Below are 41,149 nucleotides of genomic sequence, written 5' to 3'. Positions count from 1 at the left end.
AAGCGTGAGGTCGATGGTTCGAGTCCATTTAGGCCCACCATAGTATTATTCCGAAGTAGCTCAGTTGGTAGAGCATCCGGCTGTTAACCGGCAGGTCGCAGGTTCGAGTCCTGCCTTCGGAGCCATTTTTTCTATTTTTGGGGACATACTCAAGAGGCTGAAGAGGCGCCCCTGCTAAGGGTGTAGGTCGCGTAAGCGGCGCGAGGGTTCAAATCCCTCTGTCTCCGCCATCGGCCCGTTGGTCAAGTGGTTAAGACACCGCCCTTTCACGGCGGTAACACGGGTTCGAATCCCGTACGGGTCATACATAGAAAAATGAAAAACGCTAAGTACTGTTACATGTACTTAGCGTTTTTTTGTATAAAAGGAGCGGATCTTGTGAATGAACGTTTAAAAGTATTTGATCAATATTATAAGGAAACGGGCATTGAACATCGTGATCTAGTTCATGCAAAAGGTTATTGGCATGAAGTGTTTCATTGCTGGATTATTGAAAAAACAGATTCTGAATGGCGCATTTATCTACAGCTGAGAAGCAAAAATAAAAAGGACTATCCAAACCAATTTGATATTACGGCAGCTGGTCATATACTGGCAACGGAGTCGATTGAGGATGGTGTACGCGAATTAGAGGAAGAAGTAGGGATTAACGTAATGTTTTCGCAATTAACGTCACTTGGAGTCATCCCGTACAGTATAGACAATGAAAAAATAAAGGATTATGAGTTTGCAAATGTATTTGTTTATGAATTAACAGGAGGAATTGAGCAGTTTACTCTTCAACGCGAAGAACTGGATGGTATATACTCTGCAAACTTAAAACAATTTATATTGCTTGCGACACATAAAATAAAGAAAATCGAAGTAACTGGTTATAAATACGAAAATGATATTCGTCATTATGAAGTGAAGCAGATTGGACTAGAACAAATGTCTGCACTGCCTGAAAGTTATTTGCTCGAGTTTATCCGGAGATTGAAAAAGATGTTAATTGAAGCAACCTGAAAACTTAGGTTAGCTTCTTTTTTTATAGAAATAATTAAGAAAATATAATTAACTATTGACCTTCACGTTGCGTCAACCTTTATAGTACTAAATAGGAGGTGATCATGTGCTGATTAACGAACTAGTCAAGCTATCGGGTGTGAGTGCACGCACACTACGTTATTATGATGAAATCGGTTTGCTGAGACCTTCTGCAGTTGCGGAAAATGGCTACCGGCAATATAGCCAAGAGGATATTGACCGGTTACAGCAAATCCTATTTTACCGGGAGCTTGATTTTAAGTTAGAAGAAATAAAAAAATTGCTCGATCATCCTGATTATGAAGTAAAAGAAGCACTAAAAAAACAATCCGAGCTATTACAAAAGAAAAGAAGATATATCGACGACTTACTAATAACGATAGAACAAACAATCCAAACGATGGAAGGGGAACTTAAGATGACAAATGAACAAAAGTTTGAAGTGTTTAAAAATAATTTAATTGAAGAAAACGAAAAGAGCTACGGCCAGGAAATACGTGATAAATACGGTGAAGCTCAAGTGGAAGCGAGCAATAAGAAATTCAGGGATATGACAGAAGAGCAATATAATGCAATGCAGCAATTGGAACACCAACTGTTTGAACGATTAAAAGAAGCGCTTGTGTCCGGAGATGTAACGTCAGATGTTGCAATGGAAGCAGCGGAGCTTCATAAACGCTGGCTAAGCTTCTCATGGGCAAAGTATACCCCAGAAGCACATAGAGGCCTAGCGCAAATGTATGTAAGCGATGAACGGTTTACTGCTTACTATGATGAGCGTGTCGGTCCCGGTGCTACACAATTTTTGCATGATGTAATTGCTGTGTATGCAGCGGATAAATAAGAAAAGATGTTTAGAAATCCTCATATAGGTAATATTTTATTAATGGAAAAAAGGGGGATTTTATATGGATATCAATCAATTACAACAATTGCGCAGCATTTTGGAAGAGGAACTTGCAACATTGCAGGAGCATGTTAATGAAGAACCTCCTTTAGAGGATACAGAAATAACTGCAGTTGATAATCATCCGGCAGATGCAGCAACCGATTTGACGACAATTGTTACAGAAAAAACATTAAGTGAATTGAAGGAAGACGAAATTGAAAGAATTCAAACGGCTTTAAATGCAATGGATGAGGGCACATACGGGGAATGTATCGTATGTGGAAAAGAGATTCCTTTTGAGCGTTTAGAAGCGATTCCGACAGCTTTAACATGTATTGACCATGTAGATGAAGTGACAGAATAGTAAAAGAGGTATGTTGAATGTTCAACATACCTCTGCTAGTTTTAAATGAAATATGAAATTAATAGACCTACAGCCAACAAGAAACCGAAAATCGTGTTTGTTTGGGCTGTATATTTCATTGCAGGCATTACTTCAAGCGGTTTTTCTTTTGCTCGGAATAATTTAATCGCTTCAATCGGTTTCTTCACGCTTAATAATACAAGCAGTGCCCATGGTGTTAAATGGCCAATAACTACAAGAATGATAATCCAAATATACGAAACAATAAAGAAACCAGCAAGTACTGTTACAGCATTATGTCGGCCAACTAAAATGGCCATCGTTTTACGTCCGCCTTCTGTATCACCAACAATATCGCGGATATTATTAGAAAGCATAATTGCCCCCACTAAAATCATACTTGGCACAGAAATAATTACAGCATCAGCTGTTACATCTCCTGTTTGAATAAAGAAGGCAATTAGAACAATCCCCATCCCCATTACTGCCCCTGAAACTAGCTCCCCGAACGGTGAATAAGCAATTGGATACGGTCCTCCAGTATACAAATAACCGATCAGCATACATACAAGACCGACAGCAACAAGCCACCAGGATGTCATGGCACATATGTAAACGCCTAATAGCATTGCGATACCGTAAAAGCTTAGCGCAATAGCCATAATTGTTTTTGGTGCTACACCATGTCGGACGATTGTGCCACCAATACCGACTGAGTTTTCATTATCCAGGCCTAGTTTATAATCATAATATTCATTGAACATATTAGTTGCTGCCTGTATTAGCATACTGGCAATAAGCATTGCAAAAAATAGTCCGAAATGAATTGTTTCATGATTTATTGAAAGTGCCATAGACGTACCTAATAATACAGGTACAAATGAAGCTGTTAATGTGTGTGGACGTGTTAAATGCCACCAAACTTTAAATCCCTTGTCCGCTTCAACGACTTTTGTCATAAAAAAACGCTCCTAACTAAATACAATTATCTAAACTATTGTAATGCAAATAAAACAAATTGAACAGAGTGAAGGGACAATACATGTAACGTTTGCTCGAAAAATGTTATGATAGGAAGGTATTATTTACTGCGCGAACGCAAAAAAAATGAGCAAATTATATAAAAATTCAGGCACGTATTAAAATAACGCTATACTTGCATCATACTTAGTGAATTTGCAACATGACGGAGGGAATTTTCATGCAACACAAGTGGTACAACGCCACTGAAATAGAAGTAGGCTCAAATTCAAAGCAGATTTTTTATATGGAAACAATCGAAGTAAGCCGATTATCCGCATTGGCATTTTTTGCGGCGGGCGAATCGAAGTATAAAGGAAAACGCAACTACTGGCAAAATCGTGAAAAAACCTTCACATTGGTTGGTTTAGGACATGCCTATATAATCGAAAACAATGCGTCTGACGCCCGTTTCGATTTAGTGGAACGTGAATGGAAAAAACTGACGAGTCAAATCATACAGGAAGATCAGCATCTGCAGCCGATTCTTTTCGGCGGCTTTACTTTTGATCCGCAAAATGAAGTTTCGGCAGAATGGACAAACTTCCCGCAAAGCTACTTTACTGTCGCGACGCATCAGTTAGTTATTCGCAATGATAAAGCTTATGTAACAATTAACTATATTACGGATGAGGAAAACAGCGCGAAAACGTTTGAAGCACTTCGTAAAGAACGTGATGAACTCATTCATGCAACACAGGTGAAGGAAGTTAAAACTTATCCGAAACCGACGATGACCAGCTATATGGAACCGTATAAGCAGGAATATTTGAATTCCATCAATAAGGTGACAAGCCTGATCAAAGCAAACGAAGCGCAAAAGGTTGTCATTGCACGATCTTTAGCATTGCAATTTGAGGAAACGATTACATCTCCGCAAATTTTGTCTCATGTCGTACATGAGCAGCCGGAGAGCTATTTGTTTGGCTTGGAGCATGGTGATTTACTGTTTTACGGTGCATCACCGGAACGTTTAGTAAAAGTAGACAACGGGCGTGCCTATTCTTCATGTGTAGCAGGCTCGATTAAGCGCGGTACAACTGCTGAAGCCGACGAGGAATTAGGAAAAACGTTGCTAAGCGATCTGAAAAACCTTGGTGAGCATCATTATGTTGTTGAGATGATTACCGATACATTTAACAAGAATTGTACGGAAGTAAAAGTCCCTCATGGACCGAAGCTATTAAAAATCCGAGATATTCAGCATTTATATACACCTGTTGAAGGACAGTTGAATGAAGATGCAACGATTTTGCAGCTCGTGAAACATTTGCATCCAACACCAGCTTTAGGCGGTGTTCCGCGTGAACAGGCAATGGAAATAATCCGGACATACGAACCGATGAACCGAGGGCTTTATGCGGCACCAATCGGCTGGCTTGATGCCGATGGAAACGGCGAGTTTGCAGTAGCAATTCGTTCGGCTGCATTAGTACAGGATAAAGCGTATTTATATGCAGGCGGAGGCATTGTCGAAGATTCGGAAGCACAATCGGAATATGAAGAGACGCTTGTGAAATTCCGTCCAATGCTTCGAGCTTTAGGAGGCCAATTACATGAATGATCGTGAAGTATTATCCAATTATGTTTATACAATTGTATCAGCGTTAGTAACATCTGGTGTAGAACAGGTTGTCATAAGTCCCGGCTCCCGCTCTACACCGCTTGCCTATGCATTTGCCTCAACGAAGGAAATCGAAATGCATCGTCAAGTCGATGAACGGGCCGCAGCCTTTTATGCGCTAGGCTTAGCTAAATCGACTGCAAAACCAGTCGTACTCGTATGTACATCGGGAACAGCAGCGGCCAATTACTATCCGGCCATTGTCGAAGCAAAATATGCACGAGTGCCGCTAATCGTTTTAACAGCAGACCGTCCGCATGAATTGCGCGAAGTAGGAGCACCTCAGACGATCAATCAAGTACGTTTATACGGTGAAAATGTGAAGTGGTCCGCAGAATTTCCGATTCCGGATGAGGCTCCGCAAACGCTTCCATTTATCGAACGCCATACAGTGCGTGCGGTAAATATTGCCACGACAGCACCGTTTGGACCGGTCCATTTAAATATTCCGTTCCGTGAACCGTTAATCATTGATTTTGCGGAAACATTGCCGGTTTCAAGCTATATTAAAAGCTATACAAATGAGCTTCAGCCTGCCAAGCAAGCGATGGCTGAACTGACTGAAATCATCGAAAAAACAACGACTGGAATTCTGATCATAGGAGAATTGCCGCTAGGAACGAACACGGAATATTTATGGGATTTTATTCGTGAAGTGAAATGGCCGGTAATGATTGAAAGCTTATCGAACTTGCGTACAGAAATACCGGAAGATTGCCAAATATATGCGATTACTACATATGATGCATTGATGAAAAATGAGCGCTTTAAACGGAATGTTCGACCACAAACGGTCATTCGTTTCGGGGCACAGCCTGTTTCTAAATTTTTAATGCAGTTTATCGTACAGTCAAACCCGCAAAGCTATATTGTCATCGATGAAGATCCGATGTATAGAGATTCTACTCATATGTCGACACATTTCATTCATGCCTTACCAGGAGAATGGCTGTCGGATGTGAAATTAGCGCATTCTCAAGCAGAAATGGCATACGTTCAATTTTGGAAAATGGCAGATTTACTTGCAGCTGATGTTATTGAAAAGTACAGTCAATTTGCCGATGACGAAGGGGCAATGGTACAGGCATTCCTTACAAGTATTGAGGAAGACGCCGACATTTATGTGAGCAGCAGTATGCCGATTCGTGATATTGATACGTTTTTACTTACACAAAATCGTCCTGTTCAAATTTTCGCAAACCGTGGAGCGAACGGGATTGATGGGGTAACATCTACAGCACTTGGCTTCAGTAATGGCCGTAAGAACCGCAAAACGTATTTATTGATTGGGGATTTAGCATTTTTGCATGATGCCAATGCATTTGTTGCAAGTCGTTATCAGCAATGTGATTTAACGGTAATTGTCATGAATAATGACGGCGGCGGCATTTTCTCTTATTTACCGCAATCGAAGGTAAAGGAGCATTATGAAGATCTTTTTGGTACACCGACTGCATTGACATTCGAACAAATGGCCAAAATGTATGAGTTGGATTACGTAAAAGCAACATCATTGGAACAATTTACGACTGCATTGTCTGCGGATAAAGAAACATCGATTAAACTAATCGAAGCTTTCACAGATCGGGAAGAGAATGTGAAGCAGCACCGTCAGCTATGGGCGCGGATTCATGAGGTGATGGAACAATGGCTCGATTCACTGTAAAAGGGTTGGATGTGCATATTGAACAGCGGAATGAACACGCAACTCAAACGATTGTATTTCTCCACGGTTTTACAGGGAGCACAAATACTTGGAAAAAAATCGATTCGCAACTGCCGTCAAACATCCGGTGTATTGCTGTTGATTTAATCGGACACGGTAAAACAGCAGCACCGACTAATATTGAGTTCTACTCGATGGCATTTCAAGTGGAATTGCTGCATGAACTGTTTCATCAATTACAGCTTGATACTTTCTCGCTGGTAGGCTATTCGATGGGAGGACGTGTGGCACTGAGCTATGCGGCTCGTTACCCGTCTGGAATCGAGCATTTGATTCTGGAAAGTGCTTCTCCCGGTCTAATGGATGAAGAGCAGCGTACTATACGAAAACAGGCGGATGATACACTCGCGGAAAAGATACTTGCAAATGGGATTGAGTCATTCGTAAACAAGTGGGAAAATATCCCGCTGTTTGCTTCTCAAAAAAGTCTACCTGCAGAAGTAAAGCAGGAAATTCGATCAGAGCGCATACAGCAAAGGGAGATTGGTCTTGCAAACAGTCTGCGCGGTATGGGGACAGGTGTAATGCCGGAACTTTGGGGCAAGCTTAATACATTAACAATGCCTGTGACACTGGTTACCGGAAAGCTTGACGAAAAATTCATTCAATTAAACAATGAAATGCAAGAACGTATCGAAAAAGCAAATCATCTTATAATTCCAGCAGTTGGCCACGCAATTCATGTGGAAAATCCGACAAAGTTTGCTACAATAGTAAAGGAAACGATTTCATAACCGAATTAGGAGGCAATAAATATGACAAAGCAACGTCTATGGACATCTTTACATACTTACGAAGATATTAAGTATGAATACTATAACGGAATCGCAAAAATTACGATTAACCGTCCAGAAGTTCGCAACGCTTTCCGCCCAAAAACAACAGCGGAAATGATCGATGCTTTCACACGTGCTCGTGATGATGAGCGTGTTGGCGTAATTATTTTAACAGGTGAGGGAGAGCATGCATTCTGCTCAGGCGGCGACCAAAAAGTACGCGGTCATGGCGGCTATGTAGGCGATGACCAGATTCCTCGCTTAAACGTTTTAGATTTACAAACGTTAATCCGTAAAATTCCTAAACCGGTTGTAGCGATGGTAGCAGGTTATGCAATCGGCGGCGGCCACGTACTACACGTAGTATGTGACTTAACAATCGCTGCAGAAAATGCACGTTTCGGTCAAACAGGACCTAAAGTCGGTTCGTTCGATGCTGGTTACGGTTCAGGTTACTTAGCACGTATCGTAGGACACAAAAAAGCTCGTGAAATCTGGTACTTATGCCGTCAGTACGATGCGCAGCAAGCACTTGAAATGGGCTTAGTAAATACAGTTGTACCATATGAGCAGTTAGAAGATGAAACAGTAAAATGGTGTGAAGAGATGCTGGAAATGTCTCCAACAGCATTACGTTTCTTAAAAGCTGCAATGAACGCAGATACAGACGGTTTAGCTGGTATCCAACAGCTTGCTGGTGATGCGACACTTCTTTACTACACAACTGATGAAGCTAAAGAAGGCCGCGATGCATTCAAAGAGAAACGTAAACCAGACTTCGGTCAATTCCCACGTTTCCCTTGATTTGTTCGTTATAATATTCAAAAGGGATGTCCGAAAACTTTGGACATCCCTTTTCTTTACGATAGGAGGAAAAAGGGATGCAGCCAAACTGGATAAAGCAACGAGCCTATTTAACACCGAATCGGGTTGCACTGAGCTTTCATGATGAGCAATGGACGTTTAAAGAGCTTTATTTAAAGTCTGTCAGCTTAGCATATAAATTAAATTCACTTCGTTTAACGAATGGAAAACGGGTAGCTATTTTAGCACCGTCTACACCGCCTTTAATCGAACTGCTTTATGCATGTATGCAGGCACAGTGTGAGATGGTGCTGTTAAATGGAAGACTTGCTAAGCAGGAACTTGCGTATCAAGTTGAAGATGCAGAAGTTGATGCGATATTAGTAGCCGATGAAGAGCTTGCCAAACTTCCTGATGATGCACGTATCATTCCATTTTCCAAGCTTTATGAGACAGCTGAGTCGGAATATGAGATTGCAGCACAGTGGGAAGAGGATTTTGCACTGACAATCATGTATACATCCGGAACAACAGGGTTTCCGAAAGGCGTTTGCCAAACGGTTTCAAACCATAGTTCCAGCGCAATCAGCTCAGCATTGAACTTAGGCATTTCAGAGAAGGATACATGGCTTTGTACTGTCCCGATTTTTCATATAAGTGGTTTTTCGATTGTCGTCCGTTCATTGCTATATGGGATGAAAATACGTTTATATGAAAAATTCGATGCCAAAAAGTGTGCTCAGGAAATTATGGAAGGTACTGTTACGAAAATGTCGGTCGTTTCGGTCATCCTTGAAAACATACTTTCCGAAATGGAGCAGGCTGGTCAAAAAGCGCATCCGCATTTTACTACCGCTTTAGCAGGTGGCGGCCCAGTACCGGTCGATTATTTAAAACGTGCGGAAAAACTGGATTTACGTGTTGCCCAAACTTATGGTATGACTGAAACATCTTCACAAACCGCGACATTGGCAAACGAAGATGCCATGACGCATATCGGATCTGCCGGCAAGCCGCTATTTTTCAATGAAATTAAAATTGATGCAAAAGACGGGGAGTCCATAGGTGAAATTTTAATCCGCGGACCTCATGTAACACCGAAATATATCGGCCGCTTTAATGACAAACCAACGACCATCAATGGCTGGCTTCATACAGGAGATGTCGGTTATTTAGATGAACAAGGGTATTTATACGTCGTCGATCGACGCAGTGACTTAATTATTTCAGGGGGAGAAAATATTTATCCAGCCGAAATTGAAAACATACTCCTCGGACATCCGAATATAAAAGAGGCGGGTGTATGCGGAATCGAGCATGACAAATGGGGACAAGTACCTGTAGCCTTTATTGTTGCAAAAAAACAGATGACAGAACAAGAAATCACCGACTTCTGCACACATCACTTAGCAAATTATAAAGTCCCGAAACAAGTTCACTTCGTCAGCCATTTACCTCGTAGCGGCTCCAATAAGCTTTTACGAAGAAAGTTGATGCAACTGTTGGAAGAGTGATACAGAGATAAAAAAGGTCCAAGCATAAATTTGAATGCTTGGACCTTTTGTTATTAATTGCTTAAAGCTTGTTTAAGGACATCCATATTTTTACGCATTAATGTAAAGTAGTCTTCATTGTTTTGGATATCTTCTTTTGTTAAAACACTTAAATTATGCAATGTTAATGTTTCTGCATTTACTTCTTTTGATATTATTTCCGTTAACTTTGAAGAAACATTTTGCTCGAAGAAAATATATTGGATATCTTCTTTATTTGCTAAATCAACAATTGCCGTTAATTCCTTTTGCGAAGGTTCACTTTGCGAGTTAAGACCAGCTACAGGAACTTGGTTGAAGCCGTAATGTCCCGCAATATAGCCGAATGCTGCATGCGATACAAAGAAAGTTCTCTTTGTCGCAGCGGCAGCCATTTCTTCAAATTCTGAATGCAATGTTGCAAGTTCGGATACTAATTGTTCGTAATTTGAATTGAATATTGCTTCGTGTTCCGGTAGTGCCGCGACTAGTTCATCTTTAATCGTTAAAGCCAACTGCTGTGAAATGACCGGTGATAGCCATACATGGGCATCATGTTCTTCGTGTGCATGCTCTTCTCCATGATCATCTCCATCGTCATCATGTTCAGCATGTGTATGTCCTGTTGAAATATGAAGCTGATCTTCCGTTACATTAGCAGCTGTAGGAACTAATTTTACATCTTCATTTGCCAAAGTTTTTTGCGCATTTTCAACAAAGCCTTCTAATCCAAGACCGACATAGAAAAATAAATCCGCATCTGCTAATGCCATCATATCTTTTTGGGTCGGTTCAAATGAATGTTCATTTGCACCCGCTGGATAAATAGAAGAAACATCAACAAACTCTCCACCAATTTGTTCTGTGAAATACTGCAATGGATAAACAGTTGTATAAACAGAAAGGGCATCTTCGTTTTGCTTCGATTCGCGTGTATCTTTTTTAGTATCTTCTGCGTTACAAGCTGCTAATACTAAAATGAGTGTAAACATCGAAATGATTGAAAACCATTTTTTCATTATAAATAAATCTCCTTAAATAGTAATAATTACGATTTGTATTTTTGAACATTTTCAATCATACAGGATTCATTAAAAAAACACAATAAAAAAAGGCTTCGAAAATTATTTTTTTTTCGAAGGCCATTTTTCAGGTACTGGATCAAATCCTCCTGGATGAAGCGGCTGGCATTTTAGTATACGAATAACGGTCATGATCGATCCTTTAATTGCACCATGTTTTTGAATTGCTTCAATTCCATAGTGTGAGCAAGTCGGATGGAATCGGCAAGAAGGTGGCGTCATGGGCGAAATATATTTTTGGTAAAGACGAATTAATCCGATAAATAGTTTATTCATTGCTGTTTTTGCTCTCCATTTTTATAAGTCCGAATTGGTTTGTCATCTCCGGTTTGTTTTAATGATACGCTGTTTTTCCGGGCAAGTAAAATAATAGAGAATGCGAATATCCCCATAATCGTCACGATAATAATCAATACAATAGGTAAGCTCATCTTTTTCACCTCTCGTTTCCTTCCATATTACAGGAAAAAATTGAGGAGAGTGTGAAGAATGGTTGAACTAAATGTTTTAAGAAGCGCGAGAACGGATATAATACAAGCAATGATACATTTCTAAAAATAATAGAAATAGTAAGCTGATTTTATATCAGGATTAAAATTTCGCTAAGAAGTTTTAAATATAATTTATGAGGTGAAGGACAATGGCAAAGAAACAATTAAACACACAATTAAATGATTTAGTAGCAACATGGTCGGTAATGTACACGAAGTTACATAACTATCACTGGTATGTAAACGGACCGTCATTCTTTACACTACACGTTAAATTTGAAGAGCTTTACAATGAAGTAACATTGAATTTAGATGAAATTGCAGAACGTATTTTAACGAAGGGCGGCAAGCCTGTTGCAACATTAAAAGAACATTTAGAGCTATCTCTAATTGAAGAGGCTTCAGGAAAGGAAGAAACTGAGGAAATGGTTTCTACATTAATCAACGACTTCAATACAATTATGGAAGCTTTAAATAAGGCAATGGAAACAGCTTCAGAAGAAGGCGATGATCGTACAGAGGATTTACTGAACGCTCAATTCCAAAGCCTTGAGAAACATACATGGATGTTAAATGCTTATTTAGGCAAATAATATCGGATAAACGACTCCAATTGCGGGGTCGTTTTTTCGTTCGCTGGGATACGGAATGACTGATCGATATACTTCCAATGTATAAACGAGATTATTGAAGTCCACCTTAACTATGAGGTGAGAATAATGGAAAAAAATAATGTTTATGTATCCGTTGCCAATTTAACATGCAATTTGCATCCTGGATCATCGTATGAATTTGTATTGAAAATGGAACCTATAAAAGCGCGTGTATTTATGAAACTGTTCAATCAGATGCAGGAGCTGGAGGCATCAAATGCATTCCGTGCCCATATGCCGTTTATTCCATATCATTTGGACAGATTAAATCATGAGATCGATCACCGACTAAAAAAAGTCTATGCCCTCATTCATGAATTCGGTGACGAGGAAGCGAAGAAATTCGTCGAGCAACTGCCGTACTTTACTCGGTAATTAGGCGATTTGATTGAACGGGAGACATCTGTTCGTTACACTATATAGTAGGAGTTGAGCGAAAAGATGTTTACATTTATCGATGAAAATAATTTAAAAGTAGATTTAAGATTTGATGAAGGTCCTTTCGAAGTTGAACCGAAGCATGTATTGGCACTCGTACAATATAAAGGCAAATGGTTATGCACGATTCATTATCGTCGTGGCGTTGAGTTTCCAGGCGGCAAGCAGGAACCCGGCGAGACACTATACGAAGCGGCTATCCGTGAAGTATATGAAGAAGCAAATGTGGTCATAGAAGATGTAAAATGGTTCGCCTACTATATTGTGCATGATGAGGTTCCCTTTTGCAAAGCGGTCTTTACTGCCAAGGTAAAGGACATTGAACCTTTTACAGGAGATCATGAAACAGAAGGCATGTTATGGCTGACAGAAGAAGAGCTCTGGCAGCAGCCAAAATTAAGTTTCTATATGCGGGATGCAGGAATGAAAAAGATGTTGCAGGAAGTGAAAAATCATGAACGACAATGGTAAGATTTTTTCGATACGCAATTACCCATCACCAAATCCTCATATCCGATTAGATGAAATTACGTATTGGTCACAAGGACTGCGTGTAAAAGGATTATTGGCACGTCCTAAAGCCCCTGGTACATATGAAGCGCTTTTATATTTGCGTGGGGGACTCCAATCAATCGGAATGGTCAGACCTGCACGCATTGCACAATTTGCGATGCAAGGCTTCGTTGTATTCGCCCCGTATTACCGTGGAAATCGCGGGGGAGAAGGTAAGGATGAATTTGCCGGCGATGACCGTTATGATGCGGTTAATGGCATAGAAGTATTGAAACAATTTTTTCAAGCGGACAAAGTGAATTTATATGGTTTTTCCCGCGGCGGGTTAATGGTATTGTGGACAGCGATTTTACGTGATGATATTAAATCGCTCGTAACATGGGCAGGTGTATCGGATGCGACAGCGACATATTGGGAACGTGTTGATATGCGGCGCGGCTTAAAAAGAATTGTTGGCGGTACTCCAAATAAAGTACCGGAAAACTATGATGACCGTACACCTTTATTTGAAATCGAAAAACTTCAAACCCCCGTACTTATTATTCATGGTACAGAAGATCAGCATGTTGATATAGAGCATGCTTATAAATTGGAGCAGTACTTAAAAAAGGAAGGGAAATCTGTTGAGACATGGTACTCATCTGGACTAAAGCATCACTATCCTCCTAACCTTAACCGTGACACTGTGAAAGGTTTATGTGATTGGATGAAACGCCAATAAACACACAAAAAAAACAGCATTTTTCTACTAGAGAAAAATGCTGTTTTTATTTGAATAAACATAGCTGATTAGTAAATTATACTAATGGGCCGCCTTTTTGAACGATTTCTTCATCAACATTTTCGAATTTCTTGAAGTTGTTTTTGAACAGTTCAGCAAGTTCAGAAGCTTTTTTGTCATATGCAGCTTTGTCTGCCCATGCATCACGAGGGTTTAATACGTTAGTTGGTACACCTTCAATTTCTACCGGGATGTTTAATCCGAATACAGTATCTTTTGTAGTGTCGACGCTATTTAATTTCCCTTCGATTGCAGCACGAACCATTTTGCGTGTATATGAAAGCTTCATACGGCTACCTACACCGTATTCGCCACCAGTCCAACCAGTGTTTACTAGGAATACTTGTGAACCGTGCTCATCAATTTTCTTACCTAATTGCTCTGCATAAACTGTTGCAGCAAGAGGTAGGAATGGAGAACCGAAGCATGTAGAGAATACTGGTTCTGGCTCTGTTACACCACGTTCTGTACCGGCAAGTTTAGAAGTGAAGCCGCTTAGGAAGTGATACATTGCCTGCTCTTTAGTCAATTTAGAGATAGGAGGTAATACACCAAATGCATCGGCTGTTAAGAAGACGATTGTATTTGGATGACCTGCTACTGATGGTAAGACAATATTATCGATAAAGTCGATTGGGTAAGCGACACGTGTGTTTTCAGTTAAAGAACCGTCTGCATAGTCGCATTCACGTGATTCAGGGTCTACCGCAACGTTTTCCAAAACTGAACCAAAGCGGATCGCATTGTAAATTTCCGGCTCATTTTCAGCAGATAGGTTGATTGTTTTTGCGTAGCAACCACCTTCAATGTTGAATACACCGTTGTCAGACCAGCCATGCTCGTCATCACCGATTAATTTACGGTCTTTGTCAGCTGATAACGTAGTTTTCCCTGTACCAGATAAACCGAAGAATAATGCTACATCGCCTTCTTCGCCAACGTTAGCAGAGCAGTGCATCGGGAAGATATCTTGTTCAGGTAATAAGTAGTTCATAATACCGAAGATTGACTTCTTCATTTCACCCGCGTACTCAGTTCCGCCGATTAAGATGATTTTCTTTTCGATAGATGTTATAATGAATGTTTCCGATCCAGTACCGTCTACTTCCGGATCTGCTTTGAAGTTTGGCGCAGATACGATTGTAAACTCGGCAACGTGTTTAGCCAATTCGTCTGCTGTTGGGCGGATGAATAATTGATGACAGAATAGATTATGCCAAGCATATTCGTTAATTACTTTAATAGATAATTGAGACTCTTTGTCTGCACCAGCAAAACCGTTGAATACATATAACTCGTCACGTTCTTTTAAGTAATTTAAAACTTTTACATAAAGTTTATCAAATACTTCTGCTGAGATCGGACGGTTTACTTTACCCCAATCGATTTTGTCTTTTGAAATTTCTTCTTCTACTATATATTTATCTTTAGGAGAGCGGCCAGTATATTTGCCTGTTTCAGCACGTAATGCGCCTTCAACAGTTAGCGTTGCTTCTCCGCGTGATGTCGCTTTTTCAATTAATTGTGGAACAGATAATTGAGTTTTGATGTTTTCCCCGTTTAAAAGTTCTTTCAGCTCGTTAGCAATTTCTACCGAATTCATCTATTAAATACCATCCTTTTTTATAGTATTCCCTTATAGAGGGGAGTTGATTCCTAATTCAAAAATAGTATAACACATTAAGTGAAATAATCTATACTAATTGCAAATTATTTTTTCGTAAATTTTAGCGGATCGAAAAAAGTCAAAATTTGTTGACAGTACTTGTTTTTTTGCGTAAGATGTTTAATTGAACGGATACTCTTATCCCGAGCTGGTGGAGGGGCAGGCCCTATGAAACCCGGCAACCTGCGTATATTTTATACGTGTTGGTGCCAACCTGATGCAAGGGCAAAATTTCCCTTGAACGATAAGAGTGAAAGGTAACGAAACGTAATATCCTTTCCTCACGTGTGATGAACACGGCTATGAGAGAAAGGATTTTTTTTATTTTGTTTTACAATTTCGTACTGAGCGAAAATTATATAGTTACAGCCTTTCAGACCCTCGTGTTAAAGCAAATATAGCTTGACGTTAAAAAGGTGAGTACACATAAGCGTATTTGCTGCAATATAACGGACATGGGTAATGAGTACCGTATCAATAAAAAACAATTGCCAAAGTGATTTAGGAGGAAATGACATGACAAATCGTCGACTGTTTACATCAGAAAGTGTAACGGAAGGACATCCGGACAAAATTTGTGATCAAATTTCGGATGCCATTTTAGACGCTATTTTAGCTGCAGATCCAAATGCACGTGTAGCTTGTGAAACTACGGTAACAACAGGCTTAGTATTAGTATCTGGTGAAATTACAACTTCTACTTATGTAGATATGAAAGGGATTATCCGCGATACAGTAGCAGAAATCGGCTATACACGCGGTAAGTACGGCTTTGATGCTGAGAATCTTGCAGTACTAGTAGCAGTAGGAGAGCAATCACCTGACATTGCACAAGGTGTTGACCAGGCATTGGAAGCACGTGAAGGTTCAATGACTGAAGACGAACTTGAAGCAATCGGTGCAGGAGACCAAGGTTTAATGTTCGGTTATGCATGTAACGAAACACCGGAACTTATGCCGATGCCTATTTCTTTAGCTCACAAATTAGCACGTCGTTTAACAGAAGTGCGTAAATCTGGAGAATTGGAATATTTACGTCCAGATGGTAAAACACAAGTAACAATCGAATATGATGAAAATAATGAGCCTGTTCGTGTGGATACAATCGTTATTTCAACACAACATGATGAAGAAGCAACATTGGAACAAATCCAAACAGACATTAAAGAACACGTTATTAAACCGGTAGTTCCTGCTCATTTATTGGATGAAGCTACAAAGTACTTCATCAACCCGACAGGTCGCTTTGTAATCGGCGGACCTAAAGGAGATGCAGGTCTTACAGGTCGTAAAATTATTGTTGATACTTACGGCGGATATGCACGTCACGGTGGCGGCGCATTCTCGGGTAAGGATGCAACGAAGGTTGACCGTTCTGCAGCATATGCAGCACGCTATGTTGCCAAAAACATTGTAGCAGCTGGCTTGGCTGACCGTGCTGAAGTACAACTGGCTTATGCAATCGGTGTTGCACAACCTGTTTCGATCGCAGTTGATACATTCGGTACAGGAAAAGTAGCAGAATCAGAAATCGTAAACTGGGTTCGTGAACTATTTGATTTACGTCCTGCAGGCATCATTAAAATGCTTGATTTACGTCGCCCAATCTATAAGCAAACAGCAGCATACGGACATTTCGGCCGCACAGATTTAAATGTGCCATGGGAAAATACGGATAAAGCAGCTGAACTAAAAGCAAAAGCAGGAATTTAATAAAATATAAAGGAGCATCCAATTAAATGGATAGCTCCTTTTTTTATAATTTCCAGTAAACTTCCTATATTATAGGAAGAGATTTTTTACAAACAGTAAATGAGTGTGAATTTATTATTTCTGAAGTGATTTATAGTATTGTCCCTTCGCAACATATTCGGAAATAATGCGATCCATATCTGCGCGATCTTCTTCAGTTACTTCACGTACGACTTTTGCTGGGCGTCCCATCGCTAAACAATTGGGAGGAATGACTTTTCCCGGTGGAACAAGACTGCCGGCACCGATAAATGCTCCCTCGCCAATTACGGCCCCGTCCAATATGATGGAACCCATACCAACTAAAGCGCGTTTTTTAATAGTACAGCTATGTAATGTAACTTGATGACCTACTGTAACTTCATCTTCAATAATGAGTGGGTAAGCGGGACTTTGGTGAAGGCAGCTCAAATCCTGGATGCTGACACGCTCACCAATTATTGTTTTGTTCACATCGCCGCGTATTACCGTGTTAAACCAAATTGAAGTTTCGGCTCCTATTGTTACATCACCGGTAATTGTGGCATAGTCGGCAATAAATGCGGAAGGGTGAATCGTCGGTATTTTATCCTTATAAGGGTAAATCATTTTCAATTCCTCATTTCTTCTATAAAATTGTAGATAAATCTATAGATATCGTAACAAAACGTGAAGATTTTTCAATTAACATTTCTTTTAGATCGGAATGTATTATAATTAAACAAATAAATAGTAATATAATGATGCCGATATTAAAGAAAGCGCAATATCATAATTTTTTGATACTCGGCAAAACTCAGACTTCATTTTAAAGGTCTCATGTTTATGACATAAAAATAATTTATATGTAAGGAGTATGGCCATGTGGAAATGGGAAACAGAGCAACAACCAAAAGCCGTAGTCGTTATTCTTCATAGCGCATATGAACATCACCGGTGGTACGCATGGTTAATCGAAAAGTTCCGCAGTTCCCACTTTCATGTTGTAATGGGAGATTTGCCGGGACATGGAGAGCAAGGAAAGTATACAAAGTATCATGATGAGGATTTTAAAGAATATTACAAGTATACAAAAGTGTTGTTAAAAGTGGCACTGGAATATAACTTACCGCTATTTATCGTCGGAAATGGACTAGGGGCAGCAATAGCTACATATGTGCTCCAGAACAATAAAATAGAATGTGCGGGTGTTGTTTTAACATCACCTTGGTTTAACTTAAAGCTGGCACCAGGAAAATTGTCGAATGCCTTATCGAGCTTCAGTGCCATTACATCGAATGTTAAACTGAAACATGAATTGGAGCCGCATCATCTTACAAGGAATACAGATGTGTTAATGGAGTTGAAAGAACAATTGCCGTTAACGAGTATGGTGACAGTAAAATGGTATCGCGACTGGCAGCAGATGACTCGGACAATCCGTAACCCTGAATTGAAGTTCCCGGACATTCCGGTATTATTAATGACAGGGGAAAATGATAAAGTAACAGATATCAGTACATCAAAAAAGTGGATTACTGAGCATACGCTTTCCGAGTTTCATTACAAACAATGGAAAGGCTGCCTTCATAGTCTGTATTTTGAATTTGAACGGGAAGATGTCTTTAAATTTACGATTGATTATATTAACAATGTTTTAAGAGATTTGGGCTATATTATTGAATAGCAAAGAACCTAACAAACTCACAATTTGTTAGGTTTATTTTTTTAAATAAAAAAATATATCGAAATTTTCGAATATTTGTAATATACTAAATTTCAAATTAATACATTATTTCAACAAGGGGGTATAATATGGATTTTTTGAATGATTTTGTAGGGTGGGCCAATAATATTTTATGGGGCCCGGTAATGATCTATGGTATTTTAATCGTCGGTTTGTTTTTCTCTATCCTTACAAAATTTGCCCAAGTTAGGCTAATTGGAGACATGTTTAAGCTAATGTTCAAAGGAGAAAAATCAGAAGCCGGTGTATCTTCATTCCAGGCGTTATCGATTGCATTGTCGGGACGTGTAGGTACAGGTAATATTGTCGGTACCGCAACCGCTATTGCATTCGGTGGACCAGGTGCTGTGTTCTGGATGTGGGTTACAGCCTTTATCGGCGCATCAACGGCTTATATGGAGTCGACGTTAGCCCAGATTTACAAAGAGAAAAAAGATGGGCAATACCGTGGTGGGCCAGCGTTCTATATTGAAAAGACAACAGGTATTCGTGCATTAGGTGTTATTTTTGCCATCGCGATGATTGCATCCGTTGCATTTTTAATGCCTGGTGTTCAGGCAAATGCCATTGCTGGTGCAGTTGATAATGCATTTGGGATTGAACCATGGATTACAGGTATTATTACTATTCTTTTATTAGCAGTAATTATTTTTGGTGGTGTTAAGCGTATTGCAAATGCTGCCCAAATTTTAGTTCCATTCATGGCATTAGCTTATTTGTTAGTAGCGTTTATAATTATTATTATGAATATTACAGCTGTGCCTGAAGTATTTGCTTTAATTTTCCGTAGTGCTTTCGCTACAGATGCAGTATTTGGCGGGATGATCGGCAGTGCAATTTTCTGGGGAGTAAAACGTGCCATCTACTCAAACGAAGCTGGTCAAGGTACTGGACCGCACCCAGCAGCGGCAGCAGAAGTTTCGCACCCTGCTAAACAAGGCTTAGTGCAGGCAGCTTCAGTTTATATTGATACAATCTTAGTATGTTCTGCAACAGCATTAATGATTTTATTCATGGGTACATACAATGTCCATGAGGGTAGTCAAGACGGAGCTCTGATCGAGGCAAAAATGGATGAGTCAATTACGTATTCAGGCTTTACGCAAGCGGCAGTAAATGATGCGTTCCCTGCTTTAAATAACTTCGGTTCAGGGTTTGTCGCAATTTCGTTATTCCTGTTTGCCTTCACTACATTAATGGCATATTACTATATCGCTGAAACAAATGTTTCGTATATGTTTAATGGCAGTGCAAGACGAATCGGTATCTTCTTAATGAAGTTCGTGTTATTGGCTTCGGCATTTTACGGTACAGTTAAAACATCCGATTTAGCTTGGGCGTTCGGTGATGTCGGTTTAGGATTAACGGTATGGATTAATGTAATTATGCTATTATTCATCATGAAGCCGGCCCTCATTGCATTGAAAGATTATGAGCAACAGAAAAAAGAAGGAAAAGACCCAGTATTTGATCCGAAAAAACTCGGTATTAAAAATGCAGATTTCTGGGAGACATATAAGAGAGATTAATAGATTGAAAATCCAAAAAAGCCATTTTCCTCTGATAAAATGTACCCTATAAGATAGACACTTTGAAAAAAGCCTATCTTGTAGGGTATTTTTATTTATAATAAGAAAAAAGATACTGGAGCGGAATTGAATGACAAAAATCTACTTCACAGAGAAACAACAAGCACAATTAAAATGTAATCCGAATGTACAGGCCGTCAGTGACAAGGCCATTACCTATACAGATGAATTTAAGCGTCATTTTATTGCAGAAAATGAAAAGGGGAAATTACCAAGAGCCATTTTTGAAGAAGCGGGATTGGACGTTGAATTAATCGGTTTGGAGCGTGTTCGTTCTTCCGCAAAACGCTGGCAAGCAGCTTACCGAAAAGCCGGAATAAATGGTTTACAGGATACACGTAAAACGAATTCGGGACGCCAACTTGAACGTGAATTAAGCCTTGAAGAAAAATATGCACGTTTAGAAGCGAAAACGCGATTACTTGAGGCAGAGAATGAACTACTAAAAAAGCTGGATCTACTCGAAAGGCAGATGTTGAAGAAGAAATCACAATTGAAGCGAAAATAAAATTTGAATTAATTCAAGGAGCCATCGAAAAGTATAAATTGAAGCGCATGGTGAGCTACTTATGTGAAATGATGGGTGTTTCCCGTTCGGGTTATTACAATTATTTTGATGAACAATCCGCCCAAAACCGGGCAACCCAAGATGCGGCAGATGAAGTAGTGAAAGAAATCATTTTAAAGGCCTATCATTTCCGAGGACGCAAAAAGGGAGCGCGCCAAATCAAAATGACACTTCAAAATCAATATAGTATCACCTACAACCTAAAACGAATTCGTCGCATTATGAAAAAGTATGATATTGTTTGTCCCATTCGAAAAGCGAATCCTTATCGACGTATGGTAAAAGCAACGAAAGAACACCGTACATGCCCAAACGACTTAAAACGGAATTTCAAACAAGGTGTAGTAGGAAAAGTGTTATTAACAGATATCACGTATTTGACGTATCGAAACGGAAAACGCGCTTATTTATCCACGATTAAAGACGCTGAAACGAACGAAATTTTAGCGTATGAAGTATCAAATTCCTTATCGTTGGATATCGCCCTCGATACATTAAAGAAATTGAAAAAACACAAGCATTTAGTGAAAGATGCCTTTATCCATTCGGATCAGGGCTTTCATTATACAAGCCCGATCTATCAAGCATTGGTGAAGCGATTGGGCTTAGGTCAGTCCATGTCACGGCGTGGGAACTGTTGGGATAATGCGCCCCAGGAATCATTCTTCGGGCATTTTAAAGATGAAGCCAATCTAAAAGAGTGTGAGACGTTAGAAGAAGTAAAACGAGAGATAAAGAGTTATATGACGTATTACAATTATTATCGAGGCCAGTGGAATTTAAAAAAACTGCCGCCTGTAAAATACAGACAGCAGCTTCAACAAGTTGCCTAGGCTTTTTCAAAATGTCCTTTACAAAGGGTACACTTTATGAGAGAAAAATGGCTTTTTTTTCGCTGTGCGTAAAAATTGATTTCCATTCCGGGACGCTTTCCGCGGGCACGGCCTTACACGAGCGTCTCAGGCGTCGGTGCTTCTGTCGCTACGCTTTCGTCGCAAAATAAATTTTGCTATTCCCGCAGGAAGCTCTGCTTGTGACTGACGCTTACGCTTTCGTCACAGAGAAAATCTTGTAGCGAAAGGCGTTAGCCGACAGCTGGTGTTTTAACAGTGCGAAAGGTGAAACCGTCAGCACGAACACTCGCCCTTCATTCCAATCAATTTTATAAAATATCCGTTTCTTAATAAGAGTCCATACCTTTTCTATCATATAGTTATTACTATATTATTATTTTTTCATTGAATAATACTGCTGTAATAATTCGAACTGTTCTGTAGTAAAATCTTTTTGGCCGCGAATATATTTTTCATATAAATTGTAGTAGCAAATTGTTAAATATTCATCATTATGATGCCGGCTGTATGGCGGATAGTTTTCGGGAATACGAAGATCGGCAAAATAACGATCCATTTTATCAATCGTACGAATCGTAATGCCACGGGCGCGCATTTCCTCCAGAACGATTTGTGTATAAATATATAAATCCTCTTTCGGGTATTCGTAAATATAATTGATTAATACATGTTTGTCTTCCTTCACGAAAATGCTGTTCAACTCGCGCCACTGGGCAAGAAGCTGACTTTTCGGGATAAAAGGGATTAACTCGGTATGCCATAAACGCATCATTTCACCTCATTAAAGATATGAAAAAGAGCTAAGAAAACTTAGCCCTCTATCGGAAATTCTTTTACTTTTTCTAATGCAATGATAAACGGGGGATCATTTTTCTGATTCATAAACTCATAGCGCAGAACATGTACATGTTTTTGCGGTAAATCACTTACATAGCGAATCACTTCATCGCGCTCGTCTTTTCCGCCTTCATGACCATGATAAACGACTAAAACGATCATTCCACCCACTTTTAACAACTTTAACAAACTTTCAATCGCCTGGATTGTAGTGTTCGGCTTTGTTACAATTTCATGATTGCTGCCTGGAAGATATCCAAGATTGAAAATTGCTGCTGAAACAGGTTTGTGAATATAGTTTGCAACATTTTCATGCCCGTCTTTTAAAACGATTGCCCGATGCTCAAGTGCATTATCGAGCAGACGGTGAAGTGTTGCATCAACCGCTTTCTTTTGTACGTCAAACGCATACACATAGCCGTCATCTCCAACGAGATTTGCTAAAAAAAGCGTATCATGTCCATTTCCTGCTGTTGCATCGACCGCAATATCACCTTCGGAAACTGACATTTCCAATAAGGTTTGTGCATATTGAAGAACACGTTCTAATTTCATTTTGTCACATCCGCCTTATAAAACTTCCCTTGGTAAGAACCACGACGTTCCAGCTCCGCATCAATTCCGTTCAGTACTTCCCATTTGTTGACAGACCACATAGGGCCAATCATTAAATCGATTGGACCATCACCTGTAATACGGTGGACGATCATTTCAGGCGGAATAATTTCCAGCTGATCTGCCACGAGTTGGATATAAGCATCCTTTTCCATAAACTCCAGCATGCCTTTTTCGTATTGCTTCACAAGTGGTGTTCCTTTTAAAAGGTGCAGCAGATGGATTTTAATTCCTTGTACATCAAGCTTTGCCACTTCACGGGCTGTTTCCATCATCATATCGTAATCCTCTAAAGGCAATCCGTTAATAATATGTGTCACGACACGAATACCATGCTTGCGCAGTTTGTTAACACCTTCCACATATGTAGCGTAATCATGTGCGCGGTTAATTAAATTGGCCGTTTTTTCATGAACAGTTTGAAGTCCAAGTTCTACCCATAAATACGTACGTTCATTTAACTCTGCCAAATATTCAACAACATCATCCGGCAAACAGTCAGGACGCGTTGCAATTGATAGTCCCATTACTCCTTCACAGGCAAGTGCTGCTTCGAACTTTTCCTTTAATACTTCAAGTGGAGCATGTGTATTTGTATACGCTTGGAAGTAGGCCATTGTTAAGCCGTCTTTCCATTTGTTCTCCATTTTTGCTTTGATTTTTTCGAACTGTACCGGAATCGGATCGACTTTACTGCCCGCGAAGTCTCCTGAACCTGCTGCCGAACAGAATGTACAACCGCCAAAAGCGACCGTACCGTCACGGTTTGGGCAATCAAATCCAGCATCCAAAGCAACCTTATAAACTTTTTTTCCGAATTCATTTCGTAAATAGCGATTCCATGTATAATAACGTTTCCCGTCTGACGGGAAAGGGAAATTTGTTTCAGTCATTCCTAGTTCACTCCTCTAACGTATTATTCTAACACGGACAGAACATCGTGTCCTAATAGAAATCTTTTTCTTGTACAAATTCCTTTTAAAGAATAAACTAGTAAATTGAGCAAATATTGAAGGAGGAAGTGGAGTGCCGAAGCAAGTATGGTTTTTAATTATTGGCACATTCGTAAATACGGTCGGAAATTCATTTTTATGGCCTTTAAATAGTATTTATATTCATGATCATTTAGGAAAATCTTTAACTACCGCTGGAATTGTCCTTATGCTAAATTCATTGGCAGGTGTGTTTGGTAATCTAGTAGGCGGTTATTTATTTGATAAATTAGGTGGCTATAAAGCGATTTTAATTGGGGTTGTATTTAATTTGATCTCAATCACTCTGTTGACCATTTGGCATGACTGGCCGCAGTACATTGTATTTTTAACGATGATGGGCTTTAGTGGAGGGATTGTGTACCCGGCAATTTATGCGATAGCAGGGAGTGCCTGGCCAGAAGGGGGTCGACGAGCGTTTAACTCGATCTTTTTGGCAAACAACGTAGGGGTCGCAATTGGCCCGGCATTGGCAGGTATTGTTGCCGATATTAAGTTTGACTATGTATTTAGTGCGAATCTATTTTTCTATGCTATATTTTTTGTCCTTGTCATCACGACATATAAGCGTTTTGATATGAAGGGACTGACAACTAAACCGTTCTCAGGTGAGACAAAAAGAAGAAACAGGGGACCGATTATGGCGATCAGTATATTAAGTATATCGTTAATTGTCTGCTGGTTAAGCTACTCTCAATGGAGCGCGACCATTTCTTCTTATACACAAGGGTTAGGAATGAGCCTGTCCGAATACAGTTTACTATGGACGATCAACGGCTTCATGATCGTTGCAGTTCAACCGATTATCCGACCGCTTGTCACACGCTGGGAAAACAAAATAAAACATCAGCTCGTGCTTGGTCTCATATTGATGTCGCTATCTTATATCGTCGTTTATTTTGCCCAGGACTTTAAAATGTTTGCTGCAGCGATGGTCATATTGACGTTTGGGGAAGTGTTCTTTACACCGGTCATTCCGATGATTGCCAATAAATTGGCGCCTCATGGACAGGAAGGTTTCTATCAAGGGCTCGTCAATAGTGCATCTACAATTGGACGTATGATTGGACCTGTTTTTGGCGGGTTAATGGTAGATTTATATGGCATGCAAATTTTGATGCTTATATTATCACTGCTCATTGTCATCGCTATAATTCCGTGTCTGGTCTTTGATCGTACGCTAGGAAAAGAACAAACATAAAACAGTTACTTGTACTTTTGTGTTGAATTCGTTAAAATGAATGAAATAATAATATTGACTGTGATGAGGAATAGTAAATGGACGCACTTTATAGAGAGCTGGCGGCAGGTGAAAGCCGGTAAGTGTCAAGTTGAACTCGCCTCGGAGTTTGCTTTAGTGAAGTAATAGTAGCTAATGGCCGTGTATTCGCGTTAAGAAATGAAGCTGAGTGCTGCGTCACTAATTTGGGTGGTACCGCGGGAGTAAAAATACCTCTCGTCCCTTCTTATCATAAGATGGGACGGGATTTTTTATTTTTTAAATATTCTGTTAAATCATTGATGATGCGCCTAAAATACATAAACCACAGCAAGAATATATTTAAAGGAGGAATTATTGTGAGTTTTAATCATCAGCAAATTGAAAAAAAGTGGCAAACGTTTTGGGATGTCAATAAAACATTCAAAACTGAAAATGAAATGGATAAGCCAAAGTTTTATGCATTGGATATGTTCCCGTATCCATCAGGTGCGGGTCTGCACGTAGGACACCCTGAAGGCTATACGGCGACAGATATTTTATCGCGCTTTAAACGTATGCAAGGCTATAATGTACTTCATCCAATGGGTTGGGATGCATTCGGTTTACCTGCCGAGCAATATGCACTTGATACAGGAAATGACCCGGCTGAATTTACGGCAAAAAACATCGCGACATTTAAACGTCAAATTAACGAACTAGGCTTCTCTTATGATTGGGATCGCGAAATTAATACAACTGACCCGTCATACTATAAATGGACGCAATGGATTTTCACTAAGTTAGTGGAAATGGATTTAGCGTATGTAGATGAAGTGGCAGTAAACTGGTGTGAAGCATTAGGTACAGTACTTGCAAACGAAGAAGTAATTGACGGCGTTTCTGAGCGTGGCGGTCACCCGGTAGTACGTCGTCCGATGCGACAATGGGTACTGCGTATTACAAAATATGCAGACCGTTTAGTCGATGATTTAGTTGATGTTGACTGGCCGGAATCAATTAAAGAAATGCAACGTAACTGGATCGGCCGTTCTGAAGGTGCACAAGTGAAATTCACAGTTGCCAACACAGACAAAAACTTCGAAGTATTCACAACACGTCCGGATACATTATTTGGCGCGACATACTGTGTATTAGCACCAGAGCATAAATTAGTAGCTGACATTACTACTGCAGAGCAAAAAGAAGCGGTAGAAGCATACTTGGAAAAAGTATCGTTAAAATCTGATTTAGAACGTACAGACTTAGCAAAAGAAAAAACAGGTGTATTTACAGGTGCTTATGCAGTGAACCCGATTAACGGCAAACAAGTGCCAATCTGGATTGCGGATTATGTATTGGCAACATACGGAACAGGTGCAATTATGGCTGTTCCTGCACACGATGAGCGCGACTATGAATTCGCGAAAGAGTTCAATTTAGAAATTATTCCGGTTCTTGAAGGCGGAGACATCGAGACTGAAGCGTTCACTGGTGACGGTGCGCACATTAACTCGGACTTCCTAGACGGATTAAATAAAGCGGATGGCATTGCGAAGGCAATTGAATGGTTAGTGGAAAATGGTGTAGGGGAAAAGAAAATCACTTACCGTCTACGTGACTGGTTATTCAGCCGTCAACGTTATTGGGGTGAACCAATTCCAGTAATTCACTGGGAAGATGGCACTATGACTACGATTCCTGTAGAAGAGCTGCCATTGGAATTACCAAAAACGACAAACATCCGTCCTTCAGGTACAGGTGAATCACCACTTGCCAATATTGAAGAATGGGTAAATGTAGTTGATCCGGTAACAGGCAAAAAAGGACGCCGTGAAACGAATACAATGCCGCAATGGGCTGGTTCATCATGGTACTTCTTGCGCTATATTGATCCGAAAAATGATCAGGCGCTTGCAGATCCAGAACTATTAAAACACTGGCTTCCAGTCGATATTTATATCGGTGGTGCAGAGCACGCGGTACTTCACTTACTATACGCACGCTTTTGGCATAAAGTGCTTTATGATTTAGGGCTTGTTCATACGAAGGAACCGTTCCAAAAGTTATTTAACCAAGGGATGATTCTAGGTGAAGGTAATGAAAAAATGTCTAAATCAAAAGGTAATGTAGTAAACCCGGATGACATTATCGCTTCACACGGTGCAGATACATTACGTTTATACGAAATGTTCATGGGTCCACTGGAAGCTTCTGTCGCATGGAGTACGAACGGTCTTGATGGGGCACGTCGTTTCCTAGATCGTATTTGGCGTCTATTCGTAACAGATGAAGGAAAGCTAGCTGCAAAAATTCAGGATTCTTCTGATACGACATTGGAAAAAGTGTATCACCAAACTGTGAAAAAAGTGACGGAAGACTATGAAGGCATTCGCTTCAACACAGCAGTTTCACAAATGATGGTCTTCATTAATGATTGCTACAAAGCGGAAGTAATTCCAACAGAATATGCAAAAGGCTTCGTGAAGCTTTTATCACCGATCGTACCGCATATTGCTGAAGAGCTTTGGTCAATTTTAGGACATGAAGACACAATTACGTATGCAACATGGCCAACATTCGATGAGTCGAAACTAGTTGACGATGAAATCGAAGTTGTTGTACAAGTTTTAGGTAAAGTACGTGCAAAAGTAACGGTTGCAAAAGATATTACTAAAGAAGAATTAGAAAAAGTTGCTTTAGCAGACAGCAAAGTACAGGAATTTATCGATGGAAAAACAGTTGTGAAAGTAATTGTCATCCCAGGTAAATTAGTTAATATCGTTGTTAAATAATTATTGAAATAAAATTAATGCACGGTGTTTTCATATAGAAAACTACCGTGCATTTTTATTTAGATTTTGCATGAAAAGCGAAAATAACTATGTTGCGTAACTGATTTCTATGTAATACTAGAATAGTAAATGGTCACATTTAATGAATTGAAGAAAGAAGTGTAACAACATGGCACAAGCATCACATTCAGTACAAATCCCAGTTAGCCAGGAAAAAGTATGGGCTTTCGTAAGTCAAATTGAAAAATGGGCTGTATTAGTTCCAGCTTACAAAGAGCATAAAGAACTGGATGCCCAAACATCACATTGGACATTCGAAGGAAACTTTAAAGGCTTAAAGAAAAAAGTTGAAATCGAAATTAAAATTATCGAAATGAATGAGCCTTCTAAAATCAAATTTGAAATTACAGGGCTATCGGATAATATTAACGGCGGCGGTGAATTTACGGCCGAGCCAAAAGATGGCGGTACATATATGACAGGTACAGTAGAAGTAACTGCTGGCGGTCTTTCAGGCGCAGTATTAAATCCGGCAATTAAAGTATTATTGCCGAAAGTAACGACTCGCTTAACAGAAAAAATCGCCCGTCATATCCAAGTATAATTCTGACAATAACTCACTGGAAAAAATTTATCCCAGTGGGTTTTTTATTATGTTAGAAGGGGGTATAGCTTTTATAAAAAGAACCCCTTAAAAGCTTTAACTTCAGAAATGAAAGTTTCCAGCTAATCCATGATAAATATCATATGGAAAGTATGACAAGTTCTTCTATAACAACTAAATACATTTTTTTATAATTGAATAATGAAAGAGGTGGCTTTATGACACAAATCATGATGGAACAAAGTGGATATAGTACAAAGGAAGAATTTTGGAACGGGCTGACACACGGAGTTGCTGCATTGCTGACGATTCCCGCAACATTGCTGTTAGTAAACAAAGCCCAGCATCAAGGTACAACATTAGAGCTTATTAGCTATATTATTTTTGGTATTTCAATGTTTTGCCTGTATTTTGCTTCAACAATGTATCATTCATGGCCGAAACATAAAACATTTCTGAAAAAGCTCGATCATAGCTCAATATTTTTATTGATTGCAGGAACATATACACCGATCGTATTAGTCGCAATTGGCGGCAAATTAGGTTGGACAATTTTTGCGATTCAATGGATTTTAGCAACAATCGGTATTGTGCTGAAACAATTTTTTGTTTACCGTTTTAAATTACTGTCGCTGTTTGTTTATATCGGGATGGGCTGGCTTATTATTTTTGTTGCCAAGCCGTTATTCGCACATATAGGCATCGCAGGCTTTGCCACATTATTAATCGGCGGGCTTTCCTATACAGTCGGCACTTACTTTTACAAAAATGACCGCATTCCATACAACCATGCAATTTGGCACTTATTTGTTATGGGCGGCAGTGTCGCGATGTTCTTCGCAATTTACTTATATGTATAAACAAAAAGAGTCAATCCCGCTATTGGGGGTTGACTCTTTTTTATATGCTCGCTGTAAACTTTTCGATTAAATCCTGCAAATAATCATCGTACTGTTCTTCGTTGCGTTTTTTCATTTCTTCCAAAACCTGATTTAAAAATGTTTTGTTGTCCATGAACTGATCCGGCAACGTTTCATATAGTAGCTGATGATGATAATTTTCCTGATCCAAATAAAGCTCAAAATAATAGCCGAGCTTTTCGTCTTCATTGAACATATGCATCATGCAATCTACTTCATAGCATTGCATAATGAAATCATGTTTAAAGCCAACCTGAACAGTAAATGCAATATGACCGCCTTCAGCATCTAATTTAAATGAATCCATATCTGAAATCATTTGATTTTTATGCATGAGCCAGTACAGTTCCTTTGCCTGACGGTTTGTCGTAAAGCTAGTAATCCCTTTTGGCGCATTTTCAATGAAGAAATGCTTTGCCAGTTTTGCTTGCACGGCCTCTTCAATTGATGAAGAAGATGCAATTTTATCGAGCTGCTGACAGACGATTAGCAATAGTGCCGGACTTTGTTGTAAATGTTCAACAATCTTTTTTAATTGCATCGGGCAAACATTTGGGATATTGACTAAATCGACAGCCAAAGTCATGCCGACACCTTGTTTATTTAAGCCAAGTATCAAATATAATGGAACACTTTTCGCATAGGAGTTATTTTTTTCGACATAGCAAAAAACACGAATGGAAAAGGTGAATTCATCCTTATTACGATTGCTTATTTTAGTGCAAGATAAATGAGTTTGCATTAGCTCATCTGATGCTAAATAAAGCATAGTCTGGTTTTTTTGAGAATTATTCATCGTGCCGTATCCTCCTGCGTGTACATACCTCTTATGATACTAGGGAATGATGAGCAGTTCTAGTATTTTTACGATTAAAATCAGAAACGTTACTGTTGACCCGCACTCATACCCGCAATTCTTCCTGTTACGAGCGCAGAAGTAATATTATAACCCCCTGTATAACCGTGAATATCCAAAATCTCACCACAGAAGTAGAGTCCCTGTTTTTTCTTGGAGGCCATTGTTTTTGGTTCTATTTCTTTTACCGAAACACCGCCCCCTGTAACAAATGCCTTTTCGATCGGTTGGGTACCGTGAACGTCCATCGTAAATGCGACAAGCTCACGTGCAAAGTTGCGAATCTTCTCCTGAGATAATTCTATGCCTGTTAACTGTGCGTCAATACTTGCGCGCTCCATTAAAAATAGAAGCCATCGTTCTGGAACAAGTGATTTCCATAAGTTTTTCACCGCTTTTTTCGGTTCTTCCTTAATTGTTTTATTTAACATTTGGAAGCATGTTTCTTCGTTATACTCTGGTAATGAGTGAATTCGAACTTGTACGGGTGCGCTGCCTGATTTCAGCTGCTCTTTTACAATAAACTGGCTGCAGCGTAAAATAGCAGGACCGCTTAAACCGAAATGAGTAAACAGCATATCCATCTGATGTGTTACAAGAACTTTTCCTTTTTTATTCAGGACAGAAACAGCGGCATCGCGTAATGCCAGCCCTTGTAGCTCACGCGATTGAATGAATGGTTCCTTTGATGTCACCGGCACTTCTGTCGGATAAAGCGTAGTAACCGTGTGACCTGCATGTTCTGCCCACGGATAACCGTCTCCAGTTGACCCTGTTTGAGGAACAGCCTTACCACCGACTGCTACAACAACTGCATGTGTACGGATTTCTTCACCGCTCTCCAAACGCACACCATATATTTTTTCGTCATCCATGAGCAATTTATTAACGGCCGTGTGTAAACGGACTTCTACTTTTAATCGTTTCATTTCATTGACAAGCGCATCAACGACATCTTGTGCGCGGTTGGATACAGGGAACATACGCCCGTGATCTTCTTCCTTTAATGCCACACCAAGTCCTTCAAAAAACGCAATAATATCTTCATTATTATAAACGGTAAAGGGGCTATATAAAAAGCGTCCATTGCCGGGAATATGTTTAATGATTTCTTCCGCTGATAGTCGATTTGTTACGTTACAACGGCCACCGCCTGATATGGCCAATTTCTTTCCAAGTTTTGAGCCTTTTTCAAGAAGGAGCACTTTTTTGTTTTGCTCGGCTGCGGCGATTGCTGCCATCAATCCTGATGGACCGCCTCCTATTACAATTACATCATACATAGATAATTTCTCACTTTCTTTTGCCATAATTTTTTCGTTCAACGGATTTTTCTCTTACTTATTATACACGAAGTGAAGAAACTATTTGAGTAAATGGACTTTCACATGTAAACTTGTAAAAGGAAATGTACGGGAACTTTTTAATGAGAGTACCGTCACAAGAAGGAAGTTAAATAATGTAAATAAATAACTTGCTTTACGAACTCGTATTGTAAGGAAATTGTTATACTGAGAGAATTTCATATAGAACGGTAGGTTATTTCATGTCTTCATTAATGAAAGGAACAGCCATATTAACAATTGGATTGTTTCTATCAAAGCTTTTAGGGTTAATTTATATTTTCCCGTTTTACGCAATTGTAGGTGAAGATAATATTGCTTTATACAATTACGCCTACATTCCTTATAACATTATGTTAAGTGTTGCCATTGCGGGACTGCCGATTGCAGTATCAAAATTCGTATCGAAATATAATGCGCTCGGGGATTTTGATGCCGGACGCAGACTAGTAAAAACAGGTGCTTTACTGATGACGCTTACAGGAATTGTAGCGTTTATTTTAATGAATCTGCTTGCAACACCGCTTGCAAATATAGTAATTGACAGTGAAGAACAGACATTTACTGTGGAGCAAGTTGCGAACGTTATCAAATGGGTGAGCTATGCATTAATTGTTGTGCCTTTTATGAGTTTAGTACGTGGATACTTGCAAGGATACGGACATTATTTGCCGACATCTGTTTCTCAGTTAGTCGAACAGATTGTGCGCATTGTCTTTTTACTCGGTGGGGCATTCCTCGTTGTCAAAGTTATGGACGGTGATGAAATTACCGCAATTAATTTCTCGGTGTTTGCCGCATTTATTGGAGCGCTTGGCGGACTTTTGACCTTGTTTTATTTCTGGAAAAAGCTGCGTCCTGAGATTAAAGCTGTTCAGGTTGTAGCACCGAAAGAACAAAGACTTCCTTATTCGGATATGTACAAAGAGATATTCAAATATTCGATTCCTGTTGTTTTTGTCGGATTGGGAGGATCGTTATTCCAGCTTATCGATTTGCTGACATTTAACCGTGCGATGAGCGCAAGTGGAGTACCGGCGGAAATTTATGAACCGTATTTTACAATGCTTAATTTGTTAACACAAAAAATCGTTATGATACCTGTTGTTTTGGCGACAGGCTTTTCAATGGCAATCATTCCGACGGTAACGAAATTCTATACGGAAGGTAATTTGCGTCAAGTACATAGTGCGATGGATAAAACGTACCAAGTGCTGTTGTTTATTACTGTACCGGCAGCGATCGGAATTTCGATTTTGGCGGAAGATTTATATCATTTCTTCTATTCCTTCAGCGAAATGGGTACACAAGTATTAAGCCACTACGCACCGCTTGCGATTTTCTTTGCTTTATTTTCAGTAACAGCTGCTATGTTACAAGGGGTCAATTACCAAAAGTGGGTAATCTTCAGTTTACTTGTCGGCTTGCTTACAAAGACGATACTAACTATACCGCTTATTCATCTAATGTCGGTTGATGGAGCTATTTTAGCGACAGCACTTGGTTATGGAGCGACAATCGCAATTAATATTTTTGTCTTAAAGAAAGTGACAAATTACAATGCGACTGTTGTTTTACGACGTATTCTATTAATTATTATTTTGACTATTGTAATGGCTTTAGCGGTATGGATTACACATATTATTTTAACAGCGATTTCACCGGCTGATACGAAAATGTTGGCACTTCTATATGCAATTATTTGTGCAGGGGTCGGAGCTATTTTTTATGGCGCGATTTCTTATAGACTAGGGTTAGCCCAATTATTATTAGGTGAAAAATTTACAAAGATTGCACGTAAATTAAGATTAGTAAAATAAAAATGAGGACGTCTCCATTAAAAGGCGTCCCCTTTTTTCATGGAGGACTATATGCGTTTAGATAAATTACTGGCTAATATGGGCTACGGCTCAAGAAAAGAAGTTAAACTATTATTAAAGCAAAAAGCTGTAACAGTGGACGGTGTTACAGTAAAAGACTCAGCAATGCATGTGAATCCTGAAAAACAAAATGTTTCAGTATTTGGCGAGCGTGTGGAATATGTGGAGTTTATTTATTTAATGATGAATAAACCACCGGGCGTCATTTCTGCAACAGAAGACCGCTACGATCAAACGGTCATTGATTTACTCGATCCGGCTTATCAGCACTTTGAGCCATTCCCAGTCGGACGTTTGGATAAAGATACGGAAGGACTGCTGCTAATTACAAATGACGGTAATTTAGCACATAATCTGCTTTCTCCTAAAAAGCATGTCCCAAAATGGTATTACGCCAAAATTGACGGGGTAGTAACAGAAGCCGATATCGAAGCATTTGCTCAAGGTGTAACATTGGAAGATGGTTATCATACAAAGCCGGGAGAATTAAAAATATTAGTGTCTGGCGAGCAATCGGAAATTGAGCTGATGATCCAAGAAGGGAAATTCCATCAAGTGAAGCGCATGTTTGAGGCGGTAGGCAAGAAGGTTACGTATTTAAAACGTCTGTCAATGGGTACATTGCAGCTTGATGAAGAGTTGGCATTAGGTGAATACCGCGAGCTGACAGAACAGGAACTTGATCTTTTAGCGACAAAATAATAAACAAAGGAAAAGCGAATGCCCCGACGAAAAGGCATTCGCTTCTTTTAGTTCTATGTGTCAAGAACTAAGTGAACGCTTGCTGGCACAGCAATGTTCATAATATTTCATGTGTAACTGATCGACACCTTACGTTATGTTGGGACAATTAGTCCTTTCTCACAAAATAAGAATCAGCCGCTTTCAAAATTCTAAGATGTCATTTTTACTTTTTTCTTCGTCGTTGTCCATTTACCCCGACTTGGACTCATTACCAAGTCATTGAAGGCTAACACATTCAAATCTCTTTGAATGGTGCGAGGAGTGATGTTAAACTCTTCGACTAAATCCTGTGTAGTCACTTCTCCTTTATTCAGGATAAACATATACACGTCTTTAATACGATTAAGCATTCTATCAGTAGTTGGCTTCATTTCTAAAAACCACTCCTTCGATCTTAAATTCTCATGGCATAAGACTAGCGGACGACAAAATATGTGCGGAGTGCACTTAGGCTTTAGTAGTTTGCCTTAGACATCCCCTTTTCTGAAAGTTTGGTCAGAATAGATGTTCTGACACATACATTATAGCGGAAAACCAAACAGATTTCCAGAAATGAGAGACGAAAAACACTATTTTTACAGAAAATTCATATATTTAATATTCCTAGAAATATAGGTTGTAATGTATTTGTCAAATGATTATTGTAATTTTAACGAGAAGGAGTACAATAACAATATTATAAAAATGAGGTGTATTAATGGATTGGTTACAACTGGCTCAGGCAAGAAAAGAAGAGCTTATTCAAGAATTACAGCAATTGATTCAAATAGAAAGTGTAAAAGATGTAAATAATTTTTCTGATATAATGCCTTTCGGTGCTGGTCCGAAAGCAGCATTGGAATTTATGCTTCAAAAAGGTATAGAGCAAGGGATGACTACAAAAAACGTGGATCATATGGCCGGTCATATTGAAATGGGGCAAGGTGAAGAACTTGTTGGTGTACTTTGCCATGTAGATGTAGTGCCTGCCGGAGATGTTGCAAGCTGGACATATCCTCCGTTTAAAGGACAAGTCGCAGATGGAAAATTATTTGGTCGTGGTGCAATTGATGACAAAGGTCCGACAATGGCGGCTTGGCTGGCAATGAAACTGATCCACGATGCGAAAATCCCTTTGAAAAAACGTGTACGTATGATTATTGGTACAGATGAAGAAAGCGGATTCCAATGTGTAACGCGCTACTTCGAAAAAGAGGAAATGCCGACAATTGGTTTTGCACCTGATGCAGATTTTCCGCTAATCAACGCTGAAAAAGGTATTGCTCATTTAACGTTCTCTAGTAAAGAAAAGCGATCAGGCGATGAGCAATTACTGTCATTCTATGCAGGTAGCAGAACAAATATGGTGCCGGATGAAGCAACCGCTACTTTAAAATATGCCGAAAAAAGCACAAGTGAGAATTTTCTGAAATATTTAAAAGAAAATGACGTTGAAGGTACTTTCACTAATAACGATAATGGGATTATAATTGTTGTGAAAGGTAAATCAGCCCATGCAATGGAACCGGAAAAAGGAAGAAATGCAGCGGTTTATTTAGCGAAATTTTTACAAAAATTTGTAGAGACAAAACAAAGTAAGTCGTTTATCGATTTTATTGTCCGTATGTTTGACAACGACCATTTTGGAACAGCACTGGACTTCCAATTTGAGGATGCAATGTCAGGACCGACTACATTAAATCCTGGAATCGTAACTTTTGATAAGCGTGGTGCTTCAATTGAAGTAAGTATGCGCTATTCGGTAACGTATCCGTTTGAAGAAAAAATAACGAAAGCACAGGCATTACTACAGCATGAAGCATTTACATTAGATGTAGTGAGCAATTCAGTTCCGCATTATGTGAGCGAGGAAGATGAATTGATTCAAACATTGCTGCAAGTATATCGCAAATACAGCAATGACTACTCGAAGCCACTTTCAACTGGCGGAGGGACATATGCACGTGTTATGAAAAAAGGGGTCGCATTCGGTATGCTGTTCCCAGGCGAACTAGATGTTGCCCATCAGGCCGATGAATTTGTTGATATTGATAACTTGATAAAAGCGACTGCCATTTATGCAGAAGCAATCGTAAATTTAGCAACTAACTAATATAAAGGTGGTATTTGAGATGAGCTTTAGTTTATGGAATGATCAAATTGTAAAAAATGAAGAAGTATTGGTGGACAAGGAAGACCGCGGCTATCAATTTGGCGACGGTGTGTATGAAGTAGTGAAGGTTTATAATGGGGAACTATTTACAGCGACTGAGCATATTGACCGTTTTTATGACAGTGCTGAAAAAATCCGCATAACGATCCCTTATACAAAAGATAAATTACACCAATTACTGCATCAACTTGTTGAAGCAAACAATATCGACACAGGTCATGTTTACTTCCAAATTACACGTGGTGCCGGCCCTCGTAACCACATTTTCCCTGGCGATGATGTGAAACCTGTAATTACAGGGAATGCGAAAGAAAATCCACGCCCATTAGAAAACTTTGAAAAAGGTGTAAAAGCTACATTCGTGGAAGATATTCGCTGGTTGCGTTGTGATATTAAATCACTTAACTTACTTGGGGCTGTTCTTGCAAAACAGGAAGCATATGAAAAAGGCTGCTATGAAGCAATTTTACACCGTGATGAAATCATTACGGAAGGTTCATCTTCAAACATTTACGGAGTTAAAGAAGGCGTACTATATACACACCCTGCCAATAATCTCATTTTAAATGGTATTACACGTCAAGTAATTATTAAATGTGCAGCGGAAATCGGTCTTACTGTTAACGAACAGGCAATGACGAAAGAGCAGCTGCTCACTATGGATGAAGTAATCGTTTCTTCAACAACATCAGAAGTAACACCGGTTATTGAAATTGACGGTACAGTTATCGGCAACGGTACACCGGGTGAATGGACACGTAAATTACAAGCACAATTTGAAACAAAAATTCCTAAAGGGATTAAAGCGTAATTTAGTACGACTTATTATTATATTAATAAGCAAAAAATTTATTGCGAACAAGTTGATTGGAATGGAGGGAAGGCGACTCCTGCGGGAATAGCAAAATTTATTTTGCGACGAAAGCGAAGCGACAGGAGCACCGAGTGAGATTACAAGGAACAAAAGCTAAGAACGCCACGTCCTGTGGCAACGCTTTTGTGACCAACATCGTGTTGGCCTCGTGCCCACGGAAAGCGTCCGACCCGGAATGAAAATCAACCCTGATGTTATGGGGAAATTTTATAAACCTTAATTTAAAAATAGCACCTTGCTTATCGGCAATGCGCTATTTTTTTTTGCGGATAACCTGTAAAATGTAACGTAATGAAGATTAGGAAAGAACTTAGGGAGTAGATAAAATGGCTCAGTTAATAAAACTTCAAGATTATATTTCACGATACGAAATTGACTTGGCACGCTATCCAACGCAGTTTATTCGCTTAAAGCAAAATCAGTGGGAGCGAATAAAGTATCAATGGCAGACGGGTGAAGCAATTGAACGTTGGGAACATATAGAGGAAGAAGTAAAGGAAGAGAAGAAAAAATCACTGTTTCAGAAACTTTTCCCTTTCAAAAAAGAAGTAGAAGTAATCGAAGAAGAACAAGAAGATATAGAAAAAGTGACGATTTCCAACGATTGGGCAGTAGAAGAAAATCCATATCAGGAAGACGATACGACGCTGATCTTTGAACCGAATCTTGTCTATACGCCAAAAACATTGGAAGAACTTAAGAAAATGTTCATCGATCAGTTTTTTCATTTTCAAATGAAATGGGCAAGCTCGACATTACGTGAAAAATCTTATGTAGATCCAAAATTTATGCGTGATACATTATTGCGTTCCATGCTCCAAACATTGCCGGACAATTACTTAGTATTCTATTATCCGATTTTACGTGTGAAAAAAGCGCCGATAGAATTGGATATTATTATAATGACACCGACAGAATGTCTATGTATCACGGTTTTGGAACAGGAAAGCCAGGCGGTATATATCGCAAATAGCGAACGCTTCTGGTTAAAGAAGGTCGGAAAAAATGAAAAGAAAGTGTTAAGTCCTTTAATTCAATTAAACCGAATGGAAAAAGTTATCGAGCAGATTTTTCAGCAAAACCATATTGAACTTCCGATTCGCAAAGTGTTGTTAACAAGAAATGGCTACATTGATTATCCCGGAACAATGTATGGTGTTTCATTTGTGGATAAACGGAAATTCCCCGAATGGATGGGCCAATTAGCGCGTTCCGTTTCACCGATGAAGCATATGCAAATACGTGGCGCACAAGCGATTTTAAATACTGTGCAAACAACATCTTTTCATCGGGATATTTGGAATACGGAAAATAAGGAAGATTAAATAATGGAAGTGCATTTTATAATTAATCCTTATGCGGGTAACGGGCAGGGGGTTAAACGTTGGCATCAGTTTGAACAGCAGTTGGCGATCCCGTATCAAATCCATTGGACAAAATACGAAGGACATTCTCTGCTGCTGGCAAAGGAAATTGCCGGACGAGCAACAAAGGAAAACCTGGTCTGTCTAATTGCTATTGGCGGTGATGGGACGATTCACGAAGTACTGAATGGTGCAGTACATTTTGAAAATGTCTATTTAGGTGCAATTTCTGCGGGCTCTGGCAATGATTTTGCCAGGGGGTATCAAGCATTCAAAACGAGCAAACAGTTAGAACAATTTGTAAACAGAGTAAATAGTACTTCACATGACTGCGGGGTAGTAAACCAAGGCGGGACTACCAAATACTTTATTAATAATTTTGGTGTTGGGTTTGATGCATTAGTGGCAAACATTGCAAACAATTCAACACTGAAAAAGTCTCTTAATAAATGGAAACTTGGGAAGCTGAGCTATCCTTATTATGTCATTCACGCTCTTTTTACATATAAACCGTTTAAGCTTACGATAGTTCAACCAGGGAAAAAGAGGCAATATCAAAATGTATGGTTTGTAACTGCGAGCAATCAGCCTTATTTTGGAGGGGGAATGAAGATATCTCCAGAATCGGATACATCCGATGGCCAGCTTGAACTGACAGTCGTTTCCAATTTATCGAAATGGAAATTATTATTCCTTTTTGGAACAGTCTTTTTAGGGAAGCATACACTTTTGAAGGAAGTCGAACAGTTTGCAGCAACGGATGCACAGTTGATTTTTGAGGAACCGGTCATGGCACATGCAGACGGGGAAACCCAAAAATTAACACCCGGTCAAAATAAAATTGAAATAACCGTTCAGAAAAAAGCATGGAATTTAGCAAAATAAAAGCAAATGAAGCTATTTTCCGTTATAATATGAGGCAGCTACACAATAGAAAAGAGGATAAGTAAGTGAGATTAAAGCATAAACCATGGGCAGCGGAATATATTCAACAACATCCTGATGTAATTATTCCAAACCCGGAAGATTATAAAGGCAAGTGGAATGAAGCATTCGGCAACGATAACCCGATTCATATTGAAGTTGGTACGGGTAAAGGGCAATTCGTTTTAGGGATGGCACTGCAAAATCCGGATATTAACTATATCGGTATTGAATTATTTGATAGTGTTATCGTATGTGCCCTTGAAAAAATCGAAGCAGAAAATAAACCATCGAATTTACGTTTGTTAAAAGTTGATGGCGCGAAGCTGGAAGAGTTTTTCGAAAAAGGGGATGTGGACCGTGTATATCTGAACTTCTCGGATCCATGGCCAAAAACGCGACATGCAAAGCGTCGACTTACACATGAAGGTTTCCTGAAAATTTATGAGAACATTTTAGTTGATAACGGTGAAATCCATTTTAAAACGGATAACCGTGGTCTTTTTGAATATTCACTCGTAAGTATGAACGAGTATGGTATGGCATTAAACTATGTATCGCTAGACTTACATGCGAATATGCCGGAAGATAATATTATGACAGAATACGAGGAGAAATTCTCGAAGCTCGGTCAGCCAATATATCGACTAGAATGCCAATACAAGACGAAATAATAACGATTTAGGGGGATGAAGAAATGGATCGATTTGAATTTCACAACATGACACTGACTTGGTTACATGGGGGTGTCACAGCACTGGATGGCGGAGCTATGTTTGGGGTAGTGCCAAAAGCACTGTGGTCTCGTAAATATCCGGTAAATGAATTGAACCAAATTGAATTAGCATGTGAACCAATTTTAATTCAATACGAGGGGAAAAATTATTTAATCGATTCTGGTGTAGGTGCCGGTAAGCTAAATGAAAAGCAACTGCGCAATTTTGGTGTTTCCGAAGAATCAACAATTGAAAAAAGTTTAGCTGAAGTTGGATTACAGCCAAGTGATATTGATGCAATTTTAATGACACATCTACATTTTGATCATGCTGGCGGTTTAACGAAGTGGGAAGGGGACAAGCTTGTTCCGGTTTTCCCGAATGCAGTTATTCACACGACACAAATTGAATGGGATGAGATGCGCAATCCAAATATTCGTTCAAAAAATACGTACTGGAAAGAAAACTGGGAGCCTGTACAG

General features: G+C 39.4%; 40 protein-coding genes, 3 tRNA genes, 1 riboswitch and 1 other annotated feature (1 of these 45 cut by a window edge). Of the genes, 31 read left to right on the top strand and 12 right to left on the bottom strand.

Features of this window, described 5'->3' with window-relative positions:
• The first annotated feature begins 49 nt into the window (after window positions 1-49).
• The 6 genes from B5473_RS20355 (at window position 50) to B5473_RS20330 (ending at window position 2,279) form a co-directional block, all read left to right on the top strand.
• Window positions 50-125 (top strand) — tRNA-Asn (locus B5473_RS20355).
• Between the two features lie 14 nt (window positions 126-139).
• A tRNA-Ser gene (locus B5473_RS20350) sits at window positions 140-230 on the top strand.
• Between the two features lie 2 nt (window positions 231-232).
• Window positions 233-304, top strand: a tRNA-Glu gene (locus tag B5473_RS20345).
• A 74-nt stretch (window positions 305-378) separates the two neighbouring features.
• On the top strand, window positions 379-1,005 hold the full coding sequence (locus tag B5473_RS20340) for an NUDIX hydrolase (protein WP_079528634.1): 627 nt from the start codon (window positions 379-381) through the stop codon (window positions 1,003-1,005).
• 106 nt (window positions 1,006-1,111) lie between these two features.
• Window positions 1,112-1,870 (top strand): MerR family transcriptional regulator, encoded by a 759-nt coding sequence (locus B5473_RS20335; protein WP_079528631.1) that lies wholly within the window; start codon window positions 1,112-1,114, stop codon window positions 1,868-1,870.
• 64 nt (window positions 1,871-1,934) lie between these two features.
• A complete protein-coding gene (locus B5473_RS20330) occupies window positions 1,935-2,279 on the top strand; it encodes a TraR/DksA C4-type zinc finger protein (RefSeq protein ID WP_079528628.1) in 345 nt (114 codons plus the stop codon).
• Window positions 2,280-2,320: 41 nt separating this feature from the next.
• Here B5473_RS20330 and B5473_RS20325 read toward each other — a convergent pair whose 3' ends face one another.
• Window positions 2,321-3,238: a 1,4-dihydroxy-2-naphthoate polyprenyltransferase gene (locus B5473_RS20325; RefSeq protein WP_079528626.1), complete on the bottom strand. Its 918-nt coding sequence runs from the start codon at window positions 3,236-3,238 to the stop codon at window positions 2,321-2,323.
• Window positions 3,239-3,480: 242 nt separating this feature from the next.
• Here B5473_RS20325 and B5473_RS20320 point away from each other — a divergent pair, with 242 nt between their 5' ends.
• The 5 genes from B5473_RS20320 to B5473_RS20300 all read left to right on the top strand — a co-directional run bounded on the left by B5473_RS20320 (window position 3,481) and on the right by B5473_RS20300 (window position 9,743).
• The gene (locus B5473_RS20320; protein ID WP_079528624.1) at window positions 3,481-4,863 is read left to right on the top strand and encodes an isochorismate synthase; all 1,383 of its coding nucleotides are present in this window, start codon (window positions 3,481-3,483) and stop codon (window positions 4,861-4,863) included.
• Complete coding sequence (menD, locus tag B5473_RS20315) at window positions 4,856-6,589, top strand: 2-succinyl-5-enolpyruvyl-6-hydroxy-3-cyclohexene-1-carboxylic-acid synthase (protein ID WP_079528622.1); 1,734 nt, start codon at window positions 4,856-4,858, stop codon at window positions 6,587-6,589. The genes B5473_RS20320 and menD overlap by 8 nt, the downstream gene beginning before the upstream one ends.
• Window positions 6,571-7,383, top strand: coding sequence for a 2-succinyl-6-hydroxy-2,4-cyclohexadiene-1-carboxylate synthase (menH, locus tag B5473_RS20310; RefSeq protein ID WP_079528620.1), 813 nt, complete (start codon window positions 6,571-6,573; stop codon window positions 7,381-7,383). Before menD ends, menH begins: the two co-directional genes overlap by 19 nt.
• A gap of 21 nt (window positions 7,384-7,404) precedes the next feature.
• The gene (menB, locus tag B5473_RS20305) at window positions 7,405-8,229 is read left to right on the top strand and encodes a 1,4-dihydroxy-2-naphthoyl-CoA synthase (protein WP_008408141.1); all 825 of its coding nucleotides are present in this window, start codon (window positions 7,405-7,407) and stop codon (window positions 8,227-8,229) included.
• A gap of 77 nt (window positions 8,230-8,306) precedes the next feature.
• Entirely contained in the window at window positions 8,307-9,743 is a 1,437-nt protein-coding gene (locus B5473_RS20300; protein WP_079528617.1) for an o-succinylbenzoate--CoA ligase, read from the top strand.
• A gap of 53 nt (window positions 9,744-9,796) precedes the next feature.
• Here the strand turns inward: B5473_RS20300 and B5473_RS20295 are convergent, their stop codons facing one another.
• From B5473_RS20295 to B5473_RS20760, 3 genes are all read right to left on the bottom strand, one after another.
• Entirely contained in the window at window positions 9,797-10,780 is a 984-nt protein-coding gene (locus B5473_RS20295) for a metal ABC transporter solute-binding protein, Zn/Mn family (protein ID WP_079528615.1), read from the bottom strand.
• A 105-nt stretch (window positions 10,781-10,885) separates the two neighbouring features.
• On the bottom strand, window positions 10,886-11,119 hold the full coding sequence (gene yidD / locus B5473_RS20290) for a membrane protein insertion efficiency factor YidD (protein ID WP_079528613.1): 234 nt from the start codon (window positions 11,117-11,119) through the stop codon (window positions 10,886-10,888).
• A complete protein-coding gene (locus B5473_RS20760) occupies window positions 11,116-11,274 on the bottom strand; it encodes a hypothetical protein (RefSeq protein WP_176142110.1) in 159 nt (52 codons plus the stop codon). Before B5473_RS20760 ends, yidD begins: the two co-directional genes overlap by 4 nt.
• A gap of 209 nt (window positions 11,275-11,483) precedes the next feature.
• Between B5473_RS20760 and B5473_RS20285 the strand changes: the two genes are divergently transcribed.
• From B5473_RS20285 to B5473_RS20270, 4 genes are all read left to right on the top strand, one after another.
• Window positions 11,484-11,927: a Dps family protein gene (locus tag B5473_RS20285; RefSeq protein ID WP_079528611.1), complete on the top strand. Its 444-nt coding sequence runs from the start codon at window positions 11,484-11,486 to the stop codon at window positions 11,925-11,927.
• 126 nt (window positions 11,928-12,053) lie between these two features.
• Window positions 12,054-12,362 (top strand): transposase, encoded by a 309-nt coding sequence (locus B5473_RS20280; protein WP_079528608.1) that lies wholly within the window; start codon window positions 12,054-12,056, stop codon window positions 12,360-12,362.
• A gap of 66 nt (window positions 12,363-12,428) precedes the next feature.
• Entirely contained in the window at window positions 12,429-12,896 is a 468-nt protein-coding gene (locus B5473_RS20275; protein ID WP_079528606.1) for an NUDIX hydrolase, read from the top strand.
• Window positions 12,880-13,659 (top strand): alpha/beta hydrolase family protein, encoded by a 780-nt coding sequence (locus tag B5473_RS20270; protein ID WP_079528602.1) that lies wholly within the window; start codon window positions 12,880-12,882, stop codon window positions 13,657-13,659. The genes B5473_RS20275 and B5473_RS20270 overlap by 17 nt, the downstream gene beginning before the upstream one ends.
• Window positions 13,660-13,735: 76 nt before the next feature.
• Here the strand turns inward: B5473_RS20270 and pckA are convergent, their stop codons facing one another.
• Window positions 13,736-15,322 carry a phosphoenolpyruvate carboxykinase (ATP) gene (gene pckA / locus B5473_RS20265; RefSeq protein WP_079528599.1) on the bottom strand — a complete coding sequence of 529 codons (1,587 nt, stop codon included), beginning with the start codon at window positions 15,320-15,322 and terminating at the stop codon, window positions 13,736-13,738.
• A gap of 198 nt (window positions 15,323-15,520) precedes the next feature.
• A riboswitch (SAM riboswitch) is annotated at window positions 15,521-15,636 on the top strand.
• A gap of 265 nt (window positions 15,637-15,901) precedes the next feature.
• Here pckA and metK point away from each other — a divergent pair.
• The gene (gene metK, locus B5473_RS20260; protein WP_079528596.1) at window positions 15,902-17,098 is read left to right on the top strand and encodes a methionine adenosyltransferase; all 1,197 of its coding nucleotides are present in this window, start codon (window positions 15,902-15,904) and stop codon (window positions 17,096-17,098) included.
• A 114-nt stretch (window positions 17,099-17,212) separates the two neighbouring features.
• Here the strand turns inward: metK and B5473_RS20255 are convergent, their stop codons facing one another.
• Complete coding sequence (locus B5473_RS20255) at window positions 17,213-17,725, bottom strand: gamma carbonic anhydrase (RefSeq protein ID WP_079528592.1); 513 nt, start codon at window positions 17,723-17,725, stop codon at window positions 17,213-17,215.
• A 253-nt stretch (window positions 17,726-17,978) separates the two neighbouring features.
• Here B5473_RS20255 and B5473_RS20250 point away from each other — a divergent pair, with 253 nt between their 5' ends.
• The 3 genes from B5473_RS20250 to B5473_RS20240 all read left to right on the top strand — a co-directional run bounded on the left by B5473_RS20250 (window position 17,979) and on the right by B5473_RS20240 (window position 21,832).
• Window positions 17,979-18,782 carry an alpha/beta hydrolase gene (locus tag B5473_RS20250; protein WP_079528589.1) on the top strand — a complete coding sequence of 268 codons (804 nt, stop codon included), beginning with the start codon at window positions 17,979-17,981 and terminating at the stop codon, window positions 18,780-18,782.
• Window positions 18,783-18,910: 128 nt separating this feature from the next.
• Window positions 18,911-20,371 (top strand): alanine/glycine:cation symporter family protein, encoded by a 1,461-nt coding sequence (locus B5473_RS20245; RefSeq protein WP_079528586.1) that lies wholly within the window; start codon window positions 18,911-18,913, stop codon window positions 20,369-20,371.
• Between the two features lie 130 nt (window positions 20,372-20,501).
• Window positions 20,502-21,832, top strand: a protein-coding gene (locus tag B5473_RS20240; RefSeq protein ID WP_439848463.1) for an IS3 family transposase whose coding sequence is annotated in 2 segments (ribosomal slippage) — window positions 20,502-20,883 and window positions 20,883-21,832 — 1,332 coding nt in all. Because the reading frame shifts where the segments join, the coding sequence is not laid out codon by codon here.
• 394 nt (window positions 21,833-22,226) lie between these two features.
• Here B5473_RS20240 and B5473_RS20235 read toward each other — a convergent pair.
• The 3 genes from B5473_RS20235 to B5473_RS20225 are packed head-to-tail and all read right to left on the bottom strand — an operon-like array spanning window position 22,227 to window position 24,198.
• Window positions 22,227-22,622 carry a pyrimidine dimer DNA glycosylase/endonuclease V gene (locus tag B5473_RS20235; protein WP_079528583.1) on the bottom strand — a complete coding sequence of 132 codons (396 nt, stop codon included), beginning with the start codon at window positions 22,620-22,622 and terminating at the stop codon, window positions 22,227-22,229.
• 41 nt (window positions 22,623-22,663) lie between these two features.
• Window positions 22,664-23,245: a class I SAM-dependent methyltransferase gene (locus B5473_RS20230; protein ID WP_079528580.1), complete on the bottom strand. Its 582-nt coding sequence runs from the start codon at window positions 23,243-23,245 to the stop codon at window positions 22,664-22,666.
• Window positions 23,242-24,198: a TIGR01212 family radical SAM protein gene (locus tag B5473_RS20225; protein ID WP_079528576.1), complete on the bottom strand. Its 957-nt coding sequence runs from the start codon at window positions 24,196-24,198 to the stop codon at window positions 23,242-23,244. Before B5473_RS20225 ends, B5473_RS20230 begins: the two co-directional genes overlap by 4 nt.
• A gap of 133 nt (window positions 24,199-24,331) precedes the next feature.
• Here B5473_RS20225 and B5473_RS20220 point away from each other — a divergent pair, with 133 nt between their 5' ends.
• From B5473_RS20220 to trhA, 4 genes are all read left to right on the top strand, one after another.
• Complete coding sequence (locus B5473_RS20220; RefSeq protein WP_079528574.1) at window positions 24,332-25,498, top strand: MDR family MFS transporter; 1,167 nt, start codon at window positions 24,332-24,334, stop codon at window positions 25,496-25,498.
• A gap of 51 nt (window positions 25,499-25,549) precedes the next feature.
• Window positions 25,550-25,764, top strand: a binding site (T-box leader).
• Window positions 25,765-25,875: 111 nt separating this feature from the next.
• Window positions 25,876-28,290, top strand: a complete 2,415-nt coding sequence (leuS, locus tag B5473_RS20215; protein ID WP_079528572.1) for a leucine--tRNA ligase — start codon at window positions 25,876-25,878, stop codon at window positions 28,288-28,290.
• A 169-nt stretch (window positions 28,291-28,459) separates the two neighbouring features.
• Complete coding sequence (locus B5473_RS20210) at window positions 28,460-28,894, top strand: CoxG family protein (protein ID WP_079528570.1); 435 nt, start codon at window positions 28,460-28,462, stop codon at window positions 28,892-28,894.
• A 218-nt stretch (window positions 28,895-29,112) separates the two neighbouring features.
• Window positions 29,113-29,754 (top strand): PAQR family membrane homeostasis protein TrhA, encoded by a 642-nt coding sequence (trhA, locus tag B5473_RS20205; RefSeq protein ID WP_079528568.1) that lies wholly within the window; start codon window positions 29,113-29,115, stop codon window positions 29,752-29,754.
• A gap of 40 nt (window positions 29,755-29,794) precedes the next feature.
• On the opposite strand, the gene B5473_RS20200 is transcribed toward trhA, so the two are convergent.
• Together B5473_RS20200 and B5473_RS20195 are read right to left on the bottom strand one after the other, a co-directional pair.
• On the bottom strand, window positions 29,795-30,610 hold the full coding sequence (locus B5473_RS20200) for a cysteine methyltransferase (RefSeq protein WP_079528566.1): 816 nt from the start codon (window positions 30,608-30,610) through the stop codon (window positions 29,795-29,797).
• Between the two features lie 89 nt (window positions 30,611-30,699).
• Window positions 30,700-31,953, bottom strand: coding sequence for an NAD(P)/FAD-dependent oxidoreductase (locus tag B5473_RS20195; RefSeq protein ID WP_176142147.1), 1,254 nt, complete (start codon window positions 31,951-31,953; stop codon window positions 30,700-30,702).
• A gap of 263 nt (window positions 31,954-32,216) precedes the next feature.
• Here B5473_RS20195 and B5473_RS20190 point away from each other — a divergent pair, with 263 nt between their 5' ends.
• On the top strand, window positions 32,217-33,833 hold the full coding sequence (locus tag B5473_RS20190) for a putative polysaccharide biosynthesis protein (protein ID WP_079528562.1): 1,617 nt from the start codon (window positions 32,217-32,219) through the stop codon (window positions 33,831-33,833).
• A 51-nt stretch (window positions 33,834-33,884) separates the two neighbouring features.
• Window positions 33,885-34,595 (top strand): pseudouridine synthase, encoded by a 711-nt coding sequence (locus tag B5473_RS20185; RefSeq protein WP_079528560.1) that lies wholly within the window; start codon window positions 33,885-33,887, stop codon window positions 34,593-34,595.
• Between the two features lie 191 nt (window positions 34,596-34,786).
• Here B5473_RS20185 and B5473_RS20180 read toward each other — a convergent pair whose 3' ends face one another.
• The gene (locus B5473_RS20180; protein WP_008408196.1) at window positions 34,787-35,008 is read right to left on the bottom strand and encodes a DeoR family transcriptional regulator; all 222 of its coding nucleotides are present in this window, start codon (window positions 35,006-35,008) and stop codon (window positions 34,787-34,789) included.
• A 326-nt stretch (window positions 35,009-35,334) separates the two neighbouring features.
• Here B5473_RS20180 and pepV point away from each other — a divergent pair, with 326 nt between their 5' ends.
• The 6 genes from pepV to B5473_RS20150 all read left to right on the top strand — a co-directional run.
• Complete coding sequence (pepV, locus tag B5473_RS20175; RefSeq protein WP_079528557.1) at window positions 35,335-36,729, top strand: dipeptidase PepV; 1,395 nt, start codon at window positions 35,335-35,337, stop codon at window positions 36,727-36,729.
• A 19-nt stretch (window positions 36,730-36,748) separates the two neighbouring features.
• Window positions 36,749-37,600 (top strand): D-amino-acid transaminase, encoded by an 852-nt coding sequence (gene dat / locus B5473_RS20170; RefSeq protein WP_079528555.1) that lies wholly within the window; start codon window positions 36,749-36,751, stop codon window positions 37,598-37,600.
• Window positions 37,601-37,989: 389 nt separating this feature from the next.
• The gene (locus tag B5473_RS20165; protein WP_079528553.1) at window positions 37,990-38,988 is read left to right on the top strand and encodes a nuclease-related domain-containing protein; all 999 of its coding nucleotides are present in this window, start codon (window positions 37,990-37,992) and stop codon (window positions 38,986-38,988) included.
• A gap of 3 nt (window positions 38,989-38,991) precedes the next feature.
• Window positions 38,992-39,912, top strand: coding sequence for a diacylglycerol/lipid kinase family protein (locus tag B5473_RS20160; protein WP_079528550.1), 921 nt, complete (start codon window positions 38,992-38,994; stop codon window positions 39,910-39,912).
• 65 nt (window positions 39,913-39,977) lie between these two features.
• Window positions 39,978-40,625 (top strand): tRNA (guanosine(46)-N7)-methyltransferase TrmB, encoded by a 648-nt coding sequence (gene trmB / locus B5473_RS20155; protein ID WP_079528548.1) that lies wholly within the window; start codon window positions 39,978-39,980, stop codon window positions 40,623-40,625.
• Between the two features lie 23 nt (window positions 40,626-40,648).
• Window positions 40,649-41,149, top strand: the 5' portion of a protein-coding gene (locus B5473_RS20150; RefSeq protein ID WP_079528545.1) for a YtnP family quorum-quenching lactonase. The gene runs 360 nt beyond the window's last position; the window shows 501 of its 861 coding nt (coding positions 1-501); the start codon lies at window positions 40,649-40,651; the stop codon falls past the right edge of the window.

Source organism: Solibacillus isronensis, from assembly GCF_900168685.1.
In the GTDB taxonomy this organism is placed as follows: Bacteria; Bacillota; Bacilli; order Bacillales_A; family Planococcaceae; genus Solibacillus; species Solibacillus isronensis_A.
The sequence above is the reverse complement of the archived record's forward strand: the minus strand, read 5'-3'. Positions and strand labels throughout refer to the sequence as shown.

Bases quoted from the DNA above. Each gene is read 5' to 3' on its own strand.
- B5473_RS20330 (WP_079528628.1), top strand. From the start codon at position 1,935: ATGGATATCAATCAATTACAACAATTGCGCAGCATTTTGGAAGAGGAA.
- B5473_RS20325 (WP_079528626.1), bottom strand. From the start codon at position 3,238: ATGACAAAAGTCGTTGAAGCGGACAAGGGATTTAAAGTTTGGTGGCAT.
- B5473_RS20320 (WP_079528624.1), top strand. From the start codon at position 3,481: ATGCAACACAAGTGGTACAACGCCACTGAAATAGAAGTAGGCTCAAAT.
- menD (WP_079528622.1), top strand. From the start codon at position 4,856: ATGAATGATCGTGAAGTATTATCCAATTATGTTTATACAATTGTATCA.
- menH (WP_079528620.1), top strand. From the start codon at position 6,571: ATGGCTCGATTCACTGTAAAAGGGTTGGATGTGCATATTGAACAGCGG.
- menB (WP_008408141.1), top strand. From the start codon at position 7,405: ATGACAAAGCAACGTCTATGGACATCTTTACATACTTACGAAGATATT.
- B5473_RS20300 (WP_079528617.1), top strand. From the start codon at position 8,307: ATGCAGCCAAACTGGATAAAGCAACGAGCCTATTTAACACCGAATCGG.
- B5473_RS20295 (WP_079528615.1), bottom strand. From the start codon at position 10,780: ATGAAAAAATGGTTTTCAATCATTTCGATGTTTACACTCATTTTAGTA.
- yidD (WP_079528613.1), bottom strand. From the start codon at position 11,119: ATGAATAAACTATTTATCGGATTAATTCGTCTTTACCAAAAATATATT.
- B5473_RS20760 (WP_176142110.1), bottom strand. From the start codon at position 11,274: ATGAGCTTACCTATTGTATTGATTATTATCGTGACGATTATGGGGATA.
- B5473_RS20285 (WP_079528611.1), top strand. From the start codon at position 11,484: ATGGCAAAGAAACAATTAAACACACAATTAAATGATTTAGTAGCAACA.
- B5473_RS20280 (WP_079528608.1), top strand. From the start codon at position 12,054: ATGGAAAAAAATAATGTTTATGTATCCGTTGCCAATTTAACATGCAAT.
- B5473_RS20275 (WP_079528606.1), top strand. From the start codon at position 12,429: ATGTTTACATTTATCGATGAAAATAATTTAAAAGTAGATTTAAGATTT.
- B5473_RS20270 (WP_079528602.1), top strand. From the start codon at position 12,880: ATGAACGACAATGGTAAGATTTTTTCGATACGCAATTACCCATCACCA.
- pckA (WP_079528599.1), bottom strand. From the start codon at position 15,322: ATGAATTCGGTAGAAATTGCTAACGAGCTGAAAGAACTTTTAAACGGG.
- metK (WP_079528596.1), top strand. From the start codon at position 15,902: ATGACAAATCGTCGACTGTTTACATCAGAAAGTGTAACGGAAGGACAT.
- B5473_RS20255 (WP_079528592.1), bottom strand. From the start codon at position 17,725: ATGATTTACCCTTATAAGGATAAAATACCGACGATTCACCCTTCCGCA.
- B5473_RS20250 (WP_079528589.1), top strand. From the start codon at position 17,979: ATGTGGAAATGGGAAACAGAGCAACAACCAAAAGCCGTAGTCGTTATT.
- B5473_RS20245 (WP_079528586.1), top strand. From the start codon at position 18,911: ATGGATTTTTTGAATGATTTTGTAGGGTGGGCCAATAATATTTTATGG.
- B5473_RS20235 (WP_079528583.1), bottom strand. From the start codon at position 22,622: ATGCGTTTATGGCATACCGAGTTAATCCCTTTTATCCCGAAAAGTCAG.
- B5473_RS20230 (WP_079528580.1), bottom strand. From the start codon at position 23,245: ATGAAATTAGAACGTGTTCTTCAATATGCACAAACCTTATTGGAAATG.
- B5473_RS20225 (WP_079528576.1), bottom strand. From the start codon at position 24,198: ATGACTGAAACAAATTTCCCTTTCCCGTCAGACGGGAAACGTTATTAT.
- B5473_RS20210 (WP_079528570.1), top strand. From the start codon at position 28,460: ATGGCACAAGCATCACATTCAGTACAAATCCCAGTTAGCCAGGAAAAA.
- trhA (WP_079528568.1), top strand. From the start codon at position 29,113: ATGACACAAATCATGATGGAACAAAGTGGATATAGTACAAAGGAAGAA.
- B5473_RS20200 (WP_079528566.1), bottom strand. From the start codon at position 30,610: ATGAATAATTCTCAAAAAAACCAGACTATGCTTTATTTAGCATCAGAT.
- B5473_RS20195 (WP_176142147.1), bottom strand. From the start codon at position 31,953: ATGTATGATGTAATTGTAATAGGAGGCGGTCCATCAGGATTGATGGCA.
- B5473_RS20190 (WP_079528562.1), top strand. From the start codon at position 32,217: ATGTCTTCATTAATGAAAGGAACAGCCATATTAACAATTGGATTGTTT.
- B5473_RS20185 (WP_079528560.1), top strand. From the start codon at position 33,885: ATGCGTTTAGATAAATTACTGGCTAATATGGGCTACGGCTCAAGAAAA.
- B5473_RS20180 (WP_008408196.1), bottom strand. From the start codon at position 35,008: ATGAAGCCAACTACTGATAGAATGCTTAATCGTATTAAAGACGTGTAT.
- pepV (WP_079528557.1), top strand. From the start codon at position 35,335: ATGGATTGGTTACAACTGGCTCAGGCAAGAAAAGAAGAGCTTATTCAA.
- dat (WP_079528555.1), top strand. From the start codon at position 36,749: ATGAGCTTTAGTTTATGGAATGATCAAATTGTAAAAAATGAAGAAGTA.
- B5473_RS20165 (WP_079528553.1), top strand. From the start codon at position 37,990: ATGGCTCAGTTAATAAAACTTCAAGATTATATTTCACGATACGAAATT.
- B5473_RS20160 (WP_079528550.1), top strand. From the start codon at position 38,992: ATGGAAGTGCATTTTATAATTAATCCTTATGCGGGTAACGGGCAGGGG.